The sequence below is a fragment of the Pseudomonas sp. E315 genome (assembly GCF_055406205.1).
This window is the reverse complement of sequence record NZ_JBUZPJ010000013.1, coordinates 115,109-156,171: the sequence shown is the minus strand read 5'-3', so window position 1 is coordinate 156,171 and position 41,063 is coordinate 115,109. Positions and strand designations below refer to the sequence as shown.

Annotated in this window: 34 protein-coding genes (1 of these 34 cut by a window edge); 18 read left to right on the top strand and 16 right to left on the bottom strand. The window is 54.9% G+C overall.

The genetic code is table 11. The features are described 5' to 3' along the window. Positions 1 to 76: 76 nt before the first annotated feature. Positions 77 to 2,554: a dermonecrotic toxin domain-containing protein gene (locus ACZRJQ_RS17795; protein WP_463979640.1), complete on the bottom strand. Its 2,478-nt coding sequence runs from the start codon at positions 2,552 to 2,554 to the stop codon at positions 77 to 79. A 173-nt stretch (positions 2,555 to 2,727) separates the two neighbouring features. Continuing rightward, complete coding sequence (locus tag ACZRJQ_RS17790) at positions 2,728 to 6,762, bottom strand: dermonecrotic toxin domain-containing protein (RefSeq protein WP_463979639.1); 4,035 nt, start codon at positions 6,760 to 6,762, stop codon at positions 2,728 to 2,730. A gap of 211 nt (positions 6,763 to 6,973) precedes the next feature. Here ACZRJQ_RS17790 and ACZRJQ_RS17785 point away from each other — a divergent pair, with 211 nt between their 5' ends. Beyond that, entirely contained in the window at positions 6,974 to 9,280 is a 2,307-nt protein-coding gene (locus ACZRJQ_RS17785) for a YgiQ family radical SAM protein (protein ID WP_463979638.1), read from the top strand. A gap of 300 nt (positions 9,281 to 9,580) precedes the next feature. On the opposite strand, the gene ACZRJQ_RS17780 is transcribed toward ACZRJQ_RS17785, so the two are convergent. Continuing rightward, the gene (locus ACZRJQ_RS17780) at positions 9,581 to 9,787 is read right to left on the bottom strand and encodes a hypothetical protein (RefSeq protein WP_463979637.1); all 207 of its coding nucleotides are present in this window, start codon (positions 9,785 to 9,787) and stop codon (positions 9,581 to 9,583) included. Positions 9,788 to 10,199: 412 nt separating this feature from the next. On the opposite strand from ACZRJQ_RS17780, the gene azu reads away from it, so the two are divergent. Continuing rightward, a complete protein-coding gene (gene azu / locus ACZRJQ_RS17775; RefSeq protein WP_463979636.1) occupies positions 10,200 to 10,646 on the top strand; it encodes an azurin in 447 nt (148 codons plus the stop codon). 64 nt (positions 10,647 to 10,710) lie between these two features. On the opposite strand, the gene ACZRJQ_RS17770 is transcribed toward azu, so the two are convergent. From ACZRJQ_RS17770 to ACZRJQ_RS17755, 4 genes are all read right to left on the bottom strand, one after another. After that, entirely contained in the window at positions 10,711 to 11,733 is a 1,023-nt protein-coding gene (locus ACZRJQ_RS17770) for a 2-oxoadipate dioxygenase/decarboxylase family protein (RefSeq protein WP_463979635.1), read from the bottom strand. A 182-nt stretch (positions 11,734 to 11,915) separates the two neighbouring features. Further along, on the bottom strand, positions 11,916 to 12,743 hold the full coding sequence (gene nadE, locus ACZRJQ_RS17765) for an ammonia-dependent NAD(+) synthetase (RefSeq protein WP_463979634.1): 828 nt from the start codon (positions 12,741 to 12,743) through the stop codon (positions 11,916 to 11,918). A gap of 3 nt (positions 12,744 to 12,746) precedes the next feature. After that, on the bottom strand, positions 12,747 to 13,961 hold the full coding sequence (gene pncB / locus ACZRJQ_RS17760; protein ID WP_463979644.1) for a nicotinate phosphoribosyltransferase: 1,215 nt from the start codon (positions 13,959 to 13,961) through the stop codon (positions 12,747 to 12,749). A 180-nt stretch (positions 13,962 to 14,141) separates the two neighbouring features. Continuing rightward, entirely contained in the window at positions 14,142 to 15,038 is an 897-nt protein-coding gene (locus tag ACZRJQ_RS17755; protein WP_463979633.1) for a LysR family transcriptional regulator, read from the bottom strand. Between the two features lie 172 nt (positions 15,039 to 15,210). On the opposite strand from ACZRJQ_RS17755, the gene amaB reads away from it, so the two are divergent. The 9 genes from amaB to ACZRJQ_RS17710 all read left to right on the top strand — a co-directional run bounded on the left by amaB (position 15,211) and on the right by ACZRJQ_RS17710 (position 26,103). After that, positions 15,211 to 16,701 (top strand): L-piperidine-6-carboxylate dehydrogenase, encoded by a 1,491-nt coding sequence (gene amaB / locus ACZRJQ_RS17750; RefSeq protein ID WP_463979632.1) that lies wholly within the window; start codon positions 15,211 to 15,213, stop codon positions 16,699 to 16,701. 125 nt (positions 16,702 to 16,826) lie between these two features. Beyond that, positions 16,827 to 18,110: an L-pipecolate oxidase gene (amaA, locus tag ACZRJQ_RS17745; protein WP_463979631.1), complete on the top strand. Its 1,284-nt coding sequence runs from the start codon at positions 16,827 to 16,829 to the stop codon at positions 18,108 to 18,110. Between the two features lie 362 nt (positions 18,111 to 18,472). Then, on the top strand, positions 18,473 to 19,609 hold the full coding sequence (locus tag ACZRJQ_RS17740; protein WP_463979630.1) for a branched-chain amino acid ABC transporter substrate-binding protein: 1,137 nt from the start codon (positions 18,473 to 18,475) through the stop codon (positions 19,607 to 19,609). A gap of 213 nt (positions 19,610 to 19,822) precedes the next feature. Next, entirely contained in the window at positions 19,823 to 20,737 is a 915-nt protein-coding gene (locus ACZRJQ_RS17735) for an ABC transporter permease subunit (protein ID WP_463979629.1), read from the top strand. Positions 20,738 to 20,739: 2 nt separating this feature from the next. Continuing rightward, entirely contained in the window at positions 20,740 to 22,023 is a 1,284-nt protein-coding gene (gene livM, locus ACZRJQ_RS17730) for a high-affinity branched-chain amino acid ABC transporter permease LivM (RefSeq protein WP_463979628.1), read from the top strand. Further along, a complete protein-coding gene (locus tag ACZRJQ_RS17725) occupies positions 22,020 to 22,910 on the top strand; it encodes an ABC transporter ATP-binding protein (protein WP_463979627.1) in 891 nt (296 codons plus the stop codon). The genes livM and ACZRJQ_RS17725 overlap by 4 nt, the downstream gene beginning before the upstream one ends. Beyond that, positions 22,907 to 23,623: an ABC transporter ATP-binding protein gene (locus ACZRJQ_RS17720; protein ID WP_463979626.1), complete on the top strand. Its 717-nt coding sequence runs from the start codon at positions 22,907 to 22,909 to the stop codon at positions 23,621 to 23,623. The genes ACZRJQ_RS17725 and ACZRJQ_RS17720 overlap by 4 nt, the downstream gene beginning before the upstream one ends. A 735-nt stretch (positions 23,624 to 24,358) precedes the next feature. Beyond that, positions 24,359 to 25,126 carry an SDR family oxidoreductase gene (locus ACZRJQ_RS17715; RefSeq protein WP_463979625.1) on the top strand — a complete coding sequence of 256 codons (768 nt, stop codon included), beginning with the start codon at positions 24,359 to 24,361 and terminating at the stop codon, positions 25,124 to 25,126. Between the two features lie 71 nt (positions 25,127 to 25,197). After that, on the top strand, positions 25,198 to 26,103 hold the full coding sequence (locus ACZRJQ_RS17710; RefSeq protein ID WP_463979624.1) for a cation diffusion facilitator family transporter: 906 nt from the start codon (positions 25,198 to 25,200) through the stop codon (positions 26,101 to 26,103). Between the two features lie 88 nt (positions 26,104 to 26,191). On the opposite strand, the gene ACZRJQ_RS17705 is transcribed toward ACZRJQ_RS17710, so the two are convergent. From ACZRJQ_RS17705 to ACZRJQ_RS17680, 6 genes are all read right to left on the bottom strand, one after another. Further along, entirely contained in the window at positions 26,192 to 27,325 is a 1,134-nt protein-coding gene (locus ACZRJQ_RS17705) for an AGE family epimerase/isomerase (RefSeq protein WP_463979623.1), read from the bottom strand. Positions 27,326 to 27,475: 150 nt separating this feature from the next. Next, complete coding sequence (gene ureG, locus ACZRJQ_RS17700; RefSeq protein WP_463979622.1) at positions 27,476 to 28,087, bottom strand: urease accessory protein UreG; 612 nt, start codon at positions 28,085 to 28,087, stop codon at positions 27,476 to 27,478. A 9-nt stretch (positions 28,088 to 28,096) separates the two neighbouring features. After that, complete coding sequence (locus ACZRJQ_RS17695; RefSeq protein ID WP_463979621.1) at positions 28,097 to 28,771, bottom strand: urease accessory protein UreF; 675 nt, start codon at positions 28,769 to 28,771, stop codon at positions 28,097 to 28,099. Then, positions 28,768 to 29,268 carry an urease accessory protein UreE gene (ureE, locus tag ACZRJQ_RS17690; RefSeq protein ID WP_463979620.1) on the bottom strand — a complete coding sequence of 167 codons (501 nt, stop codon included), beginning with the start codon at positions 29,266 to 29,268 and terminating at the stop codon, positions 28,768 to 28,770. The genes ACZRJQ_RS17695 and ureE overlap by 4 nt, the downstream gene beginning before the upstream one ends. A 171-nt stretch (positions 29,269 to 29,439) precedes the next feature. Continuing rightward, positions 29,440 to 30,072 (bottom strand): TetR family transcriptional regulator, encoded by a 633-nt coding sequence (locus ACZRJQ_RS17685; RefSeq protein WP_463979619.1) that lies wholly within the window; start codon positions 30,070 to 30,072, stop codon positions 29,440 to 29,442. A gap of 175 nt (positions 30,073 to 30,247) precedes the next feature. After that, positions 30,248 to 30,523, bottom strand: a complete 276-nt coding sequence (locus ACZRJQ_RS17680) for a hypothetical protein (protein WP_463979618.1) — start codon at positions 30,521 to 30,523, stop codon at positions 30,248 to 30,250. 255 nt (positions 30,524 to 30,778) lie between these two features. Here ACZRJQ_RS17680 and ACZRJQ_RS17675 point away from each other — a divergent pair, with 255 nt between their 5' ends. Next, a complete protein-coding gene (locus ACZRJQ_RS17675; protein ID WP_463979617.1) occupies positions 30,779 to 32,845 on the top strand; it encodes an AsmA family protein in 2,067 nt (688 codons plus the stop codon). 47 nt (positions 32,846 to 32,892) lie between these two features. Here ACZRJQ_RS17675 and ACZRJQ_RS17670 read toward each other — a convergent pair whose 3' ends face one another. Then, positions 32,893 to 33,777 carry a DMT family transporter gene (locus ACZRJQ_RS17670; protein ID WP_463979616.1) on the bottom strand — a complete coding sequence of 295 codons (885 nt, stop codon included), beginning with the start codon at positions 33,775 to 33,777 and terminating at the stop codon, positions 32,893 to 32,895. Between the two features lie 97 nt (positions 33,778 to 33,874). On the opposite strand from ACZRJQ_RS17670, the gene ACZRJQ_RS17665 reads away from it, so the two are divergent. Further along, complete coding sequence (locus ACZRJQ_RS17665) at positions 33,875 to 34,660, top strand: AraC family transcriptional regulator (protein WP_463979615.1); 786 nt, start codon at positions 33,875 to 33,877, stop codon at positions 34,658 to 34,660. A gap of 76 nt (positions 34,661 to 34,736) precedes the next feature. Beyond that, the gene (locus ACZRJQ_RS17660) at positions 34,737 to 35,027 is read left to right on the top strand and encodes a PsiF family protein (RefSeq protein ID WP_463979614.1); all 291 of its coding nucleotides are present in this window, start codon (positions 34,737 to 34,739) and stop codon (positions 35,025 to 35,027) included. A 163-nt stretch (positions 35,028 to 35,190) separates the two neighbouring features. On the opposite strand, the gene ACZRJQ_RS17655 is transcribed toward ACZRJQ_RS17660, so the two are convergent. Next, complete coding sequence (locus ACZRJQ_RS17655; RefSeq protein WP_463979613.1) at positions 35,191 to 35,310, bottom strand: hypothetical protein; 120 nt, start codon at positions 35,308 to 35,310, stop codon at positions 35,191 to 35,193. On the opposite strand from ACZRJQ_RS17655, the gene ACZRJQ_RS17650 reads away from it, so the two are divergent. Further along, on the top strand, positions 35,287 to 36,297 hold the full coding sequence (locus ACZRJQ_RS17650) for an AI-2E family transporter (RefSeq protein ID WP_463979612.1): 1,011 nt from the start codon (positions 35,287 to 35,289) through the stop codon (positions 36,295 to 36,297). The genes ACZRJQ_RS17655 and ACZRJQ_RS17650 overlap by 24 nt on opposite strands. Before the next feature lie 83 nt (positions 36,298 to 36,380). Here ACZRJQ_RS17650 and ACZRJQ_RS17645 read toward each other — a convergent pair whose 3' ends face one another. Next, on the bottom strand, positions 36,381 to 37,646 hold the full coding sequence (locus ACZRJQ_RS17645; protein WP_463979611.1) for an Hsp70 family protein: 1,266 nt from the start codon (positions 37,644 to 37,646) through the stop codon (positions 36,381 to 36,383). Positions 37,647 to 37,949: 303 nt separating this feature from the next. On the opposite strand from ACZRJQ_RS17645, the gene cbpA reads away from it, so the two are divergent. From cbpA to ACZRJQ_RS17630, 3 genes are all read left to right on the top strand, one after another. Next, positions 37,950 to 38,861, top strand: coding sequence for a curved DNA-binding protein (cbpA, locus tag ACZRJQ_RS17640; RefSeq protein WP_463979643.1), 912 nt, complete (start codon positions 37,950 to 37,952; stop codon positions 38,859 to 38,861). 2 nt (positions 38,862 to 38,863) lie between these two features. After that, positions 38,864 to 39,169: a chaperone modulator CbpM gene (locus tag ACZRJQ_RS17635; protein ID WP_463979610.1), complete on the top strand. Its 306-nt coding sequence runs from the start codon at positions 38,864 to 38,866 to the stop codon at positions 39,167 to 39,169. A gap of 127 nt (positions 39,170 to 39,296) precedes the next feature. Further along, positions 39,297 to 41,063, top strand: partial view of an NEL-type E3 ubiquitin ligase domain-containing protein gene (locus ACZRJQ_RS17630; RefSeq protein ID WP_463979609.1) — the beginning only. It continues 3,363 nt past the right edge of the window; 1,767 of the gene's 5,130 nt are visible here — the first part of the coding sequence; the start codon lies at positions 39,297 to 39,299; the stop codon falls past the right edge of the window.

Sequence of the window (41,063 nt, the reverse complement as noted above, 5' to 3'; positions counted from 1 at the left end):
ACAATCTCTTGGGCGTTCACTTGCGTTCCCCCGAGCGCTGAATGACAGAGGAAGTGTAGCCAAGACCGCAGAAAAGTTATTTCGAGAACAGCACACTAGCATGGGTCTCTTTAACGTATTGATCTGCTTCCCAGTGCTGCTGATAGGTAAGGCTCTTCTCTAACGCTAAGCGTTGTCCTTCTTCCTTATTCAGAACCGCCGTTATTTCACGCAGATAGCTTTTTGAGAGCAGCGGCACGATTTTGCGAATGTCGTACTCGAGGGCTGTAGAGGGATTATCAACGTAGTCGTTTAACCACATAGACAACAGTGCTTTTTGTTGCGTGGCTTCTGCGTGTAAACGTCTGGCTAGCCGCTGTACGTTGTTCAAGGCTGCAGTGGCATCATCTGGCAGCAATGCTTCAAACTCGCTTAGTTCCATTTCTTCTTCTAGAACATTAAGTAACTCGCCTTTTATCAGTCTTGATTCAGGCACTTCTATATCCGGGCTGTCTTCGCTGGTGTTGGTGTTGGTGTTGCTGGTGTTTCCCTGCCTTTGGGTGATTCTTAGTGCTCTGTTTTTAGGCCATTGAGCAAGCGACTCGATGAGATAACGCTGAATAAGGGGAGAGTATGCAGACACACTTGCGCCTAAAGCGCGGGCAAAGGTGAAGTCATCAATTTCCTGTTTTAGCGAGAAGCGCCTTGAAGTGTCCAGCAGTGCGGCGGGGGGAGGTACGGAGTCCTGATGAGTTTCGCGCAACGTGTTGATATCTGTGCCGCTGAGCTGCAAGACAGGTTCGACCATCGCTTGTGTGATGTTTTGGGCGTCAGGCCCCAGACGCCTTATGAGTTTTAGGTCGCTCCAGTCGTAGGGGGTTTCGTGTTCAGCGCGCCAGCCTCCAGCACGATTACTCAACATTAGCGGCGTATAAGCATCCGGGTCACTGGGATGCTGCAGTCGCCACTGCTGGGTTTGCTGATCAAGTTCGACCCTATGTGAGTGGTCATCAAGCTCCAGGTATTGGTTCTGTTCGTGCTGATACAGCCCTTCGGCGTTGGCTCGCAAGCCTGCGGGATACGGTTTTAAGTGGCGATAGGGCACCAAGTCCGGGTTCCATAGACGAAACCCTCCGTTCGCTAACCTGACCTTTATCAACGACGTTGTGAAACTTGCGGTCTTGAATGCTCCCACGGTGACAGCGGCCAGCGCGACGCTGTCCACGACATTTAGCAATTCCTCCAGAGCGCGAGTGCTGTCGTGTCTGCGCCAAGCAGCAAAGCCGTTGTAAACCGTGCTAACGATTTGGGGGGCGCTCACGACTAATAAAGCCATCCCCACAACAGGGATGAGAGACAGCGCAAAAAACAACACGGATTTACCCATGTCTATGTAGTGCTGGCGGCGTTTCTGCCGCCCGACCTTGTCGGCCTGCGCAGTGGGTACCGCCAGTACCGCCGCATTTTCTTTAATCTGGGTGATTCGTTGTTGTGCAATGCCTTCGAAGAAGTTTCCTTCGATAGGAATGCGGTAAACCGGCTCTTGTATACCAAAGGGAGTGATTAAAATGGAGGGGCCTTCGCCGGACTCAGCCCAGTAAGGCTCGCGCACTGTGTATAACGTGCCTGTAGAACTCAGAGGGAAAAGGCTTCTAAAAAAATGTTCGTACTCACTATTTTTTAGGCGCTCAGCCAGCTTGTACTCCAGGTCCGTCATCGACGTGTGTTTGCGAAATACTTGTAGTGGGTCTTCAGGGATGTACAGCACTTGGTCTTCATTGGGGTTCGCACTCCCAATGACTAAAGCGCCTGTAATTTTTATAGAGTTAATTTCAAGGTGGCTACATTTCAGGCTTGGATGTTGGCCCTCGCTTAGAATGATGAGCAAATCATCGTAGAGAGGTTTTTCGATCTGATTTTGTAAATAAGCAATGTGTAACGCGACCTCAAACGTGTGTTGGTCATGCACACTGAAAAGTTGATGTACCTGCGTGGCGGTGCGGGTAAGGCTTGGGGCCGCAGGGGGATTAAAAACGGCATTAATATGTGTTTGATACTGCTCGCCCACATCTAGGTGGCGGCACAGGTTCGCAAATTGAAGTGCTGTGACGGTGGACTGTTTTTTACCTTTTTTTATCGGTGTGTAAAGGCAAGTTCCTTCGTCCATGCCGCCGGGTTGAACCTCAGAGTCATCGAAGTTTTGTAGTGCTGCTTCCAGAAGCGACTGTTGGGTGGTTGCGGCGTGATTTTTGATCAGGCCAGCCAAGTGTGAGTTCTTCCATTCGCGTTCGAAAATGATGTTTTCAATGTCTTGCAAGTGAGGGAGTTCTTTTTGAATAGCCTCCTTTAGCAAGGGCTTGGCAAACGCTGCAGGGCTTTGCAGAACGTCCATGAGGTCTTTCAGGTCGTGCCGTGACTGGTTGTTCTTGAGAATGCTGAGCCGCAGAGCCCTCAGTAATGATGGCTCGGCTTGCGTGATCCAGCTTGGCAACTGCTCTTTAATGAAATCTGAATGGATGCCCAATGGGGCTACAGTGGGGTCGATAGTGGGAGGCGTTGCAGGGGGAGTGCTCATCGATCAATACCAGTGAGTAGGGGTTGTAGGTTCACAACAGCCTAAGCAATGGCTTTTTAAGAAGGTGTTAACTATGTAGTACAGTGCCAGGCTGTATTGAACATAGGTGCGGGCTCTCTATCGTTAACGCGATCAATCAATACACTCTCAGCGCTAAGAGGAGAGCTGGCTGATCAAGGTTCAGAATAATACTCTCGGATCTCTTGTTCGCCATAATTGTAGTCCAAACGTAATTCATCGCCTGCGGCGATATCTTCACTGGCAAATAGAGCGGTCATTTTTAACCGTGTCAGCGTTTGTTGATAGGTTGGAATATTAACCGCAGAGTTATCGATTATATCAATATCGAAATCGACACTTTCAGTGTTGTAACCTGTTTGGGTGTGTCTCACAGGCCTGCCTGCTTCATACTCGAAAATAGTGTTAATTCGGGAAAGAATATTATCGCCAGAGATTATTTTTGTATTGGTAAGTTTTCTTATTTGTGGAATGGCATCAGGGGGTGGAGACGATCTGGCTTCGATACTTGATGCGTAGACATCTTGTAGAGATTGAGCTGTTGCTTCGAGTATTACTGTGCCGCCATAAATACCAAGTGGCTCCCCCTTATGTATTGCTGTTTTGGCGACTACTGTGTTTTGCCCCAGCAAACTCGACTCCTCAGGAAACTTTTGAAATGCCGCAGTGAAAGGGACGACTTTAATTTTTTCATCATACAGGCTTGCCACTTTTTCATAACCTTGCCACTTTAGGTAAGGCTCTAATATCTCTTTGTAGTACGTCGTGTTGGACGCATCTGAAGTGCTGGATGCTTCGATGAACTTGATTCGCATAGGTTGACCTGAAGCGTCACGGATCGGGTATCGACCGTTATTGGTACGGTCGTAATGGCCTGTATAGTTCCTGCCCGCTATGTAGGTTTGTATCGATCGCATCTTTGCCAGGTCTTGCGCGGTGTAAGGCACTCGCACCGGATTAATATCACCAGGTGTATAGGTGTCATGGATTAAAACCATCGCTGAATTTACGTTAACGTGTGGAGCAATAACGGACGGCGCTGCAATCGGCTGGTCATCCATGCCACCCAAGAGCAAACCTTTATTTTCATCGATCTCCCAATGACCTTTAGCGTTTCTATTGATATAAGGCTTATAGGCTCTGAACCGGCTCCGTGCGTCAATAAGCTGCCATCCCAGCGTGTCTGATTTTACTTGGTAGTGTTTTCCGTCTTGCCGAATGTAGTAGCGGTACGTGCCATCAGGTAGGGGCTGACTTTGATAAATGTTATCGCCACGCAAGATCGGCTTAGCAGGTGGCTTTGGCTCTGCAAAAAGCGGGTCGAGCGGGTGCCCAGTTGATAGGGCTAGAACCACTGGGCGGCGAGTATTCCTTATTAGGGGTTTTTGCCATTGTGCCCGGTGCAGCAGCGCCCGTTGCACCGTTCGTTCAAGGGTGTCGGCATTGGTGATGTCAAAGGCCTGTGTAGACAGCGTTTTTTCAATTGCACTAAACAGATCGGTCGGCGTATGCAGTTGGCCAGCCACGGCATCGTGAACAGCATATTTATGGTCTTTGCGAATCAATAGGTACTGTTTGGGGGCATTTTCAGGGCCAAGAATGCCAAGTGTTTTGCCATTGATGCTGGTATCGCGTATTTCAATGCGGAGCGATGTTGGCCAACCCGGCAGTTTTTCAAGGGTGTTCAATATGATTCTGAGGCTTGAGATGTTATAGGCGCTGTTGAGGTAAGCATTTTGAACAGCTCGTCTGGCTTGTTTCTCTTGCACGTATTGAGACGCTTCCCAGTGCTGTTGGGGTGTAAGGCTTTGCTCCAGCATTATTCGCTGTGCTTGCTCCTCGTTTAAGACAGCCGTCATTTCTTCGAGATGACTTTTTGAAAGCAAGGGCATAATTTTTCGAATGTCATATTCAAGCTTCGAGCCAGGGCTGTCGGTATAGTCTTCAAGCCACATAAGAAGTAGATGTTTTTGTTCTAGCGCTTCTTCATGCAGTCGTTTAGCCAAGCGTTGAATGTTACTTATGCTCTCGCTCGGCATTTCTGGCAGCAAGGCTTCGAACTCGCTCAGTTGCATCTGCTCTTCAAGTACATCCAGTAGCTCGCCTTTTATAAGTCTCGACTCAGGTACATTGATGTCCGTGTTTTGTTCATCGGAGTGGTTCTCCTGATCTTGGGTGATGTTCAGTTCCTTGAGGCTCGTTAGTTGGAGCAGCGTTCTTGTCAGATAAAACTGAATAAGTGGAGAGTACTGACTAAGGCTGGTACCCAAGGCCCGCTCAAAGGTGAAGTTATCGATTTCCTTTTCCCGGTTAAAACGCTTTACGGTATCGCGCAGTGCCGGTGGCGGACGCACGGCATCGTGATGAGCTTCGCGCAAGGTAGTAGCGTCGACGCCACTTAGCCGAAAGATCGCTTCGACCATGGGCTCAGTAATGTTTTTCGCGTCAGGGCCAAGGCGTTTGATGAGCTTGAATTCATCCCAGTCGTACGGGTTTTCATGTTCGCAACGCCATCCGCCAACCCCGTTACTTAGCAGGGGGGGAGTGTAAGCCTGCGGGTCGGTGGGATGCTGAAGCCGCCATTGCTGGCTTTGTGGATCAAGCTTGATCACATGAGACAGATCGTCAAGTTCCAAGTAGTGCTGCTGTTCGTGATGATACAAACCTCGGGCGTCAGGCTGAGTGCCGTCTGGATAGGGTTTTAATTGGCGATAGGGCACCAGGCTTGGGTTCCATAGCCGGTAGCCGCCATTGGCCAGCCTGACTTTTATAAGAGAGGCGGTGAAGTTTGTGGTTTTGATTGCACCTGCGGTGGCGGCAGCCAATGCGATGTCGTCGATGACATTCAACAGCTCATCCAACGCTTGATCGCTGTGGTTGCGGCTCCAGGCAGCGAAACCGTTATAGACCGAATTGATGAGTTGAATGCCGGCTACGACTAACAGAACTTCTCCCACAAGAGGGATGAACGACATGGCAAAGAAGAGCACGGACTTGCCTGTATCAATGTAGTACTGGCGACGTTTTTGCCGGGCATGCGCGTCAGCATCTGCGGTGGCGACGGCGAGGGTGCGTGCATTGTCTTTTATCTGAATGAGCCACTGCTCGGCAGCGCCTTCAAATAGGTCTCCCTGAATGGGAGAGAAAATGACTGGCTCGTTCAGGCCCGAGGGTGTGACTAAGACCGGCGTGCCTCCCCCTGAACTACTCCAGTAGGGTTCACGCACCGTAAATGTGGAGCCATGATGTTTTAGGGGGTAAAGGGTGTTGAAAAACTTGGCGTAATCAGGCTCTTTCAGGCGCTCAGCCAGTGTGCTCTCAAGGTCTAACTTCGAGGTGTGTTTGCGAAGTGCCTGGACAGGGTCTTCGGGAATGTACAAGATTTGATCTTTTGCCAAGTCCGAATCGCCGATGATCCATACCCCTGCCATCACCACATGGTTAATGGCCAAGTGACTGCACCTCAAACTTGGGTGTTGGCCTTTGCTCAGCAAAATGAGCAGATCATCGTAAAGCGCTTTTTCGATCTGCTTTTGCACGTAAGCGATGTGCAGCGCGACCTCAAAGGTGTTTCTCCCATGCTCACTAAAAATCCGCTGTACCTGCTTGGCCGTGCGGGTCAGGCCGGGAGTGGCGGGGGGATCAACAATTGTGGCGATATGTTCTTGGTACTGTTTACCCAAGTCCAGACGACGACATAGGTTTGCGAACTCAGCGGCCGTTATGCCGGCCTGCTTGGGACCTTGTTTAGTGGGCGTATTCAGGGTGGTGCCACTTGCCATCCCGCCGGGCTGCCCCTCGGATGCTTCAAAGTTCTGCAAGGCCGCTTCAAGAAGCGATTGGTGGGTGGTCGCGGCGTGGTTCTTAATAAGACCGAGCAGGTGCGAGTTCTTCCATTCGCGTTCGAAAACGATGCTTTCAATATCCTGCACATGGGGGAATTCTTTTTTGATGGCCTCATGCAGCAAGGGTTTGGCAAACGCTGCCGGGTTTTGCAGTGCGTCCATGACCTCTTTGAGGTCGTGCCTTGAATGATTGCTCTTGAGAAGGCTGACGCGTAGCGCTTTGAGCAGTAGCGGATCTGCCTGGCTGATTCCGTTTGGCAGCTGTTCCTTAATGAAATCGGAGTGAGCTGCCAGCGGCATAGCTGCGCTGGCCTTCACGGGTGGAGTTGCCTGAGGATTGCTCATCGATCAATACCATTGAGTAGGGTTGCGGGGTCGCAACACCCTAAACACTGGTTTTTAAAGAAGGTGCTAACTATCTAACTCAGTGCCAACGTGCTTGAAGGGCAAGATCTAGCAGGCTGAAGGTGTAAAACCGACCATTGCCGTCGGAATTGGTTATTTTTTGTGCTATATTCCGCGCCCGCGATTTTTCATCTCAACACCGGTCATCGACATGCAAGCAGCCAAGCCTTTATTTGACTATCCCAAGTACTGGGCCGAATGTTTCGGCCCAGCGCCATTCCTGCCTATGAGCAGGGAGGAGATGGATCAGCTCGGCTGGGATTCATGCGACATCATCATCGTGACCGGTGATGCTTACGTCGATCACCCTTCGTTTGGCATGGCCATTATTGGTCGCTTGCTGGAGTCTCAGGGGTTTCGCGTTGGCATCATTGCGCAGCCCAACTGGCAGTCCAAAGACGACTTCATGAAATTGGGTGAGCCCAACCTGTTTTTCGGCGTAGCCGCCGGCAACATGGACTCCATGATCAACCGTTACACCGCTGACAAAAAAATCCGCTCCGATGACGCCTACACCCCGGGTGGCATGGCAGGCAAACGACCGGATCGGGCCAGTTTGGTGTACAGCCAGCGCTGTAAAGAAGCCTACAAAAACGTCCCTATTGTGCTCGGCGGCATTGAAGCGTCGCTGCGTCGTATCGCGCATTACGACTACTGGCAAGACCGTGTTCGTAACTCGATTCTGATCGACGCTTGCGCCGACATCCTGCTGTACGGCAACGCCGAGCGCGCGATTGTCGAAGTGGCTCAGCGTTTGTCTTATGGCCACAAGATCGAAGACATCACCGACGTGCGCGGCACTGCGTTCATTCGCCGCGATACACCAAAAGACTGGTACGAAGTGGACTCCACGCGTATTGACCGTCCGGGCAAGATCGACAAAATCATCAACCCTTACGTCAATACTCAGGACACTCAGGCCTGCGCTATTGAGCAAGAAAAAGGCCCGGTTGAAGACCCGAACGAAGCGCAGGTTGTGCAGATTCTCGCCAGCCCTCGCATGACGCGTGACAAGACGGTTATCCGTCTGCCATCTGTTGAAAAAGTACGTAACGACTCGGTTCTGTACGCTCATGCTAACCGCGTGCTCCACCTTGAAACCAACCCGGGCAACGCCCGTGCATTGGTTCAAAAGCACGGCGAAGTGGACGTATGGTTTAACCCGCCTCCGATCCCTATGACCACCGACGAAATGGACTACGTGTTTGGCATGCCATACGCACGCGTCCCGCACCCGGCATACGGCAAGGAAAAGATCCCCGCCTACGACATGATTCGCTTCTCGGTGAACATCATGCGTGGCTGTTTCGGTGGCTGCACCTTCTGCTCGATCACAGAGCACGAAGGCCGGATCATCCAGAACCGTTCCGAAGAGTCGATCATTCGTGAAATCGAAGAGATCCGCGACAAGGTGCCCGGCTTCACGGGTGTCATTTCCGACTTGGGCGGACCGACGGCGAACATGTATCGCATCGCCTGCAAAACCCCGGAAATCGAATCCGCCTGCCGCAAGCCATCGTGCGTGTTCCCCGGCATTTGCCCGAACCTGAACACAGATCACTCGTCGCTGATTCAGCTGTACCGTAGCGCCCGTGCGTTGCCGGGTGTGAAAAAAATCCTGATCGCTTCTGGCCTGCGTTATGACTTGGCGGTTGAGTCGCCGGAGTACGTTAAAGAGCTGGTGACCCACCACGTGGGTGGCTACCTCAAGATCGCCCCGGAGCACACCGAGGAAGGTCCGCTTAACCAGATGATGAAGCCGGGCATTGGCAGCTATGACAAGTTCAAGCGCATGTTCGAGAAGTACACCAAGGAAGCAGGCAAAGAGCAGTACCTGATCCCGTACTTCATTGCCGCCCACCCAGGCACCAAAGACGAAGACATGATGAACCTTGCGCTGTGGCTCAAGGGCAATGGTTTCCGTGCCGACCAGGTGCAGGCGTTCTACCCTTCGCCAATGGCGACCGCTACCGCGATGTACCACTCGGGTAAAAACCCGCTGCGCAAGGTTACGTACAAGAGCGATTCGGTCACCATCGTTAAGAGCGAAGAGCAGCGCCGCCTGCACAAAGCGTTCTTGCGTTACCACGACCCCAAAGGCTGGCCAATGCTACGTGAAGCACTGACGCGCATGGGCCGTGCTGACTTGATCGGCTCGGGCAAAGACCAACTGATTCCGCTGCATCAACCGGCTATTGATGGTTACCAAAGTGCTCGTCGTAAAAACTCGACGCCTGCTGGCAGCCATAAAGTTGCCAAAGACACGACCACTAAAATCCTCACCCAGCACACTGGCCTGCCGCCGCGTGCCAGCGATGGTGGTAACCCGTGGGACAAGCGCGAACAGGCCAAGGCCGCGGCATTTGCCCGCAATAAACAAGCCGCCAAAGAGCGTCATGAAGCAGCCAAAGGCGGCAAAAGCCAAAAGCCGACCCGCAAACCGGTCGTACCGCGCTAAACAAGCCATGTAGTCGCTGGCGCAGGCTGCGATGCGGCCTTAATCGCAGCCTTCGGTAGTGACGACTGGTTTTGAATGCCACATTAGCGCCAGCTTTCGAGCTGGCGTTGTGCATTCTGCGCGCTGAGAAGCCTGCCAGGCGCACGTAGGCCAATATACGTCTTGGTGTGGGGCGTTGTGATTTAAAACGTCTGAGGGTGCTACAAGAGGCGTCAGGCTAAGTGCGAGGATCAACAGCTGAGCTGCTGATCCTGATCACAGATCCTGTGGGCCGGGTTGTGGATAACCGGGCCGAGGGGGTTACGCTTTTGGTGCTTGATCTTCTGTGGTGTCGGCAGATTCTGCGGCGACTTCACCTTCTACTTCAACGTCGGTATCCAAATCGGTATCCAGTGCTACGGTGCCTTCTTCAGCGGCCGCTTTCTTGCGTGCCAGCTTTTCCTCTTTCTTCTGCTCTTTAGCCAAGTCTCTTTGACGCTTAGCGAAGTTGTAATTTGGTTTGGCCATGGGCGATCCTCTGGGCTCGAAGGTGAGGTTGAGCGGCGCGTATTCTGCCCTGTATTAGTGCTTAGCCGTTAGCTGGGTTTTTGCAAGGCTGTTTTTTTGCGCTGCAAACCCGACTCTACACCTCTAAAAAGCACGATGTGGATTAAATCTCTGACCGGGGTTATTCACAGGTTCCGCTGGCACCACAGGCATAGGCCGCCATCAAAGACGTCAACAAGGCAGGAAGTCCCATTACTTATTCCCCCAAAAAAATAAAAAGTTGGCCTAAGGTTATGGGCTTGCCATTCGTTTGGCTGGTTGATTGTTTCGATCAAGGCGATAGGCCGTGACTCAGGTCATTGGAACCTAAGCCTTTTTGGGGCAATCTCTATGCAAATTGTGGATTTTTAATACCCTGCCTTGGAGATACACCATGTTTGCCAAAGTTGTTGCGGTATCCCTTTTGACCCTGGCCAGTGGCCAATTGCTGGCGGCTGAGTGCGCTGTGACGGTCGATTCAACAGACCAAATGTCTTTCAACACTAAAGAAATTGTCATCGACAAGTCCTGCAAGACATTCACCGTGAACCTGACCCACTCTGGCAGCTTGCCGAAAAACGTCATGGGTCATAACGTTGTGTTGACCAAAACAGCAGACATGGCAGGTGTTGCAACTGACGGGATGTCAGCCGGCATTGACAAGAATTACCTCAAAGACGGCGATACTCGCATTATTGCGCACACCAAAATTATTGGTGCTGGCGAAAAAGACTCCGTGACCTTTGACGTGTCCAAGCTGAAGGCTGGCGAAGATTATTCGTTCTTCTGTTCCTTCCCAGGCCATAACTCGATGATGAAAGGCGCTGTGATTCTTAAATAAGACTCTGGTTTTTCCTGAACAGCCCTGACGTGCCTTGCGCCGTCGGGGCTGTTTGCATTCAGGCTCAAGCTGTTGAATCGGTCATTTTGAAAATGCCCTGCGCGTTACTGCTGTCAAAGTTCAAATCCAGTCGCCCCGTGTTCGTGTCGATCTTGCGCTGAATAAATTCGACAAACGAGCCGGGCACTTGATGTTCACGATAATGGCCTTGGGCATCAATCAGCCCACGCGCCACGCTGCACGCACGGTAAGCCGTTTGCATAACCCGACCCGAGGCCGAGGTTTCAATGCTGTCTTTCATAGGGCGTTGCAGGTCGCGCTGCTGGGCGACGCAAGCCTCCAAGTCCTGCACCCGATCCGTTAAATGGTTGAAGCTGTTGCCCTCGGTCGCAATCCACGCCATCTCGGCGCTTTCATTGAGCAAACACTGGTAATCGGCCTCAAGCACCACGCCATGTTGCCGGTCAAAGGCACGGTAAAGCGCAGGTAACAGTGTCCGCGCCTCACTCAGGGCGCAATGGCGGGTGAGTTGCAGCTGTGTGAGGATGCTTATGTGTTCTGCTTGAAGAGGGTCGCGACTGCTGCTGACCACGCGTGAAACGGCACTTTGAAAAGCTTCGCTGAAACGCCCCGGATGCAATTCCGACACAAAGAACTGCGCAATCTCCTCGGGCAGATCCATTTGGCGATAGCCCCAGCCGGTCATGTTCAGCTTGGTTAACGGGTAGGTGCGCACATCGGTAAAGCCTAACGGCTCCAACAAGCGGGAAAATGCCTGACGGCCGCGCGGCAGTTCGCCGTTTGATGGCCAATCGACGGTGCGAATGGCGCCGTGATCAAACACCACTTTGCGCCCTTGCGCTGCCTGCTCCTCAACGTAGCGGCGCCCATCAGGCACTGCGTCGACCAGCTTGTGGAACAAGCACAGGTTGAGCGCTTCGGCGAGCCATACCCGATGCAGCGCAGTAGCGCTGAAGTTAAAGTCATGCAGCGCTTCAGGCACCTGCACATGGGCGCGCAACCAACTGGCGTTTGGCTTGCCGAGTACAGACTCGACCAATGAAAACAACGCATCGAACGAAGGCATGGGGCAGGGCTCTGGCGACGGAATAGACGTCTATCAAAGCCCTTGAATGAGAGGCCGACAAGCGAAAAAAAACGTGGGGATCATTCCGTTTTTTCCGACTGCGATAGCCGTTGGCGCTGGCGAAGGTTGCGATCTGTAAAGCACCAAAAGATCGCAGCCTGCGCCAGTGCTAACGAGCAATGTCATGGCGCCAGCGGCATCTCACGTTTGTGCTGGGTCTTTTCGTAGGTGCTGCAAATGATCTTGAACGCCTGCTCACTCACCGGCTGCCCCTGCAAGAAGGCATCAATTTCGGCGTAAGTCACGCCGTGGGACGCTTCGTCAGGTTTGCCGGGTGCGAGGTCTTCGAGGTCGGCGGTGGGGACTTTTTCAACCAGTGATTCGGGGGCGCCAAAGTAGCGCGCAATGGCGCGAACCTGATTTTTCACCAGCCCGCTGAGCGGGGCGAGGTCGCATGAGCCGTCACCAAATTTGGTGAAAAAGCCCATGACTGCTTCTGCCGCATGGTCAGTGCCGATCACCAGACCGCCAGTGGCGCCCGCGATGGTGTATTGAGCCACCATGCGCATCCGCGCTTTGGTGTTGCCCAATACAAAATCAACGGCAGCCGCAGGTTTGCCGTTAAATGCCGCGATTTCGGCTTTCAGGGCGTTGACCGCAGGGCCAATGTTCACGGTTTGGCGCTCGTCCGGGTCGATGAAGTCTACCGCTGCGGTGGCGTCGATCTCGTCGTACTGGGCCATATAGGGCAGGCGCACGGCAATAAAGCGATACGCTTGATCGCCCGTTTGTTCGCGCAGTTGTTTAACGGCCCGCTGAGCCAGCAAACCCGCCGTCAGCGAGTCAACACCACCGCTGATGCCCAGCACCAAGGTTTTTAGCCCGGCGTTGTGCAGGCAGCACTGGATAAAGGTAATGCGTCGTGCGACTTCGGCCTCAAGGGCTGTGGTGTCGTTAAACGGCGGTTGGACCTTGAGGTCTTGAGCAATCTGACGCTGTACGGCCTGCATGACTCACTCCTTGGCGGATTGTTCAGGAACATGGAAAACGTGTCGCAAATAGGCGACGAAATTCGGGTCTGAGCAGTGGGTTTTACCTGGCTCATCAGAAATCTTGGCTACCGGCGAGCCATTACAGGCGTTCATTTTAAGCACGATGCTCATCGGCTCAACCCCCGGAATGTCACAGGTCAGGTTGGTGCCAATACCAAAGCTGACATTGATCCGGCCTCGCAGAGCGCGGAAAATCTCCAGCGCCCTAGGCAGTGTCAGGCTGTCGGAGAACACCAGCGTCTTGCTCATGGGGTCGATGCCCAGTCGGTGGTAATGCGCAATGCACTTTTCGGCCCACAATACGGGGTCGCCCGAATCATGGCGCAAACCGTCAAACAGCTTGGCGAAGTACAGATCGAAGTCGGTTAAAAAGGCGTCGGTCGTGATGCAGTCGGTCAGGGCGATGCCCAATAACCCGCGATACTCGCGCACCCAGCAATCGAGCGCTGCACTTTGGCTGTCGATCAATCGCGGGCCGAGTTGCTGGTGGGCCATGATCCACTCGTGGGCCATTGTGCCCAAGGGTTTCATGTCCAGCTCGCGAGACAAGTTGACGTTACTTGTGCCGACAAAACGCCCTGGGAAATCGTGCTTGAGCACGCTGACCACTTCTTCCTGCACACGGTAAGAAAAACGACGACGAGTGCCGAAATCGGCCACCTGCAATCCCGCCAATTCGTCTGCGCTGGCATTGGCTTGCAGCCAGTCGAACTTGCGATATAGCTGCTCGCGCGCCTGAGACAGAACGGTGCCGGCATAGCGCGAGCGGTTACGTACTTCGCTGACAATCGACAGCAGGGGCACTTCAAACAAAATGACGTGCAGCCACGGCCCACGCAGGCGGATGAATAATTCGCCGTTTTCGATCCCGGTGTGCACGTAACGCAGGTTGAAGCGAAACAGGCCAAGAAAGCGTATGAAGTCGGGCGTCATAAACGTAATACGTTCTAAAAAGCCCAACTGATCCTGACTCATGCTCAAGTCAGCCAGCCGCTCTATTTGATGACGGATTTCTGTCAGATACGGGCGTAAGTCTTCGCTGTTACGGCAACGAAACTCCCATTCGACTTCAACGTTGGGGTAGTTGTGCAGCACCGCCTGCATCATCGTCAATTTGTAGAAGTCGGTGTCGAGCAAGTTCTGCACGATGCGATCGGCAAACACACTCTCGCTCATAGCGGGAATCTCCATGCTGGCCGTGCCTGATTGCCACGACGCTCAGCTCTTTCAATGAATGGTGCTAGTGGCGCATATCCACAGGCTGCTTTGCCAGCCTTTTCTACTTTGTTGGCGCTGGGGCAGGCTGCGATTTGTTTAAACACCAACTGTTCGCAACCTGTGCCAGCGCCTACAGGTTTACGGCTCATCCAACTGCTCCAGCATCCATTTCACAAAGTGCTTCACCTTGGGCACTTCTGCCGAGTGCTCGGGGTACGCCAGATAATAGGCGTCGTGACTTGGCATGGGATGTTGCCAGGCAATCACCAGCTTGCCGTCGGCCAGTTCTTCTTCGACCAGAAACCTGGGCAGCAGTGCAACGCCGCAGCCAACTTGAGCGGCCCGAATACACATGTAAAAGGTGTCAAAGCGTGGGCCGTGATAGCTGTGGTCGGTGTGATATCCCTGACTGTCAAACCACTCATGCCATGCCTGTGGGCGCGAGGCATTTTGCAACAACACCAAGTCAGACAACTGCGTTGGATCGGTGAAGGCGCGCGTTGGCAGGCTCGAAGGCGCACACACGGCCACCAGTTGCTCGCCAAACAGTTTCAGGCATTCAGTGCCGGGGCGTGAAGCTTGGCCAAAATAGAACGCCATGTCGCTGCGCCCTTGCAGTAACTCGTCGGCGGCCTGCTCATTGCATAAGTCCAGATGGATATGCGGGTGACGCAGCCGCCAGCCCTTAAGCCGTGGCACCAGCCAACGGGCACCAAAGGTTGAGGGTGTGGACACGCGCAACACTTCGGTTTCTCCGCCGTAGGAGCGCAGCGTGTGGGTCGACATCTCGACTTGGGTCAGGATTTTTCGGACTTCTACCAGGTACAAATCCCCGGCGGGCGTCAGTTGCAGGCGGCGTCTGACACGACGAAACAGCAAGTGCTGTAACAGCTCTTCCAGTTGGGCGACCTGTTTACTGACAGCACTTTGAGTCAGGTTCAACTCTTGCGCGGCACGGGTGAAGCTCAGATGACGAGTCACAGCCTCAAAACACTGCAAGGCGGTGATTGATGGCAGGTGGCGTTTATTGAGCATTAAGCAGGCCTCGTTTTTGTTGTCAGCCGACGTTACCAGCGCAGCATGAATTTTCGGAATGATATCTCGCTTAAAGGTCGTTTGTTGGCGCGTTGTCGGCCAGCTACAACTACAGGCCTGAGCCGTTGAGTGCGGTGAACCCTTTTTGAATGGATTGGAAGGAGTGTCCTTTATGGTTGCGGCATTACTGGATCGTTTGGGTGTGAACCCTGCGCTGTATCAACAAGGCAAGCAGCCTGTGCACACCCCGATTGATGGCAGCCAGATAGCGTCGGTGCAGTGGGAAGGTGCCGCTGAGGCAGAGCAACATGTGACCCGTGCCGAGCATGCGTTTGAAGCGTGGCGCAAGGTGCCAGCCCCGCGACGCGGTGAACTGGTGCGCCAATTTGGGGATTTGCTGCGTCAGTACAAGGCGGACTTGGGCGAGTTGGTGTCATGGGAGGCAGGCAAAATCACTCAGGAAGGTCTGGGTGAAGTGCAGGAAATGATCGACATTTGCGATTTCGCGGTCGGTTTGTCACGTCAACTGTATGGCCTGACCATCGCTTCAGAGCGCCCCGGCCATCACATGCGTGAAACCTGGCATCCGCTGGGTGTGGTTGGGGTGATCAGTGCGTTTAACTTTCCGGTGGCGGTGTGGGCATGGAACACCACACTGGCGCTGGTGTGCGGCAACGCTGTGATCTGGAAGCCCTCCGAGAAAACCCCACTCACGGCGTTGGCCTGCCAAGCCTTGTTTGATCGAGTGCTGAGCACGTTCAGTGACGCGCCCAAGTACCTGAGCCAAGTCATCATCGGCGGGCGTGAAGCAGGCGAAGCGTTGGTCGATGACCCGCGCGTGGCCTTGATCAGCGCCACGGGCAGCACCCGCATGGGCCGTGAAGTGGCGCCTAAAATTGCTGCGCGCTTTGCCCGTAGCATTCTGGAATTAGGCGGCAATAACGCGATGATCCTAGGCCCAAGCGCTGATCTGGACATGGCGGTGCGGGCCATTTTGTTCAGTGCTGTGGGCACGGCCGGTCAGCGCTGCACCAGCCTGCGCCGTTTGATCGCCCATGAGTCAGTCAAAGAAGAAATCATCACCCGGCTTAAGGCGGCCTATTCCAAGGTGCGCATTGGCCACCCACTGCAAGGCAATCTGGTGGGCCCGCTGATCGACAAACACAGCTTCGAAAACATGCAGGACGCGCTGGAGCAAGCGCTGAGCGAGGGCGGTCGGGTGTTTGGCGGCGAGCGCCAATTGGCCAGCCAATACCCCAATGCGTATTACGTCAGCCCGGCGATTGTTGAAATGCCGGAGCAAAGCGAAGTGATGTGCAACGAAACCTTTGCGCCGATCTTGTATGTGGTGGGTTACCGCGACTTTAACGATGCGCTGCGCTTAAACAACGCTGTGCCACAAGGCTTGTCGTCGTGCATTTTCACCACTGACGTGCGTGAGGCCGAACAATTTATGTCCGCCACAGGCAGTGACTGTGGGATCGCCAACGTCAACATCGGCCCCAGTGGCGCAGAAATAGGCGGGGCCTTTGGCGGCGAAAAAGAAACAGGAGGCGGGCGCGAATCAGGTTCTGATGCGTGGCGCGGCTACATGCGTCGTCAGACCAACACCGTGAACTACTCGCTGGAACTGCCGCTGGCGCAGGGCATTACTTTCGATTAACCACTAACCGTAGGCGCTGGCGAAGCCTGTGAACTTTGGGTTTAGAAAGATCAAAAGATCGCAGGCTCCTACGCAAAGTCGGGCCACCACGCATCACCGTTAGGTTTCACTTTTGGAGCTTGGCAATGCCTCTACAAGAACAATGTCTGTGGGAAACCCTCACACCGCAACGCCCTCAAGCGCCGACATTTTCGGGCCAACTGAGCGTGGATGTCTGTGTGATAGGCGCCGGAATCACCGGTTTGTCAGCGGCTATTCATTTGCTTGAACAAGGTAAAAGCGTCTGCGTGCTGGAGGCCCACCGCACGGGGCATGGCGGCTCGGGGCGCAATGTAGGGCTGGTGAACGCGGGCATGTGGATAGCACCGGATGACATCGAAGCCGGTTTTGGTGAGGCGATTGGCAGTCAGCTCAATCGCATGCTGGGCGCCGCGCCGTCGTTGGTGTTTAGCCTGATCGACAAGTACCGGATTGATTGCCAGTTGCGCCGCGAAGGCACGCTGCACATGGCGCACAACGCACGTGGCGAAGCTGACCTGCGCAGCCGCGAGCAACAATGGAAACGCCGGGGTGCGCCAGTGGAATTACTCACCGGGGCTGCGTGCGAAGCAGCAACGGGCACCACAAAAATTGCTGCGGCCTTGCTCGATAAACGTGCAGGTACGCTTAACCCAATGGCCTACACGTCCGGGCTGGCCAAGGCGGCCAGTGATCTGGGCGGGCGCTTGTTTGACGACTCCGCGGTCACAGGCCTGGAACGCCAAGGCCAGCGTTGGTCAGTGCAAACCGCACTCGGTGCCGTAAACGCAGAGCAAGTGGTACTGGCATCCAATGCCTACACTGAGGGCGAATGGACTGACCTTCGGCGCAACTTTTTCCCAGGTTATTACTATCAAGTTGCGTCTAAACCGCTGACCGACGCCACGGCGCAACGCATCTTGCCCGGCGGCCAAGGCTCATGGGACACGCGCCAAGTGCTCAGCAGCATCCGCCGCGATGCCGAAGGTCGCTTGCTGCTCGGCAGTCTGGGCAATGGCAATCAGAAACCAACGTGGTTTCTCAAAGCATGGGCCGACCGGGTGCAGCAGCACTACTTCCCGTATTTGAAGGGCGTGGAATGGGAATGCACCTGGACGGGCTGCATCGCGTTTACGCCCGATCACTTGATGCGTTTATTTGAGCCGGCGCCCGGTTTAGTGGCAGTCACCGGTTACAACGGGCGCGGTGTTACCACGGGCAGTGTGGTGGGCAAAGCCTTTGCCGACTACTTGTGTCATGCAGATGCCAAAGCGCTGCCAATTCCGTTTACCGCCATGCAGCCGCTGTCTGGCGTGGGCCTGCGCAGTTGTTTATACGAGGCAGGTTTTTCGCTGTATCACGCAGGCCAATGCTTACGGATTGTCATTTAACGAACAATTTTCGCTGTACTAACTACCTTTATTCGTACAGCGACTAGCCTGTAATGGTGCGTCTTGTAGCAGCCTCGCACCGACAGTGTGCAGAACGGTGACGCACACGGTTACAGGGGAGCTGCTGGCACAGTGCTGTCAGGTTGCAATATTCATTTTGTTTGGTTGCACCTGCATTGCGTAAACGGTTTCACCTTCCTCGGTTTAGACGGTTGCACGCCCAATGAAAATGGGCTCAAAACAGTCGATATAACAACAAAACAACGGCTTTTTTAAGAATAAAAAACCAATGGCACGCGGTTTGCTCAGCGCTTGATGTGACGTCGCAGTGCCAACTAAAAAAACCTCAGGAGCACCACCTCATGTCGCAAACGTTCTACAAGAAAGGCTTTTTGGCCCTCGCAGTGGCTACTGCATTGGGTGTTTCTTCGTTTGTTCAAGCCGATGTAAAAATCGGTGTAGCAGGCCCAATGACGGGTGCTAGCGCGGCATTTGGCGAGCAGTACATGAAGGGGGCGCAGGCAGCGGCAGATGTGATCAACGCCAAGGGCGGGATAAACGGCGAGAAAATTGTTTTGGTCGCAGGTGACGATGCCTGTGAGCCCAAGCAAGCGGTTGCTGTGGCCAACCGCTTGGTTGATCAGGACAAGGTAATCGGTGTTGTAGGTCACTTCTGTTCTTCGAACACAATTCCGGCATCTGAGGTGTACGACGAAGCTGGGGTAATCATGATTACTCCGGGCTCGACTAACCCGCAGGTCACTGAGCGTGGCCTGAGTGCGGTGTTCCGCATGTGTGGGCGTGATGATCAGCAGGGCGTTGTTGCCGGGGACTACATCGTTGATGTGCTAAAAGGCAAGAAAGTCGCGGTCATCAACGACAAGGACACTTACGGCAAAGGGCTGGCCGATGCCACCAGTGCGCAACTGACCAAGCGCGGTGTGAAGCCGATTCTGGAAGAAGGCCTGACCCGTGGCGAGAAGGATTTTAGCGCCTTGGTAACCAAAATCCGCTCGACCGGAGCTGACGTGGTGTTCTTCGGTGGGTTGCACCCGGAAGCGGGGCCATTGGTGCGTCAGATTCGTGAAGCGGGCCTCAAGGACGTGAAGTTTGTTTCCGATGATGGCGTGGTGACCGATGAGTTGGTTGCCACGGCGGGTGGTAAGCAATACGTAGACGGCGTGTACATGACCTTTGGCGCTGACCCGCGTTTGCTACCAGACAGCAAAGAGGTGGTGGAGGCGTTCCGCAAGGCCGGCACCGAGCCTGAAGGCTACACCTTGTACGCGTACGCCTCGCTTCAAGCGATGGCAGATGCCTTCAATGGTGCTAAGTCCAACAAAGGCGAAGACGCTGCCCAGTGGCTCAAGGCCAATCCGGTTAAAACCGTGATGGGCGAGAAGGTTTGGGACAGTAAAGGCGACCTCAAAGTCTCTGACTACGTGATGTATCAGTGGGACGAAAACGGCAAATATCACCAACTGGAAAAACAGAAGTGAGTTGAAGCGCTCTTCTTGCCATTTTTTGTGTAGCGGGCTTGTTCTCGAGGGTGATTGAGACCATCGCGAGCAAGTTCGCTCCTACAGATTCAAGGGCAAGTCTGTATCAGCTGTCTTCTTTTCCAGGAGCTGCGCAAACCGTGTTATCCGGGTCGTTTACTGACGATTTGGCAGGCCTGTTTGCGCTATCGCTCAAGTGCGTGAGATTGCGTTATGGATGGTATTTTCCTACAGCAACTGCTGAACGGCCTGACCCTCGGGTCTGTCTACGGCCTGATCGCCATCGGCTACACAATGGTCTACGGCATCATCGGCATGATCAACTTCGCCCACGGCGAGGTGTACATGATCTCTGCTTACCTCGCGGCGATCAGTCTGGCTCTGTTGGCATACTTCGGTATTGAATCCTTCCCGCTGCTGATGTTGGGCACCCTGATTTTCACGGTTGTGGTCACGGGTGTGTATGGCTGGGTGATTGAGCGTGTGGCTTACAAACCTCTGCGAAATTCCACACGTTTGGCGCCGCTGATCAGCGCCATTGGTATCTCGCTGATCCTGCAAAACTATGTGCAAATTGCTCAGGGCTCACGCCAACAAGGTGTACCGACACTGCTCAGCGGTGCCTGGCGCGTCGATATTGGCAACGGCTTTGTGCAACTGACTTACACCAAGGTATTTATTCTGATCGCGGCCTTCGTGGGCATGGGCCTGCTGACCTACATCATCAAGTACACCAAACTTGGCCGTATGTGCCGCGCTACCCAACAAGACCGCAAAATGGCGTCGATTTTGGGGATCAACACTGACCGAGTTATTTCCTACGTGTTTGTGATTGGTGCTGCTATGGCCGCGTTGGCGGGCGTGTTGATCACCATGAACTACGGCACGTTCGATTTTTACGCAGGTTTCATCATTGGCATCAAAGCCTTCACTGCCGCTGTGCTCGGGGGGATCGGCTCACTGCCGGGCGCCATGCTCGGCGGGATCATATTGGGTGTTTCCGAATCGCTTTTTGCAGGCTTGGTTAACTCTGATTACAAAGACGTGTTCAGTTTCTCACTGTTGGTGCTGATCCTGATTTTCCGTCCCCAAGGCCTGTTGGGTCGTCCACTTGTGGCGAAGGTGTGAGTATGTCGGCAGCTATTAATAAACCGATTGATATCAAAAAAAGTGTCATGGATTCGATTCTTGCCGGGTTGATTTCATTGATTGTGTTCGGGCCTATCGTGGGGGTGGTGCTCGACGGCTACAGCTTCAACTTGCAACCGGCACGGGTCGGCTGGCTGGTGGCGATTGTGATGGTTGGTCGTTTTCTGCTCAGCCTGTTTTTGCAAACGCCCAAGGGCCTGAAAATTCTTCAGGGCTTTGAGTCCACGGGGTCGGGCGTTCATGTGTTGGCGCCGGACTACAAGTCGCGCCTGCGCTGGATCATCCCGCTACTGATCGTCATCGCCATTGTGTTTCCGTTTTTCGCCAACAAATACCTGCTCACGGTGGTGATCCTCGGCTTGATCTACGTACTGCTCGGCCTTGGGCTGAACATTGTGGTCGGGTTGGCCGGGTTGCTGGACTTGGGTTACGTGGCCTTCTATGCGATTGGGGCCTACGGGCTGGCGCTGGGCTATCAATATTTGGGGTTGGGTTTTTGGTCGGTGCTGCCGTTGGCGGCGATTGCGGCGGCGATGGCGGGGTGCATTCTCGGGTTCCCGGTGCTGCGAATGCACGGCGATTATCTGGCCATCGTGACCCTGGGTTTTGGTGAAATCATCCGGTTGGTGCTCAACAATTGGCTGTCATTCACTGGTGGGCCAAATGGCATGCCCGTGCCATCACCCACTTTTCTCGGGTTGGAATTTGGCCGTCGAGCTAAGGAAGGCGGGGTCCCGTTTCATGAGTTTTTCGGCCTGGACTACAACCCCAATATCAAATTCCTGTTTATCTACATCGTGCTGTTTTTGGTGGTGTTGCTGGTGCTCTACATCAAGCATCGCCTCACTCGCATGCCGATTGGCCGCGCTTGGGAAGCATTGCGCGAAGACGAAATTGCCTGCCGTGCAATGGGCCTGAACCACGTATTGGTCAAGCTTTCGGCATTCACCTTGGGCGCTTCAACAGCGGGCTTGGCCGGGGTGTTTTTCGCCAGTTACCAAGGCTTTGTTAACCCGTCGTCGTTCACCTTCTTTGAGTCGGCCTTGATTCTCGCAATTGTGGTGCTGGGCGGCATGGGCTCTACCGTGGGCGTGGTGATTGCCGCGTTCGTGCTGACTGTGGCTCCAGAGTTACTGCGCAGCTTTGCCGAATATCGCGTGCTGTTGTTTGGCGTGCTGATGGTGTTGATGATGATTTGGCGACCGCGAGGCCTGATTCGTATCAGCCGTGTGGGTGTTACGCCACGCAAGGGAGTTGCGCCATGAACGAGCTCTCCAACAAAGACGATGTGGTGCTCTGCGTCGACAAACTGATGATGCACTTCGGTGGGATCAAAGCCTTGAGCGATGTGAGCCTCAAGGTTAAACGCAACTCGATTTTTGCTCTGATTGGCCCTAACGGCGCGGGCAAAACAACGGTGTTTAACTGCTTGACCGGGTTTTACAAAGCCAGCGGCGGCAGAATCGAACTCAATGCCCGTGGCACTCGCACCAATGTCATCAAGCTGCTGGGGGAGCCATTCCAGCCCACCGATTTTGTATCGCCTAAAACCTTTGCCAGTCGGCTCTATTACAAAATGTTCGGTGGCACTCACTTGGTTAACCGTGCGGGGTTGGCGCGCACATTCCAAAACATACGGCTGTTCAAAGAAATGTCCGTCTTGGAAAACCTGCTGGTGGCACAGCACATGTGGGTTAACCGCAACATGCTGGCGGGCATCCTCAATACCAAGGGCTACCGCAAGGCTGAAAGTGATGCGCTGGACCACGCATTTTACTGGCTGGAAGTGGTTGATTTGGTGAACTGTGCCAACCGCTTGGCGGGTGAGTTGTCCTACGGCCAACAACGCCGTTTGGAGATTGCCCGAGCGATGTGTACCCGGCCGCAAATCATCTGCCTTGATGAGCCCGCGGCGGGGCTCAACCCACAAGAAACCGAAGCGTTGAGTGCGATGATTCGACTGCTGCGTGACGAGCACGACCTGACAGTGGTGCTCATCGAGCACGACATGGGCATGGTGATGAGTATTTCCGATCACATCGTGGTGCTGGACCACGGCAACGTTATCGCCGAGGGCGGGCCAGAGGCGATTCGTAACGACCCGAAAGTGATCGCCGCTTATCTTGGCGCAGACGAAGAGGAGCTGATATGACGGGCACGATCCTCGAACTGCAAGAATTGGACGTGTTTTACGGGCCAATTCAGGCGCTGAAAAAAGTTTCCATGCACATCGAAGAGGGCGAGACCGTCAGCCTGATCGGCTCCAACGGTGCGGGAAAATCCACGTTGCTGATGTCTATTTTTGGTCAACCTCGGGCCAGCAGTGGAAAGATCCTCTATCAGGGGATCGACATCACTCAGAAGTCCTCGCACTACATCGCGTCCAACGGCATTGCCCAGTCGCCGGAAGGGCGTCGGGTATTTCCGGACATGTCAGTCGAAGAAAACCTGCTGATGGGCACTATTCCTATTGGGGACAAGCACGCCAGCGAAGACATGCAGCGTATGTTTGAGCTGTTCCCCAGGCTCAAGGAGCGGCGCAATCAGCGAGCCATGACCATGTCGGGAGGCGAACAGCAAATGCTTGCCATCGCTCGTGCGCTGATGAGTCGGCCCAAGTTGTTGCTACTGGACGAACCAAGCCTTGGGCTGGCGCCGATTGTGGTGAAGCAGATTTTCGCCACCCTGCGGGAGCTGGCAAGCACAGGTATGACCATCTTTTTGGTGGAGCAAAACGCTAACCATGCGTTGCGTCTGTCAGACCGCGCCTATGTGATGGTCAATGGTGAGATTCGTCTGACTGGCACGGGTAAGGAATTACTCAGCAACGAAGAAGTGCGCAACGCATATTTAGGCGGGCATTAAGAAATACCCCAAAACCCGTGGGAGCTGCCGCAGCTCCCACGGGTTTTGTGTTTTTGGGGCTTTTTGACACACCCGCAGCGGTTATTCGAAATTGTGGACAAGAAAATAGCAACCCTCTTAAAGCGCGGCATAAAGACGCTGTAAATAGCTGTTTTGTCATCAAATTGACTTGTCCCCGTTTGCTGTGGAGGCGGCTGTGGGTAACGTGGGAGTAGTTGTCTGTAGGCCTTTATTTATATGGCGTGCAGGGTTGTGGTTGTTTTTTGATCAGCGCTTTTGCCTCGGCTGTGAGCGCGAGTTGTCAACAGGCTATTTGAAAATAATAGGCCCGAAAAAAACCGGTACTAACCTGTGGATAAGTCTGTGGTTAAACTCTGGAAAGAATGCGCTAGGCGGCGTAATGACTGGCCTCTGGCGGCTTGGCAGGTTTCACTAGGTTGCACCCTTTTGGGGCGTCTGCATGCCGGGCAGGTTCAGGTCAAGTTAAAAACACTTCAATCTGCGCTGTAGGCCTTATGAATAGAGGCTTTTGTTATTTTTGAGTTGCCCCCAAAGACTGTGGGCGGGCCTGTGGATAAGGTGAGCGTAACCAACGCAAGCCCTTATGAGCCGTGGCTTGGCGCTTGTTGGTTGTTTTTTGTACAGCAGGCGGCCTTGCCGCTGGATCGCAGGCCGGGCATTCTGCTCTTCGTCTTATTCAACGGCGGCTCAAGCCCGCCAGCCAAGGAGAACACGATGACTTCCACGCTGTTTATTACGGGCGCAACGTCTGGGTTTGGTGAGGCGTGCGCACGCAGGTTTGCGCAAGCAGGTTGGAAACTGGTTCTCACTGGCCGCCGCGAAGAACGTCTAAAAGCACTGTGCGAAGAGCTGTCCAAGCAAACTGAAGTGCATGGTTTGGTCGTGGATGTGCGTGACCGCGCTGCAATGGAAGACGCAATTGCCAACTTGCCGCCATCGATTAGTAAGTTGCGCGGGCTTATCAACAACGCCGGGCTGGCGGTGGGGACTGACCCGGCCCCGCAGTGCAAGCTCGACGATTGGGAAACCATGGTCGACACCAACATCAAAGGCTTGCTGTACACCACCAACCTGCTGCTGCCACGCTTGATTGCTTACGGACGTGGCGCAGGGATCGTCAACTTGGGGTCTATCGCTGGCAACTACCCGTATCCGGGCAGCCATGTGTATGGCGGCACCAAAGCCTTTGTTAAGCAGTTTTCCCTGAATTTGCGTTGTGATCTGCAAGGCACAGGTGTGCGAGTCAGCAATATTGAGCCGGGTTTGTGCGAGAGCGAATTCTCGATGGTGCGCTTTGGCGGTGACAAGGCGCGCTATGACGCCACCTATCAAGGTGCTGAACCTATTCAGCCAGAAGACATCGCCGAAACTATTTTTTGGGTGCTCAACACCCCGGCCCACATCAACATCAATCGCCTTGAGCTGATGCCCGTGACGCAGTCCTGGAGCGGTTTTGCGATCGAGCGCCACGCCAAGGAGTAAACTCGCGCTTGGCAGCCCACCCGCGACCTCCTGAGGGGGGTCGCATTCAATCGGGCTGAAAGGAGTTTGTTGTGAGTAACCGTGGTGAGCAGATACTGCTCAAACAATCGACCGTTCTGATGTTCGCGGTGGCCATTGCTGGCATCGTGACGGGTTTCATTTCGGGGTCCCAGTCCATCTTGTTTGATGGATTTTTTTCTTTGATTGCGACGTTTATCAAAGTGCTGATGTTGATTACAGCGCAGTTAATCGCCAAAGAAAGTAACCAGCGTTTCCAGTTCGGCTTTTGGCACCTTGAGCCTATGGTGCTGCTGATTGAAGGCAGCTTCCTGTTATTGATCGCGATCTATGCCTTTCTTAACGGCGTGTTTGGCATCATCAATGGCGGGCGCGATATCGAATTGGGCTTGGTCATCGTCTATGCCGCGGTATTTACCGTGATCGAGTTTGCGTACTACTTCTGGGTGCGCCGCAAAAACCGCAAGCTGAAATCAACCTTGATCCAGTTCGACAACATCAGTTGGCTGGTAGACGCGATGCTGTCGGTGGGGCTGTTGATAAGTTTCGTGACGGCCTTGGCGTTCAAGCAGCAAGGTTATGCACAGTGGGCCGCGTATGTTGACCCGGCGATCCTGATTTTGCTGGCACTGAGCATGCTGGCGCCTGCGTTCAAAATCCTTAAGCCAGCCTTGCGCGACGTTTTGGGAATCGCCCCGGACAAGCTCGATGACAAGGTGCGTGATGTGCTGGAAGCAATGTCCGCACGTCATGGTTTTGAAGGCTACAAAACCTATGTGCAGAAGCATGGTCGGGCGCGGTTTATTGAGATACACATTGTGCTGCCTGCGGGTTATCCACTGACCTGCATCAAGACGCTTGATGCCATTCGTGAAGAGATCTCCGACATGCTGGGCGCGGCAGACACGGCGCGCTGGCTGACGATCAGCTTTACGGGTGACAGGAAGTGGATTGCATAAGCGCAGGATGATGATTCATGTAGCGCTGGCGCAGGCTGCGAGCGTTTGATCTTTTAGAAGCTCGCAGCGTGCGCCAGCGCCTACAGGTTCAACCGAAAAACTGCGCTAGGCCGCTGTAACAGGTGGCCAAGTGATACGGCGTGGTCGACGGCATGTCTTCGCGGCTGACGTTGCCGGTTGCGTCCAGGCATTCGTACCAACCCTCGGCATGCAAAAAGTGCTGCTGCAACGCCAGTAATTGGCGGCGCAAACGTGGCAGGTTGCCAGGGCGCAAAGTCAGGGCGCGCAGGTATTCGGCCTGAGCCCAAATGCGTTGAGTGCCATCGCGCAGGCTGCCTTGTGGGGTGAGCATGCCGCAAACAGCGCCACTGTGCGCGTCTACGCCCACGTGTTCGGCAAACTCGAAGGCGCGATCCAATGACGCATGCAATGAGGTCTGACGCAGTAGCGGCGAAGATTCCAGCAAGAAGTACCATTCAAACTGGTGCCCCGGCTCAAACCAGTTATCCACAGCCCCGCGTGGCTTCTCTAGCATCACGTTATGCACAGGCTCGATAAAACGTTGCTGCATGCCATCGGCCAGCGCCAGCAAAGCGGCCTGCACGGGCGCATCGTCGCGTACGGACAGGGTGGCCAAAAAGGCTTCGGCCAAGTGCATTAGCGGGTTTTGTAGCGGGCCGGTGTTCAGGCTCGACCAATCTTGATTCAGGCTGGCCTCGTATAAGCCTTTGCCATCGCTGAACTGTTTGACGACCACTTCAAGCGCCGCATTGAGCACTGACTCGACCAACGGCTCGCGCACCTTGGCCCAGTAATGGGCGCAAGCGAAGATGATGAATGCGTGGGTGTAGAGGTCTTTGCGTAAGTCCAGCGGCGCACCGTTGGGGTCGATGCTGTAGAACCAGCCGCCGTGCTCGGCGTCGTGAAAGTGGCGTTGCAGCGAGCGAAACAAGGCAGCCGCCCGCTCTGTGGCCTCTGGAAACGCCGGGTCGTCGATCAGGCTGGCAAACACATACAACTGACGGGCACAGGCCATCGCACGATAGCGTTGAGGGGGCAGGGGCTGATGCGTTGGGCTGAGCGCCTCGTAAGGCAGCGCGAGCTCGGCATTCCAGCCGGGGCCTTGCCACAGCGGCACGATAACTTTGCGAAAATGCTGCTGCACCGCCGCAAACGTGGCGGTCAGTTCAGGCGAAAAGGCGGAGCTGGCTACATCGGGCATTGGCTGGCGTCGTCACGGCAGGGGCGTTTGCGCGACATGATACACCGTGATTATCCGAATGACGGCGAATACCCCGCCCAGGCGCTATCGAAGGCTGCGATATTTCGATTTTTAAGCGATCGCAGCCTGCGCCAGCGCCCACGCCAAGCATCAAGGCACCAGCAATCCTTGTTTTTCGATAAAGGCCACGATGGTGTCCAGACCATGCCCGGTCTTTTGGTTGCTGAACACGAACGGCTTGTTGCCGCGCATGCGTTTAGTGTCGCTGTCCATCAGTTCCAGCGATGCACCCACCAACGGTGCCAAGTCGATTTTATTGATGACTAACAAGTCTGACTTACAAATCCCCGGCCCACCTTTGCGCGGCAGTTTGTCGCCTGCGGAAACGTCGATGACATAAATCGTCAGGTCAGACAGCTCAGGGCTGAAGGTCGCTGACAAGTTATCCCCACCCGATTCCACCAAAATCAGATCCAGGCCGGGGAAGCGACGATTGAGCTGGTCAACGGCTTCTAGGTTGATGGACGCGTCTTCGCGAATGGCCGTGTGCGGGCAGCCGCCGGTTTCTACGCCGATGATGCGCTCGGGGGCCAGCGCTTCGTTGCGAACCAAAAAGTCGGCGTCTTCGCGGGTATAAATGTCGTTGGTGACCACTGCCAGGTTGTACTTTTCGCGCAAGGCCAGGCACAGGGCGAGGGTCAGTGCGGTTTTGCCGGAACCCACCGGGCCACCGATGCCGACACGTAAAGGCTGTGTGTTCATCACGTTCTCCTAAGATCGAAACAGGCGGCTGTACTGGCGCTCGTGGCCCATGCTCGCCAAAGACAAGCCGAAAGCGGCGCTGCCCAAGTGGGATAAATTCAGCGAACTGGCGTGCACTTGCGCTTGCTGCAAGCGCGGCGAAAGTTCGCTGGTCATGCGCTGCGCGGCTTGCTGGCCCAAGGGCAAGGTTTTCATCAGCACTGCCAGTTGGTTTTCCAGCCAGCTCCACAACCAGGCGGCCAAAGCATCTTGTGGGCTGATGCCCCACGCACGGGCGGCCAATGCCCAGCCAAGTGCCAGATGCGGTTCGCATTGTTGAGCGAGAAATACCCGCGCTGGCTCATCCAGTTCGGGTAATCCGGTGAGTAGTTGTTGCAGGGAATAACCCATCTGCCGACTTTCTTGATGCAGCTCGCGGGTTTCACGGCTGGCCCGATGTTCGTCGCAGTGACGCTGCAAGGCGCTCCAGTGTTCATCGGCAGCGGCTTGGCAGTGGGCGAGCAGCAAGGGCGCCTCGAAGCGGGCCAGATTGAGCAGTAACTGATCGCTGATCCAGCGTGCGGCGCTGGCCGAATCAAAGACGCGGCCTTGCTCAACGGCCATTTCTAGCCCTTGGGAATAGCTGTAGCCGCCAATGGGCAGCTGCGGGCTGGCCAGACGCAAAAGCGCCCAGGCCGGGCTCACAAACGCACGCCAAATTGATGCAGGCGTGGCGCGTAATTGAAGGCTTCTTCACCGGCGCGGGAGTGATGATGGCCACCGCCATAGGCGCCGTGTTCGGGCTGGAACGGGGCTTCAATCGACTCAGTGTGCGCGCCGAGCTGTTCAAGCATGGCCTTGAGTACGTAGTCGTCGAGCAAACGTAGCCAACCTTCCCCGACTTGCAGCGCCACGTGGCGATTGCCCAAGTGATAAGCGGCACGGGTCAGCTCAAAGGCATTGCGACAGGTCACGTGCAGCAGTTTTTCGGGGCTCGCACACACGCGCACGATGCGTCCGTCTTGGGCTTGTAGAAATTCGCCGTCATGCAAGGGCGGTTGCCCACGCTCAAGGAATAAACCCACGTCTTCGCCGTCACTGCTAAAGCAGCGCAGGCGACTTTTACTACGGGCTTCGAAGTTCAGATGTAACTCGGCACTCCACACGGGGTGGGTGTCGACTCTGCGGTGAATCACCAGCATCGGAAAGCTTCCTGCAATTAACGATGCCTTGAGTAGAGCAAGGGGCTTGCCAACCTTAGGCGTTGCAGAGAATGCGGCTTTGCGAAAGTGTTGTACGCACGCAGCGTTACGCTCGGCGCTCTTTAATGGTGCGTAGCGAGCCGCTTTTCGCACTTGTGCGGTGCAATTTTCTTACTCGGTGCTGCCCAAGCCTTGCCAGTGTTTGAGACCAATAAAAATGAAGCGCAGTTGTTGGCTGATTTTGGCTTGAGGTTGCAGGTAGTCCGGCAGTGTTTCGGCGGGCGGGTCAATCACATCAGGCAAGGCGGCGAACACACTTTTAACCACCAGATCAGCGATGACCGTGAGCCCGGCGTGGTTAAGGTGGCGCAGTTTGGGTTTAGAGCCCAGATCGGCAGCCAAGTCAGAAGTGATGTCTTCGCGCAGCGCGCCAATGGCCTGTCGCACTGGCTGAGAACCGCCATATTGCTCGCGTGCCAGAAACAGGAACTGCGAGCGATTGGCTTCTACCACGTCCAGAAAGATGCGCACCGAGGCGTTGATCACCCCGCCCATAAACAGCTCGTTATGGCGCACCAGGCGAATGGTTTCGCGAAAGGTTTGGCCCACTTCACTTACCAGCGCCAGGCCCAGTTGGTCCATGTCGCTGAAATGGCGGTAGAACCCGGTGGGCACGATGCCGGCAGTTTTGGCGACTTCGCGCAGGCTCAGGCTGCCAAAGCCGCGACCCGACTCCATCAAGTGGCGGGCAGCGTCCATCAGCGCAAGGCGAGTTTGTTGCTTCTGTTCGGCGCGAGGCAGCATTGGGGCTGGCATTCCAGACAAGGACAGCGGCGCACTCTAGCAAATCAGCTTTGATGACGTCGAACGGTGTGATGCTCAATCCAGCGGAGTCGCTGCCGAAGGCTGCAATGGGTTGCGTAGCAGCAACGGGAATCGTCGTTATCGAAGCTCGGCGCTGGCGTTTACAGAGGGCGAGTTAGCTTGCTCGTTGATTCCTTTCTGCCAGACGCTCTGCACCCCCTTCGGCAATACGATTTTGTTGGCGTTGGGTGCGATCGTAGCCATCTTCAGCCACGCGATTTTGTTGATCTAACGTGCGTTGCGCGCCGTCTTCGGCAAGTGGGTTGAGGGGCTGGCTCAGGGTGCTCGACGCGGGCTGCACTAACGGTGTTGGTTGTTCATCTGCGGGTTGGGCAAGCGCATTAAGGGCCAGCAGTGAAAGGGTCAAACCAAGCAGTAATGGGCGTTTCATGGTGTGTAAGCTCCGTAGCTGTGCATCTAAGTGGGTATGGATGCAATGCTACGCTTGGATACTCGATATCAAAGTTCATAAGGACAATGGTGATAATCAACAAAAATGATTGTTCAGGTTTAAGCTCTCTAGCCTGCGGCTCTTGAGATTTTTTCAACGAAAGCAGGCCTTAAGTTAAACCTTGAGCCACCTTTGTCAGTCGTACCTTCATACGCGTCGCAATTTGGACGTTCAGTCGTAATAAGGAGCCGTGTCATGACGCGCACCCGTAAAATTCTTGCCTCGGTTGTCGGCATTTTCGTCCTGCTGGTGGCCGTGTTGGTGGTGATTCTCGCCACTTTCGACTGGAACCGCGTTAAGCCGACGATCAACGAAAAAGTGTCTGAAATCCTTCATCGTCCGTTTGCCATTAATGGCAACCTCGCTGTGCGTTGGCAGCGCGAGGTCGAAGAAGGCGGCTGGCGTGCTTGGGTGCCTTGGCCTCATGTGATCGCTGAAGACCTGACGCTGGGTAACCCCGAATGGGCGAAAACCCCGCAAATGGCCAGCTTGAAACGCGTGGAGCTGCGCCTGTCGCCTTTGCCACTGCTGACCCAAACCGTCGCCATCCCGCGTATCGACTTAACGCAACCCAGTGCCAACCTTGTGCGTTTGGCCGATGGCCGCGCCAACTGGACCTTCACCTTCGACCCCAAAGACCCGAACGCTGAGCCGTCTAACTGGACGATGGATATCGGCGCCATTGGTTTCGACAAGGGCCATGTCACGCTCAACGACCAAACCCTGAAAACCCAACTGGATGTGTTGATTGACCCGCTGGGCAAGCCGATTCCGTTTAGCGAAATCGTCGGTGAAAGTGAGGCGAAAAAAGCAAAAGCTAAAGGGGCAGCACCTCAGGATTACGCATTCGGCCTCAAGGTTAAGGGCCAGTATCACGGCCAAACGCTCAGCGGCACTGGCAAAATTGGCGGTTTGCTGGCGTTGCAAGACGCGAACAAACCCTTCCCGCTGCAAGCCCAAGTGAGCATCGCCGACACGCAGGTGGCGCTGGCCGGTACCCTGACTGACCCGCTGAATTTGGGCGCGCTGGACTTGCGACTAAAACTGGCGGGTACGAGCCTGAGTAATCTGTATCCGCTGACGGGCGTGACATTGCCCGACTCACCGCCGTACTCCACTGACGGCCACCTGATCGCCAAACTGCACGAGTCCCAGGGCGCGACCTTCACTTACGAAAACTTCAACGGCAAGATCGGCAGCAGTGATATCCACGGCAACCTCGGCTACGTCGCGAGTAAGCCGCGGCCTAAACTGACCGGCGCTTTAGTGTCCAACCAATTGTTGATGGCCGACCTTGCGCCCTTGATTGGCGCGGACTCCAACACCAAACAACAAGCCCGGGGCAGCGACAGCAAGCAACCGAGCGGTAAAGTGTTGCCCGTCGAAGAGTTTCGTACCGAACGCTGGCGCGACATGGACGCTGACGTTGAATTCACGGGTAAGCGCATTGTTCAGAGCGCCGAGCTGCCATTCACCGACCTTTACACCCATGTGGTGCTTAAGGATGGCGAGCTAAACCTTGAGCCGCTGCGTTTTGGTGTGGCAGGCGGCAAGCTGAATGCACAAATTCGTCTTAATGGCCGCGACACGCCGTTGCAGGGGCGGGCCAAATTAACGGCGCGTAACTTCAAGCTCAAACAGTTGTTCCCCACCTTTGAACCGATGAAAACCAGCTTTGGTGAACTCAATGGCGATGCCACGATTGCGGGCACCGGCAACTCGGTGGCCAAGTTATTGGGCACGGCCAATGGCGACCTGAAGATGATCATCAACGATGGCGCTATCAGTCGTAGCCTGATGGAAATCGCTGGGCTGAACGTCGGCAATTACGTGGTGGGCAAAATCTTTGGCGACGAGGACGTGAAGATCAACTGCGCAGCGGCAGACTTTGGCATCAAGAATGGTTTGGCCAGCACGCGACTGTTTGTGTTCGATACCGAGAACGCGATCATTTACGTCGACGGCACGGCCAATTTCGCCACTGAACAGCTCGACCTGAAAATCACCCCCGAGTCCAAAGGCCTGCGTTTGTTCTCGTTGCGCTCGCCGTTGTACGTGCGCGGCACCTTCGCCAACCCGTCAGCAGGCGTACAGCCCGTACCGTTGTTGCTGCGTGGCGCTGGCATGGTTGCGCTGGGCGTGATTGCAGGCCCGGCCGCAGGGCTGTTGGCGTTAGTTGCGCCAAGTGGTGGTGAGCCCAATCAGTGCGCGCCGCTGTTGCAGCAAATGCAGCAGGGCAAAGTGCCGAAGACGGTGAAGTAAATGATTGCCGCGCCAAGAGCTGCCAAAGGCAGTTCTTGGCGTGAGGATCAGGCTGTTTTGACGTTGCGCACAGGCGTGGTCCAACGCTCCGACAAAATGACCCCGGCCAGGGTTAGAGCGCCGCCGATCAGGTGGTAGGTGTGCAGTTGTTCTTTCAACACCACGGCTGCAATCAATGCGGTTATCAGCGGCAGCAGGTTGAAAAACAAGGTGGTGCGGCTAGGGCCCAGCAGTGCCACGGCTTTCATCCACGCCAGCGGCGCGACCATTGATGCCAATACGCAGGCGTACAGCACCAGCCCGATGTTGTGTTCGTTGGGGCCGACTTTGGGTGACAGCAGGTACAGCGGCAACAACACCACAATCGCCACCAGCACTTGCAGGTAGAGCATTTGCAACGGCGGCAGACGCAGTTGCCACTTTTTGAGCAAGGTGCTGTAAATCGCGTACGCCAGGGTTGCGATTAGCATCATCGCGTCGCCCAGATTCAAGCCGTGATCCAGCAAGGCACTGAGGCTACCGCTCGACACCACGACCAATACGCCGATAAACGATACAACCGCACCCACCAAAGCCCCGGCTGTCAGGCGTTGGCCCAGGCTGATGATCGACATACTCAGCACCATAAGTGGCATCAGCGACAGGATGATGCCCATGTTGGTGGCCGAGGTGCGGGCCGCAGCGTAGTAGGCCAGGCTTTGATACACCGCCATGCCAAGCACGCCGAGGATAAAGATTTTGCCCAGATTGGGGCGGATGATTGACCAGTTGGCCATCACCGGTTTGAGCATAAAAGGGGTGAACAGCAGCCCGGCCAGTAACCAGCGATAAAAGCCGATTTCGGATGGGAAGATCGCGCCCACCGCCAGTTTGTTGATCACGGTATTGCCGGCCCAGATAAAAATAGCCAGTAGCGGGTAAGCGTATTGCATTGAAGACAACCACAAGGTGAGTAAGCCGCGATTATCCGCTTGTCTGTCTGCGCGCCTATACTTCGATCCAGCCAACCTCGCAGTGAATCCAGACAGCATGCGCAAGAATCTGATCAGCGTTCCCAAATTCGATGGATTACCGGCCCCGGTTTACTTTCGATACGCCGAGATTGAAGCCGATAGCCACGCTGCGCCGCACACTCATGCCTGGGGTTCGTTGGACTACGTGGCTCACGGGGTGATGCGCTTTGAAGTCGATGGTCAGCGTTTTATGTCTCCGCCCCAATACGCGGTGTGGGTCCCACCCAATACAGAGCACAGTGCCTACAATTCACAGGCGATTGTTTACCGCTCGGTTTATCTGGATGCAGCTCACTGCAAGCATCTGCCGAGCAGACCCGTCACGCTGGCCATCAGCGATATTCTCAAGGCGATTCTCAGTGACTTTGCCCGTCGCGATGTGAATATCCCGCAAGGTGACGCTGACGTTCGACTGGCACAGGTGTTGGTCGATCAACTGCGTCAGGCGCCGGTTCATCAGTGTTATTTGCCTTACGCCAGTCATGCCGGTTTGCTCAGTGTGCTTGAGGGGTTGCAACGCCAGCCCGGCGATAACCGCCCGCTGGGGCAATGGGCGGCGCAGGTGCATGTCAGTGAGCGCACATTGGCGCGGTTGTTTGTGCGCGAGTTAGGGATGAGCTTTGGCGAGTGGCGCCAGCGCTTGCGTTTTTTAGCGGCCATTGAGGCGTTGGAATCGTCGCGCACGGTTCAGGATGTGGGGTTTGATCTGGGTTACAGCACATCGTCGGCGTTTATTGCGATGTTTCAGCGTCAGGCGGGGTGTACGCCTGAGCAATATCGCCGTCAGGCTCAGCATCTTTGAAGCTGCGTGTAACAGAGTTTGTCTACACTCCTGAGAAGTCCGCTGCCACCGGGTGCGGCCATAAGGAGATAACTCCATGAAGATGTTGCGTGTTCCTGTGCTGCTGATGGGTTTATTGCTGTGCGCACAAGGCTTTGCAGCCACGGCTCAACAAAACAAGATGACCAGTTGCAATGCTGACGCCAGCGCCAAAACCCTCAAGGGTGATGAGCGCAAAGCTTTTATGAGTGCTTGCCTCAAAGCCAAGCCTGCGGGTGCAGCCACCCAGCAAGAAAAAATGAAAACCTGCAACGCCACGGCTGGCACCCAAGCCCTCAAAGGCGATGCACGCAAAGCTTTTATGAGTGATTGCCTGAAGAAAAAATAGGATCAATGACGGCGCAGATCTTGTAGCCGCTGACGAGGAACGAAGGCTACGTTCGGCGACGCAGTCGTCGTAAATTCAGACAATGCAGTTTGCCTGCAAGAACAGGGAGTCTGAATTCACGATCGCTTCGTAATCGAACGCAGCCGTCGTACCTTGGCAGCGGCTAAGGTAAAACGCTGATCAAACCGTGAAATTCTAGTGCTGCCCGCCGAAGGCTGGCAGACTGCCCGTCCTTTTGCGCTGCTTGTTTTGAGGCTGTATGCCATCGTTTTCTCAGCGTCACATTTTATTGGCCAGCTACATCATCATTGCTGGCGGCTTGTTACTGGTTTTCCCATTGCGCTTGTTGCCCAGCTTGCTTGCCGGGTTGTTGGTGTACGAATTGGTCAACATGCTCACGCCGCAACTACAAAGGTTGATTGCAGGGCGCCGTGCGCGTTGGTTGGCCGTGGCGTTATTGGGCACGCTGATTGTGAGTGTGTTGGCGTTGATTTTTGCCGGTGCTATCAGCTTTTTGCTGCACGAGGCTGAAAACCCCGGGGCATCGCTCAATAAGTTCATGGCTGTTGTCGACAAAGCGCGTGGGCAGTTACCGCCGTTTCTGGACAGTTACTTGCCCGCCAGTGCGGCGGAGTTTCGGGTGGCCATCGGCGCATGGGTCAACAAGCACTTGAGCGACTTGCAGTTGGTCGGAAAAGACGCTGCGCATATGTTCGTGACCTTGCTCATTGGCATGGTGCTGGGCGCCATTATTGCCTTGCAGCGCATCCCTGATGTGAGTCGCCGCAAGCCGCTGTCGGCGGCGCTGTTCGACCGTTTGCATCTGTTGGTGAAGGCGTTTCGCAATATTGTGTTTGCCCAGATCAAAATCGCGCTGCTTAACACGGCCTTTACCGGGATTTTTCTGGCGGTGGTATTGCCGCTGTTTGGTGTGCATCTGCCGCTGACCAAAACCTTGATCGTGTTGACCTTCCTGCTCGGCTTGCTGCCAGTGATTGGCAACTTGATTTCCAACACCTTGATCACCATCGTGGGCTTGTCGCTGTCCATTTGGGTGGCGGTGGGGGCGCTGGGTTACCTGATTGTTATCCACAAGCTGGAATACTTCCTGAACGCCAAGATCGTTGGCGGGCAGATCAGTGCTAAATCGTGGGAGTTGCTGCTGGCGATGCTGGTGTTTGAGGCCGCGTTCGGCCTGCCGGGGGTGGTGGCGGGGCCGATTTACTATGCGTATTTGAAGAGTGAGTTGAAGCAGGTGGAGCTGGTTTAAACCTGTCGACGCTGGCGCAGGTTGCGAGCTTTTAAAAGATCAAAAGGTCGCAGCCTTCGCCAGTGCCTACGAGTGTTGTCGGGTTAGCCGTAACGCTTTTTAGCCTCAATCGCCAAGCCGCTGCCAATGCTGCCGAAAATGTTGCCTTCGACGTGACGGGCGTTCGGCAGCATGGCCGAAACGCTCTGGCGCAGTGCCGGAATACCGCTCGAACCGCCAGTGAAAAACACTGTATCAACCTGCTCGACACCTACGCCTGCGTTGGTCAGCAACTGTGTGACGCTGTTGCGGATGCGCTCCAGTTGGTTGTCGATCGAGGCTTCGAACATCGCCCGGCTCAACTCCACGCTCAACCCGGCCTCCACACGATCCAGTGGCAAGTGGCGGCTGTCGTTGTGGGTCAGTTCGATTTTGGTTTCTTCGATTTCCATCGCCAGCCAGTGACCGGCGCGCTGCTCAATCAGCTTGAACAGGCGATCAATGCCACCTGTGTCTTCGATGTCATAGCGCATGCTGCCCAAGGCCAACTGGGATTTCTGTGAGTACACCGAGTTGATGGTGTGCCAGGTGGCCAAGTTCATGTGGTGGCTAGTTGGCATGTAGGCGCCGCTTTTCATGCGGCTGCCATAGCCGAACAAGGGCATTACGCCTTGCAGGCTCAGTTGCTTGTCAAAGTCGGTTCCGCCCACGTGTACGCCGCCGGTGGCCAGAATATCGTCTTGACGGTTGTCCATGCCGCGACGCTCGGGCGACAGGCGCACCAGCGAGAAGTCGGAGGTACCGCCACCGATGTCGACAATCAGTACCAGCTCTTCGCGTTCGATGGTGGATTCGTAGTCGAATGCGGCGGCAATGGGTTCGTACTGGAAGGACACCTCCTTGAAGCCGATTTTGCGGGCCACGTCGATCAGTGTGTTTTCAGCTTCCTGGTCGGCCATCGGGTCGTCATCGACGAAAAATACCGGGCGGCCCAGCACCACTTCTTCAAAATCACGACCGGCGGTGGCTTCGGCGCGCTGCTTGAGTTGGCCGATAAACAGCCCCAGCAAGTCTTTGAATGGCATCGCCGTGCCCAGAACGCTGGTGTCATGCTTGATCAGCTTGGAACCCAAAAGGCTTTTGAGCGAGCGCATCAGGCGGCCTTCGTAGCCTTCCAGATACTCATGCAGCGCCAGACGGCCATACACCGGGCGGCGCTCTTCAATATTGAAGAACACCACTGAGGGCAGGGTGATCTTGTCGTCCTCCAGCGCAATGAGCGTTTCCACGCCTGGGCGAAGCCAGCCGACGGTGGAGTTGGACGTGCCGAAGTCGATGCCGCAGGCACGGGCTGCAGAGGCGCTTTTCATGTCTTTCGTGTTCCGGTTAAAAAACGGCCGCGCAGTGTATGCCAGTCGGTCGCAGAACCGAAGCGCGACTATTCGTTAAATCGCAGGTTTTAATCCCCTTGAAAGACTATCCTTCATCCCCAAACTTCCAGACATTGGCTGGGCAGTTGGCTGGCGATTCTCAATGAAGCCGTAGGCTGCCGATAAACTTTTGCAGCGCCTCTTAGTCACACGGTTGAGATTGGTCAATCGATACGCCGGGCTTGTAGAGCATTCTTGGCTGGCTTGAGTGGCGCGTTATTGATAACGGATGGTGATCCTTACATGGACTTCAAAGACTATTACAAGATTCTGGGTGTGGAGCCCACGGCTGACGATAAGGCGATCAAGACCGCCTATCGCAAGCTGGCGCGCAAGTACCACCCGGATGTCAGCAAGGAAAAGGACGCCGAGAGCAAATTCAAGGACGTCAACGAAGCGTATGAGGCGCTGAAAAGTGCCGAAAAACGCGCAGAGTACGATGAACTGCGCAAATACGGTCAGCATGGCCAGCCGTTTCAGGGGCCGCCAGGTTGGCAAGGTCGCTCCAGCGGTGGTTTCGAGGACCAAGGCGATTTTTCAGACTTTTTCAGCTCGATCTTCGGTTCGCGCGGTAATGGCTTTGGTGGGCAATCAGGCCGCAGTGCGGGCCGTCGTGGGCAGGATGTAGAAATGGAATTGCCGATTTTCCTTGAAGAAACCCTGTCGGGCGAGTCCAAACAGATCAGCTTCCAGATTGGCGGAGTCAGCAAGACCCTGAACGTGAAGATCCCGGCGGGAGTGGAAGACGGCGAGCGCATCCGTCTCAAAGGCCAGGGTGGAGCAGGCGTTGGCGGCGGTGCTAATGGCGACTTGTACCTGATTATTCGCTTCGCGCCGCACCCGATGTTTGATGTAGAAGGTCACGATCTGGTCATCACTGTGCCCGTGGCACCGTGGGAAGCGGCACTGGGTACCAAGGTGGCGGTGCCTACCTTGACCAGCAAGCTAAACCTGACCATTCGCCCTGACAGCCAAAGCGGTCAGCGTTTGCGTATCAAAGGTCATGGCTTGCTGGACAAAAAAGGCCAGCGCGGTGATTTGTATGCCCAATTGAAAGTGGTCATGCCCAAACAAACCGACGAGGCCACTAAAGCGCTGTGGCAAGACCTCGCCGAAAAAGCGGCATTTGATCCGAGAGCCCAATGGAGTAACTAATCATGAGCAGCACCCTGATCGTTCAGCTGGACATGGAAAGGTTCTGCGAAGAGGCCAATATCCCGGCCACTTACGTGATAGAGATTGTCGAACACGGAATTATCGAACCTCAGGGCCGCACGCCAGACGCGTGGCGGTTTGAAGACTATGAACTGGCGATTGCAAGGCGTGCGGCCAAGCTGCGTGATGATTTGCACATAGAGTGGGAGGGCGTCGCCTTGGCGCTCGACCTGCTCGAAGAAGTGCAGCAGTTGCGCGCTGAAAACCAGCGGCTTAAGCAGCAGTTGCGCCGGTTTGTAACGGAGTAAGTCTCAACGGGTGTGGCTTCTGGCGACAGTGGCTGCACCCCTGCGCACGCTCATACATATATGTACAACCTTGGTCGCAAGGTTCCTCGATAACGTGATGACTTCATCATTTATCCAGGAACTACCGATGTCTGCGCCTAGCGAAAGCGACCTGCCTCAAGCTTATCTGCCCTCAGAACAGGGGCAGCATTATGAGTTGATCAAACAAGCCATCCCCGACTGTTTGATCAAAGCTGCGCCTGATCGGCGCAAAGCGCTCAAACACACCCAGCCCCGATTACCCGATTGGTACGCCAAGGCGACTTCGGCCCAAAGAGCGCAAATCAAACCGCTTATGGAGGCGGTGTGCGAGTCTCAAAATCAGTTGGATAAAACCCAGAGTGGCATTCAATCGGTTCAGGATTTTGGGCAAAGGCTGTTAGAGGCCGAATTGGAAGCGTTGGGCTTCTCCCTGCCAGTCAATGAAATCTGTGTGCGGCTTTACGTGCCGCAAGGCAACTTTATTACGGGCACCAGTGGGTACAAGGTGCAGACCTTTACTCTGCTGCAGGCCGCACTGCATAACTTTGAAGAACCCGAAACCCAGCCCGGTGCCTTTCCTTCGCCGTCGGGCTTTATAACGCCCCCCGATAATCTTGGGCGTTATGACACCTATCAAACAAGCCTCACGGTTGAGCGGTTTACGGCGCTGTGTCGCACGCTGGACATCGGCGGGCAGTACCAACGCCACATCCAGTCTTTTTTACGCCCTACTGGCGTAGTTACCGCGCAGGACCTGAGTGACGATTACCTGACTCACCAAAAAAACATGCTCAAGGCGGATGCCCATTTGGCGAGGCTCAAAGGTGATATTTCGCAGCGCGATTTCGAGCTGATCCAACGGATCATCGAGGGTGAGCAAGACATCACGTTAGAAGATGGGCGACAGGTCTGGTACCGGGTTCCTTACGTGGCGAAGGTAAAACTTCATGGCTGTCTGGTGATCTATCTCTCAACGAAATTCAACTATGCCGGTGAAATGATCGTCTGGATTCCAGGTGATCCCGAGCACCCGCTCAAGTTTTATGCCGCCTTTCACATGTTCAGGAACGAGATGGTTCGCAAACTGTTCGCTCCGTCATCAATGCCTGGCGTGAATGGGCTCACGCCTTACCAGCATTTCTTGACCCGTTTTATTGAGCGAAAGGATCTTGCGTACTACCACCACAGGCTGATCAAGACTGTAACCCCAGAGCCTGATCAACCTTGGGGGACTCAATGGCGTTATGCCGAACAAGGTAAGTTTTTGCTGCATGTCAGAGAACCGACATTACCGCTCAATGAATTACAAGAGCCCGAGACGCAGCTGTCTCCGATACAAACCGAATATCCAGAGATCAAACTCGCCTTGGGGTTTGTCCAAGCCCCTTGGACAGAGACTGAGCTGTGGGCTGAGTGGCTTAAGGGCATGCACAATCGCATGTTATCCGATGCCAGCATCACGGCAGTTCCGACAGTCATTGCGGATGCTAATTACCGCGCTGAGCGCCTGTCGCACTACCTGACCATTGGCATGGTGGGGCTCAATCTAGTGGCTATGGTGGTGCCGGGGTTGGGCGAAGTGATGTTGGTTGTGATGGCCGGGCAGTTGATCAGTGAAGTGATCGACGGTTTCGCCGAATGGTCTGAAGGCGATACTGATGCCGCGTGGGGGTATCTCACCGACGTTGTAGAGAACCTCGGCATGCTGGCGATAGGGGCAGGGGTTGTGCATGTTGGGCTGGTGCCTGTTATTGAAAAGCTCAGATCGGTGACACTGCCTAACGGCGCAACGCGGCTGTGGAAACCGGATCTGAAGCCCTACAAGCAATCACTCGATTTACCAGCGGGCTTTCGAACCAATAATGTCGGGCTC

Coding starts and splice junctions, on each gene's coding strand:
- ACZRJQ_RS17795 (WP_463979640.1), bottom strand. CDS start 2,554: ATGAGCACTCCCCCTGCAACGCCTCCCACTATCGACCCCACTGTAGCC.
- ACZRJQ_RS17790 (WP_463979639.1), bottom strand. CDS start 6,762: ATGAGCAATCCTCAGGCAACTCCACCCGTGAAGGCCAGCGCAGCTATG.
- ACZRJQ_RS17785 (WP_463979638.1), top strand. CDS start 6,974: ATGCAAGCAGCCAAGCCTTTATTTGACTATCCCAAGTACTGGGCCGAA.
- ACZRJQ_RS17780 (WP_463979637.1), bottom strand. CDS start 9,787: ATGGCCAAACCAAATTACAACTTCGCTAAGCGTCAAAGAGACTTGGCT.
- azu (WP_463979636.1), top strand. CDS start 10,200: ATGTTTGCCAAAGTTGTTGCGGTATCCCTTTTGACCCTGGCCAGTGGC.
- ACZRJQ_RS17770 (WP_463979635.1), bottom strand. CDS start 11,733: ATGCCTTCGTTCGATGCGTTGTTTTCATTGGTCGAGTCTGTACTCGGC.
- nadE (WP_463979634.1), bottom strand. CDS start 12,743: ATGCAGGCCGTACAGCGTCAGATTGCTCAAGACCTCAAGGTCCAACCG.
- pncB (WP_463979644.1), bottom strand. CDS start 13,961: ATGAGCGAGAGTGTGTTTGCCGATCGCATCGTGCAGAACTTGCTCGAC.
- ACZRJQ_RS17755 (WP_463979633.1), bottom strand. CDS start 15,038: ATGCTCAATAAACGCCACCTGCCATCAATCACCGCCTTGCAGTGTTTT.
- amaB (WP_463979632.1), top strand. CDS start 15,211: ATGGTTGCGGCATTACTGGATCGTTTGGGTGTGAACCCTGCGCTGTAT.
- amaA (WP_463979631.1), top strand. CDS start 16,827: ATGCCTCTACAAGAACAATGTCTGTGGGAAACCCTCACACCGCAACGC.
- ACZRJQ_RS17740 (WP_463979630.1), top strand. CDS start 18,473: ATGTCGCAAACGTTCTACAAGAAAGGCTTTTTGGCCCTCGCAGTGGCT.
- ACZRJQ_RS17735 (WP_463979629.1), top strand. CDS start 19,823: ATGGATGGTATTTTCCTACAGCAACTGCTGAACGGCCTGACCCTCGGG.
- livM (WP_463979628.1), top strand. CDS start 20,740: ATGTCGGCAGCTATTAATAAACCGATTGATATCAAAAAAAGTGTCATG.
- ACZRJQ_RS17725 (WP_463979627.1), top strand. CDS start 22,020: ATGAACGAGCTCTCCAACAAAGACGATGTGGTGCTCTGCGTCGACAAA.
- ACZRJQ_RS17720 (WP_463979626.1), top strand. CDS start 22,907: ATGACGGGCACGATCCTCGAACTGCAAGAATTGGACGTGTTTTACGGG.
- ACZRJQ_RS17715 (WP_463979625.1), top strand. CDS start 24,359: ATGACTTCCACGCTGTTTATTACGGGCGCAACGTCTGGGTTTGGTGAG.
- ACZRJQ_RS17705 (WP_463979623.1), bottom strand. CDS start 27,325: ATGCCCGATGTAGCCAGCTCCGCCTTTTCGCCTGAACTGACCGCCACG.
- ureG (WP_463979622.1), bottom strand. CDS start 28,087: ATGAACACACAGCCTTTACGTGTCGGCATCGGTGGCCCGGTGGGTTCC.
- ureE (WP_463979620.1), bottom strand. CDS start 29,268: ATGCTGGTGATTCACCGCAGAGTCGACACCCACCCCGTGTGGAGTGCC.
- ACZRJQ_RS17685 (WP_463979619.1), bottom strand. CDS start 30,072: ATGCTGCCTCGCGCCGAACAGAAGCAACAAACTCGCCTTGCGCTGATG.
- ACZRJQ_RS17680 (WP_463979618.1), bottom strand. CDS start 30,523: ATGAAACGCCCATTACTGCTTGGTTTGACCCTTTCACTGCTGGCCCTT.
- ACZRJQ_RS17675 (WP_463979617.1), top strand. CDS start 30,779: ATGACGCGCACCCGTAAAATTCTTGCCTCGGTTGTCGGCATTTTCGTC.
- ACZRJQ_RS17670 (WP_463979616.1), bottom strand. CDS start 33,777: ATGCAATACGCTTACCCGCTACTGGCTATTTTTATCTGGGCCGGCAAT.
- ACZRJQ_RS17665 (WP_463979615.1), top strand. CDS start 33,875: ATGCGCAAGAATCTGATCAGCGTTCCCAAATTCGATGGATTACCGGCC.
- ACZRJQ_RS17660 (WP_463979614.1), top strand. CDS start 34,737: ATGAAGATGTTGCGTGTTCCTGTGCTGCTGATGGGTTTATTGCTGTGC.
- ACZRJQ_RS17650 (WP_463979612.1), top strand. CDS start 35,287: ATGCCATCGTTTTCTCAGCGTCACATTTTATTGGCCAGCTACATCATC.
- ACZRJQ_RS17645 (WP_463979611.1), bottom strand. CDS start 37,646: ATGAAAAGCGCCTCTGCAGCCCGTGCCTGCGGCATCGACTTCGGCACG.
- cbpA (WP_463979643.1), top strand. CDS start 37,950: ATGGACTTCAAAGACTATTACAAGATTCTGGGTGTGGAGCCCACGGCT.
- ACZRJQ_RS17635 (WP_463979610.1), top strand. CDS start 38,864: ATGAGCAGCACCCTGATCGTTCAGCTGGACATGGAAAGGTTCTGCGAA.